At 65.9% G+C, this 45,601-nt stretch carries 37 protein-coding genes; 18 read left to right on the plus strand and 19 right to left on the minus strand.

All coding sequences use genetic code 11. The features are described from left to right. The 4 genes from F3J45_RS27570 to F3J45_RS27585 all read left to right on the plus strand — a co-directional run. On the plus strand, window positions 1-95 hold a 95-nt coding region (locus F3J45_RS27570; RefSeq protein WP_167061942.1), incomplete at its 5' end, for an IS3 family transposase. A 180-nt stretch (window positions 96-275) separates the two neighbouring features. After that, window positions 276-1,418, plus strand: coding sequence for a MexC family multidrug efflux RND transporter periplasmic adaptor subunit (locus F3J45_RS27575; protein WP_167070461.1), 1,143 nt, complete (start codon window positions 276-278; stop codon window positions 1,416-1,418). A 15-nt stretch (window positions 1,419-1,433) separates the two neighbouring features. Next, a complete protein-coding gene (locus F3J45_RS27580; protein ID WP_167070463.1) occupies window positions 1,434-4,574 on the plus strand; it encodes an efflux RND transporter permease subunit in 3,141 nt (1,046 codons plus the stop codon). After that, window positions 4,567-5,958, plus strand: coding sequence for an efflux transporter outer membrane subunit (locus tag F3J45_RS27585; protein WP_304623206.1), 1,392 nt, complete (start codon window positions 4,567-4,569; stop codon window positions 5,956-5,958). The genes F3J45_RS27580 and F3J45_RS27585 overlap by 8 nt, the downstream gene beginning before the upstream one ends. Before the next feature lie 151 nt (window positions 5,959-6,109). Here the strand turns inward: F3J45_RS27585 and F3J45_RS27590 are convergent, their stop codons facing one another. The 3 genes from F3J45_RS27590 to F3J45_RS27600 form a co-directional block, all read right to left on the minus strand. Beyond that, complete coding sequence (locus F3J45_RS27590) at window positions 6,110-6,667, minus strand: TetR/AcrR family transcriptional regulator (protein WP_167070467.1); 558 nt, start codon at window positions 6,665-6,667, stop codon at window positions 6,110-6,112. A 183-nt stretch (window positions 6,668-6,850) separates the two neighbouring features. After that, window positions 6,851-8,851 (minus strand): U32 family peptidase, encoded by a 2,001-nt coding sequence (locus F3J45_RS27595; protein ID WP_167070469.1) that lies wholly within the window; start codon window positions 8,849-8,851, stop codon window positions 6,851-6,853. A 181-nt stretch (window positions 8,852-9,032) separates the two neighbouring features. After that, window positions 9,033-9,911, minus strand: coding sequence for a LysR family transcriptional regulator (locus F3J45_RS27600; protein ID WP_167070471.1), 879 nt, complete (start codon window positions 9,909-9,911; stop codon window positions 9,033-9,035). A 13-nt stretch (window positions 9,912-9,924) separates the two neighbouring features. On the opposite strand from F3J45_RS27600, the gene F3J45_RS27605 reads away from it, so the two are divergent. Genes F3J45_RS27605 through F3J45_RS27615 form a run of 3 tightly spaced genes read left to right on the plus strand, consistent with a single transcriptional unit; the run spans window position 9,925 to window position 12,967 of the window. Further along, window positions 9,925-11,301 carry a CitMHS family transporter gene (locus F3J45_RS27605; RefSeq protein ID WP_167070537.1) on the plus strand — a complete coding sequence of 459 codons (1,377 nt, stop codon included), beginning with the start codon at window positions 9,925-9,927 and terminating at the stop codon, window positions 11,299-11,301. Between the two features lie 2 nt (window positions 11,302-11,303). Then, window positions 11,304-12,650, plus strand: a complete 1,347-nt coding sequence (locus F3J45_RS27610) for an acyclic terpene utilization AtuA family protein (protein ID WP_167070473.1) — start codon at window positions 11,304-11,306, stop codon at window positions 12,648-12,650. Further along, window positions 12,647-12,967, plus strand: coding sequence for a hypothetical protein (locus tag F3J45_RS27615; RefSeq protein ID WP_167070475.1), 321 nt, complete (start codon window positions 12,647-12,649; stop codon window positions 12,965-12,967). The genes F3J45_RS27610 and F3J45_RS27615 overlap by 4 nt, the downstream gene beginning before the upstream one ends. A gap of 97 nt (window positions 12,968-13,064) precedes the next feature. Here the strand turns inward: F3J45_RS27615 and F3J45_RS27620 are convergent, their stop codons facing one another. Further along, the gene (locus tag F3J45_RS27620; RefSeq protein WP_167070477.1) at window positions 13,065-15,167 is read right to left on the minus strand and encodes a TonB-dependent receptor; all 2,103 of its coding nucleotides are present in this window, start codon (window positions 15,165-15,167) and stop codon (window positions 13,065-13,067) included. Between the two features lie 161 nt (window positions 15,168-15,328). Next, window positions 15,329-15,703 (minus strand): RidA family protein, encoded by a 375-nt coding sequence (locus tag F3J45_RS27625; RefSeq protein WP_167070479.1) that lies wholly within the window; start codon window positions 15,701-15,703, stop codon window positions 15,329-15,331. A 151-nt stretch (window positions 15,704-15,854) separates the two neighbouring features. Here F3J45_RS27625 and F3J45_RS27630 point away from each other — a divergent pair, with 151 nt between their 5' ends. Next, complete coding sequence (locus F3J45_RS27630) at window positions 15,855-16,550, plus strand: tRNA (adenine(22)-N(1))-methyltransferase TrmK (RefSeq protein WP_167070481.1); 696 nt, start codon at window positions 15,855-15,857, stop codon at window positions 16,548-16,550. 9 nt (window positions 16,551-16,559) lie between these two features. On the opposite strand, the gene F3J45_RS27635 is transcribed toward F3J45_RS27630, so the two are convergent. After that, on the minus strand, window positions 16,560-16,826 hold the full coding sequence (locus F3J45_RS27635) for a DUF2790 domain-containing protein (RefSeq protein WP_167070483.1): 267 nt from the start codon (window positions 16,824-16,826) through the stop codon (window positions 16,560-16,562). A gap of 123 nt (window positions 16,827-16,949) precedes the next feature. On the opposite strand from F3J45_RS27635, the gene F3J45_RS27640 reads away from it, so the two are divergent. Then, the gene (locus F3J45_RS27640) at window positions 16,950-17,882 is read left to right on the plus strand and encodes a LysR family transcriptional regulator (protein ID WP_167070485.1); all 933 of its coding nucleotides are present in this window, start codon (window positions 16,950-16,952) and stop codon (window positions 17,880-17,882) included. A gap of 70 nt (window positions 17,883-17,952) precedes the next feature. On the opposite strand, the gene F3J45_RS27645 is transcribed toward F3J45_RS27640, so the two are convergent. The 13 genes from F3J45_RS27645 to F3J45_RS27705 form a co-directional block, all read right to left on the minus strand. After that, complete coding sequence (locus F3J45_RS27645; protein ID WP_167070487.1) at window positions 17,953-18,504, minus strand: YbhB/YbcL family Raf kinase inhibitor-like protein; 552 nt, start codon at window positions 18,502-18,504, stop codon at window positions 17,953-17,955. Between the two features lie 46 nt (window positions 18,505-18,550). Beyond that, window positions 18,551-18,850 carry a hypothetical protein gene (locus F3J45_RS27650; protein ID WP_167070489.1) on the minus strand — a complete coding sequence of 100 codons (300 nt, stop codon included), beginning with the start codon at window positions 18,848-18,850 and terminating at the stop codon, window positions 18,551-18,553. A 116-nt stretch (window positions 18,851-18,966) separates the two neighbouring features. Then, a complete protein-coding gene (locus F3J45_RS27655; RefSeq protein WP_167070491.1) occupies window positions 18,967-20,256 on the minus strand; it encodes an MFS transporter in 1,290 nt (429 codons plus the stop codon). Between the two features lie 408 nt (window positions 20,257-20,664). Then, window positions 20,665-21,987, minus strand: a complete 1,323-nt coding sequence (locus tag F3J45_RS27660) for an MFS transporter (RefSeq protein ID WP_167070493.1) — start codon at window positions 21,985-21,987, stop codon at window positions 20,665-20,667. A gap of 87 nt (window positions 21,988-22,074) precedes the next feature. Continuing rightward, window positions 22,075-23,013 carry a hydroxymethylglutaryl-CoA lyase gene (locus F3J45_RS27665; RefSeq protein ID WP_167070495.1) on the minus strand — a complete coding sequence of 313 codons (939 nt, stop codon included), beginning with the start codon at window positions 23,011-23,013 and terminating at the stop codon, window positions 22,075-22,077. Next, window positions 23,010-24,203 (minus strand): CaiB/BaiF CoA-transferase family protein, encoded by a 1,194-nt coding sequence (locus F3J45_RS27670; protein WP_167070497.1) that lies wholly within the window; start codon window positions 24,201-24,203, stop codon window positions 23,010-23,012. Before F3J45_RS27670 ends, F3J45_RS27665 begins: the two co-directional genes overlap by 4 nt. A gap of 178 nt (window positions 24,204-24,381) precedes the next feature. Continuing rightward, the gene (locus F3J45_RS27675; protein WP_167070499.1) at window positions 24,382-25,293 is read right to left on the minus strand and encodes a LysR family transcriptional regulator; all 912 of its coding nucleotides are present in this window, start codon (window positions 25,291-25,293) and stop codon (window positions 24,382-24,384) included. Window positions 25,294-25,300: 7 nt separating this feature from the next. Continuing rightward, a complete protein-coding gene (locus F3J45_RS27680; protein WP_167070501.1) occupies window positions 25,301-26,434 on the minus strand; it encodes an HlyD family secretion protein in 1,134 nt (377 codons plus the stop codon). Next, complete coding sequence (locus tag F3J45_RS27685; RefSeq protein WP_167070503.1) at window positions 26,431-28,080, minus strand: MFS transporter; 1,650 nt, start codon at window positions 28,078-28,080, stop codon at window positions 26,431-26,433. The genes F3J45_RS27680 and F3J45_RS27685 overlap by 4 nt, the downstream gene beginning before the upstream one ends. A 146-nt stretch (window positions 28,081-28,226) precedes the next feature. Then, window positions 28,227-29,249, minus strand: coding sequence for an NAD(P)-dependent alcohol dehydrogenase (locus tag F3J45_RS27690; protein ID WP_167070506.1), 1,023 nt, complete (start codon window positions 29,247-29,249; stop codon window positions 28,227-28,229). A 41-nt stretch (window positions 29,250-29,290) separates the two neighbouring features. Continuing rightward, window positions 29,291-30,325, minus strand: a complete 1,035-nt coding sequence (locus F3J45_RS27695; protein WP_167070509.1) for an AraC family transcriptional regulator — start codon at window positions 30,323-30,325, stop codon at window positions 29,291-29,293. Continuing rightward, the gene (locus F3J45_RS27700) at window positions 30,322-31,242 is read right to left on the minus strand and encodes a GGDEF domain-containing protein (RefSeq protein WP_167070512.1); all 921 of its coding nucleotides are present in this window, start codon (window positions 31,240-31,242) and stop codon (window positions 30,322-30,324) included. The genes F3J45_RS27695 and F3J45_RS27700 overlap by 4 nt, the downstream gene beginning before the upstream one ends. Window positions 31,243-31,506: 264 nt before the next feature. Continuing rightward, window positions 31,507-32,901, minus strand: a complete 1,395-nt coding sequence (locus tag F3J45_RS27705; protein ID WP_167070514.1) for a metallophosphoesterase family protein — start codon at window positions 32,899-32,901, stop codon at window positions 31,507-31,509. 362 nt (window positions 32,902-33,263) lie between these two features. Here F3J45_RS27705 and F3J45_RS27710 point away from each other — a divergent pair, with 362 nt between their 5' ends. From F3J45_RS27710 to F3J45_RS27750, 9 genes are all read left to right on the plus strand, one after another. Further along, window positions 33,264-35,732, plus strand: a complete 2,469-nt coding sequence (locus F3J45_RS27710) for a TonB-dependent receptor (RefSeq protein WP_167070517.1) — start codon at window positions 33,264-33,266, stop codon at window positions 35,730-35,732. 29 nt (window positions 35,733-35,761) lie between these two features. Further along, entirely contained in the window at window positions 35,762-37,654 is a 1,893-nt protein-coding gene (locus F3J45_RS27715) for a phytase (RefSeq protein WP_205300710.1), read from the plus strand. Between the two features lie 70 nt (window positions 37,655-37,724). Then, window positions 37,725-38,435 carry a protein TolQ gene (tolQ, locus tag F3J45_RS27720; RefSeq protein ID WP_167070520.1) on the plus strand — a complete coding sequence of 237 codons (711 nt, stop codon included), beginning with the start codon at window positions 37,725-37,727 and terminating at the stop codon, window positions 38,433-38,435. Window positions 38,436-38,448: 13 nt separating this feature from the next. Beyond that, a complete protein-coding gene (tolR, locus tag F3J45_RS27725) occupies window positions 38,449-38,892 on the plus strand; it encodes a protein TolR (protein ID WP_167070522.1) in 444 nt (147 codons plus the stop codon). Between the two features lie 2 nt (window positions 38,893-38,894). Then, a complete protein-coding gene (locus F3J45_RS27730; RefSeq protein ID WP_167070525.1) occupies window positions 38,895-39,647 on the plus strand; it encodes an energy transducer TonB in 753 nt (250 codons plus the stop codon). Between the two features lie 242 nt (window positions 39,648-39,889). Further along, window positions 39,890-41,062, plus strand: coding sequence for a M20 aminoacylase family protein (locus F3J45_RS27735; RefSeq protein ID WP_370526493.1), 1,173 nt, complete (start codon window positions 39,890-39,892; stop codon window positions 41,060-41,062). Window positions 41,063-41,157: 95 nt separating this feature from the next. Continuing rightward, window positions 41,158-42,468 (plus strand): citrate-proton symporter, encoded by a 1,311-nt coding sequence (locus tag F3J45_RS27740; protein WP_167070530.1) that lies wholly within the window; start codon window positions 41,158-41,160, stop codon window positions 42,466-42,468. Further along, a complete protein-coding gene (locus F3J45_RS27745; RefSeq protein WP_167070532.1) occupies window positions 42,465-43,922 on the plus strand; it encodes an amidase in 1,458 nt (485 codons plus the stop codon). The genes F3J45_RS27740 and F3J45_RS27745 overlap by 4 nt, the downstream gene beginning before the upstream one ends. A 59-nt stretch (window positions 43,923-43,981) precedes the next feature. After that, entirely contained in the window at window positions 43,982-44,752 is a 771-nt protein-coding gene (locus tag F3J45_RS27750) for an IclR family transcriptional regulator (protein ID WP_167070535.1), read from the plus strand. Window positions 44,753-45,601: the final 849 nt, after the last annotated feature.

Raw genomic sequence — 45,601 nt, forward strand, 5'->3', positions numbered from 1 at the left:
CCGAGTACATCCATTACTACAACCACGAACGAATCAAAATGAAGCTCAATGGCCTGAGTCCTGTGGCTTACAGGACTCAGGCTGAGGTAGCCTAGCTTCGACCGTCTAACATTTGGGGCGCAGTTCAGGCGTGCGTTCCCCACCCTCCGTAGGAGCGAGCAAAGCTCGCGAACGCTTCACAAATATTCACAAAGTTTCAAATGAGACAAAATTGACTCATTAAGCCTCCAGAAATATCATTCGGGCCGTTTTTCTCTAAATAGCTCGGGTGAATCATGCGCCACTTGCGTGCACTAGGACTGGTCAGCTGCTTGGCCGCTGCCGTTGCGTTAGCCGGCTGCGACGAACAGCAAGCGCCAGCCTCCGCCGCCAACACCACCATTCCCGTCCAGACCGTCACCGTCGCCAGCGAACCGCTGGCCCTGGCCTCGACCCTGCCTGGCCGGGTCGAACCCATGCGGGTGGCGGAAGTCCGCGCCCGGGTGGCCGGTATCGTCCTGCACAAACGTTTCGAAGAGGGCGCCGACGTCAAGGCCGGCGATGTGCTGTTCCAGATCGACCCGGCGCCGTTCAAGGCCGCGCTGTCGCGTGCCGAAGGCGAGCTGGCCCGTGCCCAGTCGGTGATGCTCGAAGCCCAGGCGCGGGTGCGCCGCTACCAGCCGCTGGTGAAGATCGAGGCGGTCAGCCAGCAAGACTTCGACAAGGCCAGTGCCGACCTGCGCAGCGGCCAGGCGGCCGTGCGCTCGGCCCAGGCCGATGTCGAAACGGCGCGCCTTAACCTTGGCTATGCCACGGTCAAGGCGCCCATCTCCGGCCGGATCGGCCGCGCCCTGGTCACCGAAGGTGCGCTGGTGGGGCAGGGCGACGCCACGCTGATGGCGCGCGTGCAGCAACTCGACCCGATCTACGTCGACTTCACCCAATCCGCCGCCGACGCCCTGCGTTTGCGCCAGGCGCTCAAGGACGGCGAACTGGCCGCCGGCGACAACCCCGCGCTGACAGCCCGGGTCGAAGGCACCGATTACCAACGCCAGGGCACGCTGATGTTCACCGACGTGGCCGTTGACCGTGGCACCGGCCAGGTCACCCTGCGCGGGCGTTTCGACAACGCCGACGGCATCCTGCTGCCGGGCATGTACGTGCGCGTGCTGACGCCCCAGGGCACCGACAACCAGGCCATCCTGGTGCCGCAACGCGCCATCCAGCGCGGCAGCGATGGCGAGGCGCGGGTGCTGCTGGTGGGCACCGGTGGCATCGCCGAGGCCCGTGCCGTGCGCACCGGCGCCATGCACGGTGCGCGCTGGCAGGTCACCGAGGGCCTGCGCCCGGGCGACCAGGTGATCGTTGGCAGCCCGGCGGGCCTGGCCCCCGGCATGCCCGTGGCACCGGCCGCCGCGCAACACGCAGCGGCGCGCTGAGGCGAGGAGCACGAGATGTCCAAGTTCTTCATCAAGCGGCCGAACTTCGCCTGGGTCATGGCCCTGTTCATTTCCCTGGCCGGGTTGCTGGTAATCCCCATGCTGCCGGTGGCCCAGTACCCCAACGTGGCGCCGCCGCAAATCACCATCACCGCCACCTACCCGGGCGCCTCTGCCAAGGTGCTGGTGGAGTCGGTCACCAGCATCATCGAGGAGTCGCTCAACGGCGCCAAGAACCTGCTGTACTTCGAGTCCACCAACAACTCCAACGGCATGGCCGAGGTGGTGGCCACCTTCGAGCCGGGCACCGACCCGGAACTGGCCCAGGTGGACGTGCAGAACCGCCTGAAGAAAGCCGAGGCGCGCATGCCGCAGGCGGTCACCACCCAGGGTATCCAGGTGGAACAGACCAGCGCCGGCTTCTTGCTGATCTACGCCCTGAGCTACAAGGATGGCGCCGGCAAGGCCGATACCACGGCCCTGGGCGACTACGCCGCACGCAACATCAACAACGAACTGCGCCGGGTGCCGGGCGTGGGCAAGCTGCAGTTCTTCTCCTCGGAAGCGGCCATGCGCGTGTGGGTCGACCCGCAGAAGCTGGTGGGTTTCGGCCTGTCGATCGATGACGTGAGCAACGCCATTCGCGGGCAGAACGTGCAGGTGCCGGCCGGCAGCTTCGGCAGTGCGCCAGGCAGCAGCGAACAGGAACTGACCGCCACCCTGGCGGTGCAGGGCACCCTTGACGACCCCGAGGCCTTCGGCCGCGTGCTGCTGCGCGCCAACCCCGACGGCTCGCAGGTAACCCTGGCCGATGTCGCCCGGCTGGAAGTGGGCCTGGAAAGCTACAATTTCTCCTCGCGCCTGGACGGCAAGCCGGCGGTGGCCGGCGCGGTGCAGCTGGCACCCGGTGCCAACGCGCTGAAAACCGCCGAGCGGGTCAAGGAACGTTTGGCCGAGCTGAGCGAATTCTTCCCCGAAGGCGTCGAGTATTCGGTGCCCTACGACACCTCGCGCTTCGTCGACGTGGCCATCGAGAAGGTGATCCATACCCTGATCGAGGCCATGGTCCTGGTGTTCCTGGTGATGTTCCTGTTCCTGCAGAACATCCGCTACACCCTGATCCCGTCGATCGTGGTGCCGGTGTGCCTGCTCGGTACGCTGATGGTGATGAAGTTGCTGGGCTTCTCGGTGAACATGATGACCATGTTCGGCATGGTGCTGGCCATTGGCATTCTGGTCGACGACGCCATCGTGGTGGTGGAAAACGTCGAGCGCATCATGGCCGAAGAAGGGCTGCCGCCGGCCCAGGCCACGGTCAAGGCCATGGGCCAGGTGTCGGGGGCGATCATTGGTATCACCCTGGTGTTGTCGGCGGTGTTCCTGCCGCTGGCGTTCATGGCAGGTTCCGTGGGGGTGATCTACCAGCAGTTCTCGCTGTCGCTGGCGGTGTCGATCCTGTTCTCGGGCTTCCTGGCGCTTACCTTCACCCCGGCGCTGTGCGCCACGCTGCTCAAGCCGGTGGCCCCGGGGCACCATGAGAAGCGCGGGTTCTTCGGCGCTTTCAACCGTGGTTTCGCCCGCCTGACCGAGCGCTACTCGGGCATGAACGGCGCGCTGGTCAAGCGTGCTGGCCGCTACATGCTGGTGTACGCCGGGATCCTGGCGATGCTGGGCTACTTCTACCTGCGCCTGCCCGAATCGTTCGTGCCGGTGGAAGACCAAGGCTACGCCATCGTCGACGTGCAGCTGCCGCCGGGCGCCAGCCGCGTGCGCACCGATGCCACCGGCCAGGCGCTGGAGCAGTTTCTGATGTCACGCGAGGCATTGGCCTCGGCATTCGTGGTCAGCGGCTTCAGCTTCTCGGGCATGGGTGAGAACGCCGCGCTGGCATTCCCCACCTACAAGGACTGGTCGCTGCGCGGCAAGGACCAGTCGGTGGACGCCGAAACCGTGGCCATCAACGCCCGCTTTGCCGGCCATGACGACGGCACGATCATGGCGGTCAACCCGCCGCCCATCGACGGCCTGGGTAACTCCGGCGGCTTTGCCCTGCGCCTGCTCGACCGTGGCGGCCTGGGCCGCGAAGCCTTGCTGGCGGCACGTGACCAGTTGCTGGGCCAGGCCAATGGCAACCCGGTGATTCTCTACGCGATGATGGAAGGCTTGGCCGAAGCACCGCAACTGCGGGTGGCGATCGACCGTGAAAAGGCCCGTGCCCTGGGTGTGAGCTTCGAGAGCATCAATAGCACCCTGGCCACGGCGTTCGGCTCGGCGGTGATCAACGACTTCACCAACGCCGGCCGCCAGCAGCGCGTGGTGGTGCAGGCCGAGCAGGGCGAGCGGATGACCCCGGAAAGCGTGCTGCGCCTGTACGCGCCCAATGCCAATGGCCAGCAGGTGCCGTTCAGCAGCTTCGTCACCACCCATTGGGAGGAAGGGCCGGTGCAAATCGTGCGCTACAACGGCTACCCGTCCATCCGCATCGCCGGCGACGCTGCGCCGGGCCACAGCACCGGCCAGGCCATGGCCGAGATGGAGCGCCTGGCCAGTGCGCTGCCGCCGGGCATCGGCTATGCCTGGACGGGCCTGTCGTACCAGGAAAAGGTGTCCAGCGGCCAGGCGGGCAGCCTGTTCGCCCTGGCCATCCTGGTGGTGTTCCTGCTGCTGGTGGCGTTGTACGAAAGCTGGGCGATCCCGTTGACGGTGATGCTGATCGTGCCCATCGGCGCCCTTGGCGCGGTGCTGGCGGTGATGGTGACCGGCTTGCCCAACGATGTGTACTTCAAGGTTGGCCTGATCACCATCATTGGCCTGGCGGCGAAGAACGCGATCCTGATCGTCGAGTTCGCCAAGGAGCTGTGGGAGAAGGGCTACAGCCTGCGTGACGCTGCCATCGAGGCTGCACGCCTGCGTTTCCGGCCGATCGTGATGACCTCCCTGGCGTTCATCCTCGGCGTGGTGCCCCTGGCGCTTGCCAGCGGCGCCGGCGCGGCCAGCCAGCGCGCCATTGGTACCGGGGTGATCGGCGGCATGCTCAGCGCCACCTTGCTGGGCGTGGTGTTCGTGCCGATCTGTTTCGTCTGGGTGCTGTCGCTGCTCAAGCGCAAGCCGGCCCCGCAAACCCACGCTGGCGAGGTGACTGATGCGCATGCGTAATGTGTTGCTGCCGTTCGCCCTGGCCTTGCTGGCCAGCGGCTGCTCGCTGGCGCCCACCTACCAGCGCCCCGAGGCGCCCGTGGCGCGCCAGTGGCAGGCTGCGCCAGAGCAGCCAGGCCAGGCCGTGGATGGCCTGGATTGGCAGGCGTTCATCGTCGACCCGGCCTTGCGCCAGCTGGTGGGCACGGCGCTGGACAACAACCGCTCGCTGCGCCAGACCCTGCTGGACATCGAGCAGGCCCGGGCGCAGTACCGGATTCAGCGGGCCGACCGGGTGCCGGGCGTGAGTGCTGGCGCTTCCGCCAACCGGCAGCGCGTACCGGCCAGCCTGGCCAGTGACGGATCGGGCGGCTTCACCAGCACCTACCAGGTGGGGGTGTCGTTGCCGGAGTACGAAGTCGACCTGTTCGGCAGGGTGAAAAGCCTTAGCGATGCGGCACTGGAGCAGTACCTGGCCACTGAGGAAGCCGGGCGCGCGGCACGTATCGCGCTGATTGGCGAGGTCAGCCAGGCGTACCTGAGCCTGGATGGCGCCGAGCGGCGGCTGGCGTTGACCCGCCAGGCCCTGGCCAGCCGTGAAGACTCGCTGGCCTTGATCGGCCAGCGCCGCACTGCCGGTGCGGCCACCGCCCTGGATCACCAGGAGGCCCTGGGCCTGGTCGAGCAGGCCCGCGCCGAGCTTGAAAGCAACCTGCGCCAGCAGCGCCAGGCGCGCAATGCCTTGGTGCTGCTGGTAGGCAGCGCGCAGGCGGTGATCCCGGCCCAGCGGCAAACGGCGCCCAGCGTGTTGCAGGACATCGCGCCCGGCGCGCCGTCGGCGCTGCTTGAGCGGCGGCCCGATATCCTCGCCGCCGAGCACCGGCTGCGGGCACGCAACGCCGACATTGGTGCGGCGCGGGCGGCGTTTTTCCCGCGCATCAGCCTGACCGGGAATTTCGGCACGTCGAGCGCGCAGGTGTCGGGCTTGTTCGACGGTGGTTCGCGCAGTTGGGCCTTCATGCCGCAGTTATCGGTGCCGCTGTTCGATGCCGGGCGTAACCGCGCCGGGCTGAGTTTGGCCGAGGCGCGCAAGGATGCGGCGGTGGCGGCCTATGAGGGCGCCATCCAGGCGGCCTTCCGCGAGGTGGCCGATGCGCTGGCGGCCACGGATACGCTGCGGCGCGAAGAGGTGGCGCGGCGCTCGCTGGCCGAAACCAGCCGGGCCACGCTGGCTTTGGCCAAGGCCCGGTATGAAGGTGGAATCGACAGCCACCTGCGCTACCTGGATGCGCAGCGCAGTGATTTTGTGAACGAGGCGGCGTATATCGAGGCCAGTACCCAGCGGCAGCTGGCGTTGGTCGACCTGTTCCGCGCGCTGGGCGGTGGGTGGCCGGCGCGGGGCTGAATACAGGCTCCTTTGGTTGGGTGATCCGGCCGGTTTGGCCCCTGGGACTTGTGCCCAGGGGCCTTTTTTTGTGCCGGAACGCGCGCCGCAGGCGGCGCATCGCGAGCTTTGCACAGGCCCCGTAGGAGCGAGCGCAGCTCGCGATCTCCGGTCAAACTCCGGCCAGGGCCCCATGCAAAAACAGCTGCTCCAGCGCCACCGCCGAATTGGCACTGGCCGCTCGCCCGCGGCGCTCGGCATCGACCATGCCGTAGATCTGGGTAATGAACATCTCGGTAAACACCGCTGCGCTGATGTCGATGCGCAACACCCCCAACTGCTGCGCGCGCAGGAAGAAGCCATCCATCGCCTGGGTATAGGCCAGCCAGCGGCGGTCTTCGCTGTCGCCCAACAGGGTGTCGGGGCGGTACTGGAACATCAGGAACACCAGCATTTCACGGTGCTTGAGGTGTTCGGCAATCAGGTGGCGCACGGCATCCAGTGGGTCGGCTGTGCCCAGCGCGGCGTTGCTGATGACCTGATTGAGCACCTGCTCGCCATGGTCTTCGAGCATCGCCACCAGGTTGTCACGGGTGCCGCAGAAGCGGTGCAGGGTGGCCTTGCTGACACCGGCGGTTTCCGCCAGCTCCTTGAGGGTGGCGCGGGGGTGGACCACGATGGCGTGGGCCAGGGCCTTGAGCAGGCGTTCGTCGTGGGGGGTGGGTTGCATCAGGGGGCCTCGCAGGGGTGGCATGCTTGGCATTGTGCAGGAAATAGGTAGGGGATCAAGGTTTGGTGTCTCATATGAGACATTTTTGTGTCTTTGCCGGCCTCTTCGCGGGGCAAGCCCGCTCCTACACAAGGCCGTGTAGGAGCGGGCTTGCCCCGCGAAGAGGCCCTTACAGGCTATAGATCAATGCGGCGCACGCGGAATGGTCTTGAGCAGGTCTTCCGGGCTGATGTGCCCCACCACCTGGGCCACCGCGCTACCCGGCGTCGGCAGATCGATGATGTGGCTTTTCATCTTGCCCACCACGTGCATCTCGCATGGCTTGCAGTCGAACTTCAGGGTCAGCACCTCATCACCCTGAATCAGCTGCATCGGCGCCACCTTGGTCCGCACGCCAGTCACGCCCTTGGCCTGCTTGGGGCACAGGTTGAACGAGAAGCGCAGGCAGTGCTTGGTGATCATCACCGGCACTTCGCCGTGCTCCTCGTGGGCTTCGTACGCAGCGTCGATCAATTGCACGCCATGGCGGTGGTAGAAGTCGCGGGCCTTCTGGTTGTACACGTTGGCCAGGAACGACAGGTGCGACTCCGGGTACACCGGGGGCGGCGTGGTTTCTGCCTTGCGCGCACCGCGTGGGTGGGCTTTCACCCGGGCTTCGGTCAGCGCCTCGATGGCTTCGCGGCGCAGGGCCTTGAGCTGCGAGTTGGGGATGAAATACGCCTGGGGCGCATCCAGCTCGATGGCATTGGCGTGGTACATCGTGGTGCCCAACTGGCCGAGCAGGTCGTGCAATTGCTCCAGCGCTTGCTGCGGCTTGTTGGCCGCGCCGAACGGGCCATCCAACGCCACTTGCACGCTGACGCCTTCTTCGCTGCTGACGGTCAGCATCAGGCGCTGCTCGCGCAGCACCGCGTGCCATTCCACGCCCACCCGGCGCTCGGCCGAGGTGCGCTGCAGGGCCTGTTGCCAGTTATGGTCGAGGTTGCGCGACAACGGGTGGTTCGGGCGCAGCTTGTGCAGGCCCTCGGGCATCTCGTTGGGCTCGACGCGGTAGCGGTAGCGCTTCTGGCCGTCTTCCTCGAACTCGCCACGGGGCTCGGCGATGTTGGCGCGGAAACCCACCACCTCACGCTTGACCAGTACGTTGAGGCCGTCGCCGTTGGTCAGCGGCACCTCGGTGACCACCTGCATGTCACGCTTGCCGACTTTCTCCACCACACCCACCGGCAGGCCGGTGAAGGTTGGCGAGTCGAAGGCGCCAATGTCGACCTTGCGGTCGGTGACGAAGTAGTCGGTGCTGCCGCGGTGGAAGGTTTTGTCCGGGTCGGGCACGAAGAAGTGCTCGGTACGGCCACTGGAAGCGCGGGCCAGTTCCGGGCGGCCTTCGAGGATGGCGTCGAGTTCCTTGCGGTAGTGGGCGGTGATGTTCTTCACATAGCCCACGTCCTTGTAGCGGCCTTCGATCTTGAACGAACGCACGCCAGCATCGACCAGGTCGGCCAGGTTGGCGGTCTGGTTGTTGTCCTTCATCGACAGCAGGTGCTTTTCGAAGGCAACCACGCGGCCCTGGTCGTCCTTGAGTGTGTAGGGCAGGCGGCAGGCCTGGGAGCAGTCGCCGCGGTTGGCGCTGCGCCCGGTCTGGGCGTGGGAGATGTTGCACTGGCCGGAGAAGGCCACGCACAGCGCACCGTGGATGAAGAACTCGATGGCCGCGTCGGTTTCGGCGGCGATGGCGCGGATTTGCTGCAGGTTCAGCTCACGGGCCAGCACCAGCTGGGAGAACCCGGCCTGGTCGAGGAACTTGGCCCGTTCCAGGGTGCGGATGTCGGTCTGGGTACTGGCGTGCAGTTCGATCGGCGGGATGTCCAGTTCCATCACCCCCAGGTCCTGCACGATCAGTGCGTCGACACCGGCGTCGTAGAGCTGGTGGATCAGCTTGCGCGCCGGCTCCAGCTCGTTGTCGTGAAGGATGGTGTTGATGGTGGTGAACACCCGGGCATGGTAGCGCCGGGCGAACTCGACCAGCTCGGCGATTTCGCCGACCTCGTTGCAGGCGTTGTGCCGTGCGCCGAAGCTTGGGCCGCCGATATAAATGGCATCAGCACCGTGCAGGATCGCCTCGCGGGCGATGGTCACGTCACGGGCAGGGCTGAGCAGTTCCAGGTGATTCTTTGGAAGGGACATGTCGTTATAGGTTCGGGCTGTCACGGTTAGGGCGGCATTGTAGCGGGGTTCGGGGCCGGAGGCATCATTGGGTGCCCAGAGGTGCATGGCAGGCTTGGCCTCTTCGCGGGGCAAGCCCGCTCCTACAGGTTGTGCGCATGCTGTGCTTGCCCCGCGAAGAGGCCCGCACAAACAACACCTTTTAGAGCCGGATACCTTTCAGGCACTCCACCAACCGCAACGCCGCCGGCGACAAGCTGCTTTCGCTACGGGTAATCACCCCAAGCTCGCGCTCCAGCCCCGGCTCATCCAGTTGCCTGCGCACCAGCCGCTGCTCGCCGTCATCGGCCGACTCCGGCAGCAAGGCAATCCCCAGCCCATTGCGTACCAACGCCAGTACCGTGGACATGTAGTTAGCCTCCATCGCCGCACGCAGGGCCAGCCCGCGGTCGCGGAATACCTGTTCGATCTGCGCCCGCACGCTGCTGTCACGGCCGGTCAGGATCATGGGTTGGCCGTCCAGGTCGCCCAGGCTGACCTCGCCCCGGGCCAGCGGGTGATCGGTGGGCACGAACAGGCACAGGCGGTCGTGCAGCAGTGGCGCGAATGCCAGGCCATGGCCCAGCCCGGCACGCACGCCCAGGCCGAAGTCGACATCGCCATCGCGCACGCGCTCGGTGATGCGCTCGGCCACCAGGTCACGCAGGCGTACCTCGATACCGGGAAAGCCCTGGCGAAACACTGCCAGCCGCTCAGGCAAGGCGCCGGCACAGAGCGATGGCAGGGCCGCGACGGTCACCACGCCACGGCGGATGGCCGCCAGGTCCTGGCTGGCGTTGACGATATTGCCCAGGTCCAGCAGCAGCTTCTCCATGGCCGGCAAGGCTTCGCGCCCGGCCGCCGTCAGCGCCACATGGCGCGGGCTGCGTTCGAGCAGGGCGACGCCCAGCCAGCCTTCCAATTGGCGAATCTGCACGGTCAGTGCCGAGGGCGACAGGTGCAGGTCGTCGGCGGCGCGGGCGAAGTTGCCGCGCTGGGCAACGGTGAGAAAGGCGCGAATGTGCTGCAGAGCATTCTTCATTTTGTTTTTTCGAATGTGCCTGGGGTTAAATTGCAATTTACACCTAGCCCGGCGCATCCCGATACTCGGGGCAACAACAAAAACAAGCCGGAGTCTTCCCATGCTCGCCCTCTACGGCGTCATTACCATTGTGTCCCTGCTGGTTGCTGTGATGAGCAAGCGCATCTCGCCCCTGGTGGCGCTGATCGCGTTCCCCGTGGTTGCCGCACTGCTGGCCGGCTACGGCCTGCAAACCAGCGGTTTCATTCTGACCGGTATCAAGAACGTCGCGCCGGTGGTGGGCATGTTCATCTTCGCCATCCTGTTCTTCGGGGTGATGACCGATGCCGGCATGCTCGACCCGATCATCGACCGCATCCTGCGCGCCGTGGGTACACGGCCAACGCGCATCGTCTGCGGCACCGCCTTGCTGGCGCTGCTGGTGCACCTGGACGGCTCGGGCGCGGTGACCTTCCTGGTGACGGTGCCCGCCATGCTGCCGCTGTATACCCGCCTGGGCATCGACCGGCGGGTGCTGGCCTGCGTCGCGGCCATGGCCGCCGGGGTCAACTTCCTGCCCTGGACCGGGCCTGTGCTGCGCTCGTCCGCTGCGCTGCACGTGCCGGTGGCCGACCTGTTCCAGCCGCTGATTCCGGTGCAACTGGTGGGCCTGGCGTTCGTCTTCACCTGCGCCTGGTGGCTGGGCCGGCGGGAGGAAAAACGCTTGGGGCTGCTGGCCGGCAGCGACATCGCCGCGCCACAGCGGGTGCTGACCGGCGAGGAGCAGGCCCTGCGCCGCCCGCGCATGTTCTGGCCGAACCTGCTGCTGACCGTGTTGGTGATGGCGGTGATGATTGCCGGCTGGGTCGACCCGGTGGTGATGTTCATGCTGGGCACGGTGGCCGCGCTGTGCCTGAACTACCCGCGTGTCGACCAGCAGCGCGAGCGCATCGATGCCCACGCCAAGACGGCATTGACCATGGCCAGCATCCTCCTCGCCGCTGGGGTGTTCACCGGCATCATGCAAGGCACCGGCATGCTCAAGGCCATGGCCGAGGTGGCCGTGCAGCAGATTCCGCCGGGCCACGGCAAGCTGATCCCGGCGCTGGTGGGCTTCGTGTCGATGCCCCTGAGCCTGCTGTTCGACCCGGACTCGTTCTACTTCGGCGTCATGCCGGTGATCGCCGAAGTGGGCCGCTCGCTGGGCGTGGACCCGCTGCAGGTCGCCCAAGCCTCGCTGCTGGGCGTGCACACCACAGGCTTCCCAGTCAGCCCGCTGACCCCCGCGACCTTCCTGTTGGTGGGCCTGTGCAAGCTCGACCTTGCCGACCACCAGCGCTTCACCCTGCCATTTCTGTTCGCCGCGTCGGTGCTGATGACCCTGACCGCGCTGGCATTGGGAGTTTTCTGAACATGAACACCTTGCGAATTGGCGCTGGCGCCGGCTATTCCGGCGACCGCCTGGAGCCCGCCGTGGAGCTGGCCCGTGATGGCCAGTTGGATTACCTGATTTTCGAATGCCTGGCCGAGCGCACCATCGCCCTGGCCCAGCAGGCGCGCCTGGCCGACCCCGAGGCCGGCTTCGACCCCTTGCTGGCCACCCGCATGCGCGCGGTGCTGCCGTACCTGCGCCAGGGTGGCCGGCGCCTGCGCATCATCAGCAACATGGGCGCCGCCAACCCGCGTGGTGCGGCGCGCCAAGTGCTGGCCATCGCCGCCGAGCTGGGCCTGCACGGGCTGAAGGTAGCGGCGGTGGAGGGCGATGATGTGCTGACGGTGCTGCGCCAGCACCCCGACTGGACGCTGGACAATGGCCAGCGCGTGGCGGACCTTGGCGAGCGCCTGGTATCGGCCAATGCCTACCTGGGCGTCGAGGGTATCGTCGAGGCACTGGCGCTGGACGCCGATGTGGTAATCACTGGCCGCGTCGCCGACCCTTCGCTGTTCCTGGCCCCGCAGATACACGCCTTTGGTTGGGCGGCGGACGATTGGCTGCGACGTGGCCGTGGCACCTTGACCGGGCACCTGCTGGAGTGCGCCGGGCAGGTCAGCGGCGGCTATTTTGCCGACCCGGGGGTGAAGGATGTGCCCGACCTTGCGCGGCTGGGTTTCCCCCTGGCGGAGATCGATGGCGACGGCCACGCGCAAATCACCAAGGTGGCCGGCAGCGGCGGGCGCCTCGATGTGGCGACCTGCACCGAGCAGTTGCTGTATGAAGTGCATGACCCGCGCTGCTACCTGACCCCGGATGTAGTGGCCGATTTCTCTGCCGTGCGTTTCGACGCAACAGGGCCTGACCGGGTACTGGCCAGCGGTGCCAGCGGCACCGAACGGCCTGAGCAGTTGAAAGTGACCGTGGGCTACCGCGACGGCTGGATCGGCGAAGGGCAGATTTCCTACGGCGGGCCAAATGCCGTGGCGCGCGCCCGCTTGGCCGGGCAGGTGGCCATGCAGCGCCTGGCGTTGACCGGTGTTGCGGTCGAGGAACTGCGCTGTGAACTGCTGGGCGTCGATTCGCTGCACGGCAGCAGCTTCGGCCAGCCCGGCGAGCCCTGGGAGGTGCGCCTGCGGGTGGCCGGGCGCTGCGCTACGCGGGCCATGGCCCAAGCCCTGGGCAACGAAGTGGAAACCCTTTACACCAACGGCCCGGCAGGCGGTGGCGGTGCTACCCGGCAGGTGCGTGAAGTGCTGGCGGTGGCCAGCCTGTACCTGCCGCGCGAACTTGCAGTGCCCCGTGTTCACCTGGAGGTATGCCCATGACCCTGTACTTGCACGAGCTGGCCCACACCCGTACGGGGGACAAGGGCGATACGTCGAATATTTCGCTGATTGCGTTCAGGCCTGAGGACTACGGGCTGTTGCTGCGCGAGGTGACGGTGGAGCGGGTCGAGGCCTGGTTCGCGCATCTGCGTGATGCGGCGGCGGGGCCGGTGCGGCGGTATGAGCTGCCACAGTTGCATGCGCTGAATTTCGTGTTGCCGGGGTTGTTGCGCGGTGGGGTGACGCGGTCGTTGGCGCTGGATGCCCATGGCAAGTGCCTGGGGGCGGCGTTGTTGAGGATGCAGGTGCAGCGTTAGACGGTAGATCGGTGGGGCCGCGTTGCGGCCCATCGCGACCTGCGGTCGCTCCTACCAGGGGCGTGTGAAGGGAAGGGCCGCAACGCGGCCCTGAATGTCAAAACTGGTATTCGAGCCCTGCACCGGCATACCAGGACCGTCCCGGCGCCGCCTCGTAATACCGGCCATTGCCGTCGCCGACAATCACCGACCCCACGTACTGGCGATCCAGCAGGTTGTCCAGGCGCACCAATTGGTGGAACGTCCACGGCCCTACGTGCTGCTCGAACCGGGTACGCCAGTTGAACACCGCATAGCTCGGCGCGGCATGCTGGTCGTTGGTGTCCTCGACATACACCTGGCTACGGTATTGCCCCTCAAGGCCCATGCTGATGCCATCGCGCGGCTTCCACACCAGTTCGCCGAACAGGCTGCTGCGCGGTACACCGGGAAGCTGGTTGCCTTTGTCGATGGTGGTGGTGCCTTGGCTGAACGCCTCGTCATAGGTGGCGTCGAGCAGGGTGTAGGTCAGGTTGGCCTGCCACTGCGCACTGATTTCACGTTGCACGCCCAGCTCGAAGCCACGGCGCAGGGTCTTGCCGGCATTGCGGTAGCTGGTGCGGCCATCGGTGGAGGCGGCCACCACGATTTCGTCCTTGGTACGGATTTCGAACACCGCCGCGTTGATCCGCGTGCGTTCGTCTGGGCGCCATTTAAGGCCCAGTTCGTACTGGGTGCTGGTGGCCGGCTCCAGGCCGAAGTTGAAGCCTTCCAGCGCGCCCGGCGCGTAGGCCATTTCGGCCTGGGTGGGGGTTTCGAACGCCTTGCCAGCGCTGACATAGCCATGCAGGTCGGGGGTGAAGGCGTACATCACCGACAGGGTCGGGGTGGTGCGCTGGTAGGTCTTCGAGCCGCTGGCATCGCCATTGGCCAGGTAGTGGTCGTCGACTTCCATTTCCATGCTGCTGTGGCGCAGGCCGGCGTCCACGGTCCAGCGGTCCAGTTCCCAGTGCGCCTGCACATAGGGGTCCAGGCTGGTGGCGGTGTCCTTTTCGTCGCGGCGCAGCTCGCCTTTCACGCCCAGGGTATCGCCGCTGAAGTTCTGGTAGCCACGGCGGTTGTCGCGGCTGCGGTCGTAGTCGGCGCCAAACGTCAGCGTGAGGTTGCCGGGGGCGGCGCTGATCGGTTGTATCCAGCGCAGGGTGCCGCCGTGGAACTCGCGGTCGAAGTCGACCACACCGCCGCCGCGATTGTTCGGCGCAGTGCCTTTGGGAATCGACAGGTACTGAATCACGCTGCGCTTGCCGGCATACAGGTTGAACTGCAAGGTGGCGTCGCCGAAATAGCGCTCGTAGTTCATGCCCACCTGCTGGTGGTGAATGCTCTTGCGCGTGTTGTACTCCTCGGCGCGCGTGGCCACCGAGCGCGGGTCGTGCTTGTAGGCGTCCCAGGTCTGGCCCAGCGGGTCTTCGGTGCCGTTCTGCTCCAAGGTACTGAAGGTCAGCGCCAGGCGGCTGTCTTCGTCGGGCTTGACGTGCACCTTGGCGAAGGTTTGGTCGCGGCGGGCGGCGCTGTGGTCGCGGTAGCCGTCGGTGTCCATGCGCGAGGCGTCCACCAGGAAACCGGCTTTTTCGCTGCCGCCTTCGCTGTACAGGTGGTTCTTGTTGAAACCGTCGCTGCCGAACGTGGTTTCGGCGCCAACCTTCGGTGGCCCCGAACCGTCGCGGGAGAACATCTGGATCACGCCGCCGGCGTTACTGCCATAAATGGCCGAGGCCGGGCCGCGCAGCACTTCGATACGGTCGGCAACGTCCAGGTTCAGCGAGGCCGCCTGGCCCTGGCCATCGGGTGTGCTGGCCGGGATGCCGTCGCTGAACAGCTTGATGCCACGGATGCCGAAGGCCGAGCGGGCGCCATAGCCGCGCGAGGAAATCTGCAGGTCCTGGGCGTAGTTCTGGCGGTTCTGCACCACCAGGCCAGGCACGCGGTTCAGCGCCTCGGACAGGTTCACGCCCAGTTGGCCATCGGCGATCTGCTGGCGGTCGACGGTGTCGATGGAGTAGGGCAGGTCGAAGCTTGGGTTCGGCGCGTAGGTGCCGGTGACCACCACCGGCTCCAGCAGTTGGAAGGTGGTGGCAGGTTCAGCCAGGGCCAGTGGGCTCAGGCCCAGGCTGGGCAACAAGGCAATCAGGGCCTTGCGGCGCAAAGGGGGATAATGCATGCAGCTTCCTGCTTAAGGGTTGGAAGAGCCGGGGCCGCGTTGCGGCCCTTCGCAGGCAAGCCTGCTCCTACAGCAACAGCGCATGGCCCTGTACGTGTAGGAGCAGGCTTACCTGCGAAGGGCTGCAAAGCAGCCCCGGCTATGCCACGGTGAACTCGGTTTCAGGCCTTGGCGGCCATGGCGGTGACTTCCACGCGCATGTCGGGGAAGGCCAGCGCCGCAACGCCCACCGCCGCACGCACCGGCCAGGGTTTGCTGAAGAAACGCTGGTACACCTCGTTGAACACCGCGCGGTCAGCCATGTCGGTCAGGTAGATGGTCAGGTGCATCACCTTGTCCATGCCGCTGCCGGCCTTCTCCAGGGCGACTTTCAAGGCCTCAAGCGTAGCTTCGCTCTGCTGCACGATATCGCCCAGCACCAGGTTGCCGTCGGCATCGGTGGGAATCTGGGTGGTGACCAGGATGCCGTTGTATTCGGCCACGTCGGAGGAAATGGACTCCGGGTCGGAATCCGGGGTGTAGATCAGCTTAGCCATGGGAACGTTTGCCTTGCGACGGAAGGAAAGTGGCAAGCCTACGCGAGCGCGGCCAATGGGTCGAGCCGCGCGCCCCGCCGAGCGCCTGCACATTGAAATACCACGCCCTGGCCGTCAGAATCGCCGCCGATCGTTATGCAAGGGGCTTGAGTTGAACGAACAGACTTTGTCGATGCGCCTGGAGCGCGTGGCGGCGCATGTGCCGCAAGGCGCGCGCCTGGCCGATATCGGCTCGGACCACGGCTACCTGCCGGTGGCCCTGGCGCTGCGCGGGGTGATCGAGGCAGGGCTGGCCGGGGAGGTGGCGCAGGTGCCGTATGCCTCGGCCCAGCGCAACGTGCGCCGCAATGGCCTGCAGGAGAAGGTGACCGTACGCCTGGCCGATGGCCTGGACGCCATCGAGCCCTCGGATGCCATTACCGCCATCAGCCTGTGCGGTATGGGCGGGCAAACCATGTGCGACATTCTCGAACGCGGCAAGGCGCGGTTGAGCGGCAAGCAGCGGCTGATTCTGCAGCCCAACGGCGGCGAACGTGAACTGCGTGGCTGGTTGATGGCCAACGGTTACCGGATCGTCAGCGAGGAGTTGCTGCGCGAGAACCGTTTCGACTACGAGATCATCGTTGCCCAGCCCTGTGAGGCGGTGGCCTACAGTGCCGAAGAGCTGTACTTCGGGCCGCTGCTGATGCGTGAAAAAAGCCCGGCCTTCGTCACCAAGTGGCAGCGCATGTTGCGCCAGAAGCAGCAGAGCCTGGACAACTTCGAACGTGCCCGGGATGCCATCCCCCAGGCAAAACGGCGCGATTTCGCCCAGCAGATTGGCTGGATCAACGCGGTACTGGCCTGACTCCCTGACTCATTGCTGCGAGCAGTTACCCATTTCCTGGTAGTTGATTTCACGGCGCTGGCCGTGGTGGTCGACATACACCATGTGCGCGGTGCCCACCTGGCAGTCGGCGGCGTTGCTGGCCGGGGTGATCGAGATGACCTTGGCCACGTCCAGCGGCATGCCGTAGCTGTAGTTGGCATGCTGGCTGGCAGCGGCCGGGGCGCCAGCGTCGGCGTAGGCACCGAACGAAGCAAGGGCGGCAGACAGGGCGAGGAAGGCGATCGAACGTTTCATGGCAGGCTCCTTTTCGATGTTTTACCTATGATGTATTCGTTTGTGATCCACAATAAATGGGCTAAGTCGTGATAGATTCCTGCCTGGAACGTACGAATAAGAACGGATAAGGAACCAGCCCCCATGGACATGCTGCACGCCATGCGTACCTTTGCCCGGGTGGTGGAATGCGGCAGCTTCGCCGCCGCTGCCAATGCCCTGGATATCTCTGCCGCGCAGGTGTCGCGCATCGTCGCCGAGCTTGAAAACCAGCTGCAGACGCGGCTGTTGCACCGCACCACTCGGCGCCTGCGCATGAGCGAGGCGGGCGAGCGGTTTCTGGAGCGGGCGCGGCAGATCATGCTGCTGACCGATGAGGCGATGGACGAGGCACGCGGCGCGCACCTGACCCCGCGTGGCCACCTGCGCCTGCACTGCCCGCATGGGCTGGGCATGCTGCTGATGCCGTTGGTGGCGGGCTACAACGCGGTGTGCCCGGAGGTGGTGATCGAACTCACCCTGTCCCAGCGCAACCCCGACCCGCTGGCCGAGGGGCACGATGTGGTGATCACGGTGGACGAGGCGCTGCCGGATTCGCAACTGATTGCCGTGCCCCTGGGCAATATCTTCAGCATCCCTTGCGCCGCACCCAGTTACCTGAAGCAGCACGGCACCCCCGAGCGGCCTGAGGACTTGCACGAGCATCGCTGCCTGCGCATGGCCTACCCGATGTACGAGGGCGACTGGGTGTTCCCCCACGGGCTGGACCACTGCGTGATCGCCCCGCGGGACAGTTTCATGACCAACGTGGCAGACGCCATGCTGGTGGCCAGTGAACTGGGAATGGGCATCGGCTTGCTGCCGTTCTACACCGCGAGCCAGGCGATCGAGCAAGGGCGCTTGCGGCGGCTGCTGGCGCCGTATCGGTTGCGCGAGAGTGCGTTGTACGCGATCTACCCGTCACGGCATTACCTGGATGCCAAGGTACGGACCTGGATCGACTACCTCAAGGAGCAGTTGCCGGCGTTGTTCGAAGGGCATGCCAAGGTGGTCAATGATTCCCAGTATTGGGTGTAGCAGGGCCGGCCCTTTCGCTTGTAGGAGCGGGCTTGCCCCGCGAAAGGGCCAGTAGCCTTGGCATCAATCCTCAATGCCCATACCGCCCCACCAGGCTCTGCGCCCCCAGGGCATGTCCCTGCAACAACTCCATCAGCCCACTGCGGTCCAGCCCTTCAGGCAAGGTCCCCAGCGGCAAATCGGTAGCAATCAGCGTCAGCGCATAATGATGCGGCTTGTCCCCGGCTGGCGGGCAAGGCCCGCGGTAAGCCATGGTCCCACGCGAGTTACGCCCAACCATCAGCGCCTTGCTGGTCAGCCCACCCTTGCCTTCCTCCAGCCCATCGCTCTGCGGGTCGATGTTGTAGGCCAGCCAGTGCACCACGCCGATGCCCTTGCCGCCATCCGGGTCGAACATCACCAACGCCAGCGACTGCGTACCTGCAGGTAGGTTCTTCCAACTCAACTGCGGTGTACGTTCCTCGCCTGCGCCACAGGCCGGGTCTTGCCCCACTTGCTGCAGGGCGATCACCCCGCCGTCGGTGAATGACGAGGAACTGACCGAAAGCGCGGCAGAATCTGGGCCTGCCGCCATGGCCGTACAGGGCAGCAGTGCGGCGAACAGCCAGGGTTTGAGGTTCATGGCGATTCCTTTGCGGGTTGATGCGCCGCAGTGTAGCCCAGCGCCGTCAGTGGCTGTCCTGGTCTTCGGCGCTGCCACCGCTGTGCCCGGCGCCTGAGCCGGTTGCCTCACCGGTGCTGTTGGAGCCGCCTGCGGCACCGTCGGCGGCGTCGCTGCCGGTGTCGCTGCTGTCGTTGTCCTGGCCGCTGCCGGGGCTGTTGACGCTGCTGCCTTGGCCTGCGGTCTTGCCGCCTTGCTGGTCGGTTTGCGGCTTGCTGTCGGTGTTGGTGGCATCGGTGGCGGCATGGCTGGTGGCCGAGGCCAGGCCGAGGGCAAGGGCGAGCAACAGCGGTTGCATGCGGATCATGGCGCGTCTCCTGGGAGGATGATCTGTCCTTGCTTTGGCCGGCCGGCGTCGGCAGGGTGCCGCTTGGGCGACGAGCGGTCAGAAACGACAAGGGCCGCAATGCGGCCCTTGGGGGGTTACTTGGCGTCTGCCGGCGCGGTGGGCGCCACCGGTTCCAGGGGCGGGTGCTCCTGCGCCGCGTGCATCAGGTCTTCGGTTACCCGCAGCTCTGCGCCGGTGGGCGAGAAGGTGGTGGAGGCGGCGAACGGCGCCGGGTGCTCGGCTGCCGGGCGCTTGCCGCGGCGCCAGAGGAAGAAGCAGACCATGCCCAGGTTGACCACGGCGAAGGCCCAGAACAGGCCCACTTCGCCAAACTCGGTCATTGCCGGGGAAATGGCCAGCGGCGCCATGGCCGAGCCCAGCGAGTTGATCAGCAGCAGGCCCTGGATCATCGGCACCAGGGCATCCGACGGCGCACGGTCGGCGGCGTGGCTGACCGCGACCGGGTACAGCGCGAACACACCGCCGCCCAGCAGGAACATCACGGCCGGCAGCAGCGCCGAACTCGACGGCAGGAACACGGTGACCAGCGACAGCACCATGCACAGTGCGGCCAGGGCAATCAGCACGTCCTGGCGGTCTTTGCGGTCGGACCAGCGGCCCACCGGGTATTGCAGCAGCATGGCGCCGAGGATCACCCAGGCCATCATGTTGCCGACTTCGCCCACGTCCAGGCCGATGCGTTGCAGGTACAGCGGCAGCAGCGCATAGATGCCGGCAATCACCACGCCGGAGCCGAAGCAGCCCACCAGCCCCGACGGCGCAACGCCCAGCAGCTGGCGCGGTTTCAGCGGTTCTACCTGGTCGAGCAGCGGCGAAACCCGTGGCAGGATCACGATTGGCAGCACCGACAGCGCGGCCAGCATGCCCGCCAGCATGAACGGGGCGCTGTCACCCAGGCGGGTGATTTCGCCAAGGCCTGCCTGGGCAATCACGCCGGCGCCATAGAAGGCGATCATGTACAGCGCCAGCAGGCGCCCGCGGATTTTCGCGTCACCGGCCAGCAGCAGCCAGCTTTCGATCACCAGGAACACGCCCACCGCTGCCCAGCCGTTGATCAGGCGCAGCACCGACCACCAGGTAGTGTCGTAGAACAGCCCTTGCAGCAGAATGGTGGCGGCGATCAGCGAGGCGAAGCTGGTGTAGGCGCGGATATGGCCGATGCGCAGGATTAGCCGGTCGTTGAAGATCGCACCCAGGGTCAGGCCGATGAAATAGGTCGACGAGACGATACCGATGGTCGTGGCCGATTCACCGGCAGCGTCCAGGCGCAGGGTGGTAAGGGAGTTCATGAAGCCGTTGCCCAGGGCAATGATGAACAGCCCAAGCAGGGGCGCCAGCGCCATGGCCAGCAAACGCGGAGACATACATACCTCAAGTTGGAGTGGCGGTTAGAGAACGCCTCTTCGAACGTGCACGCCAAACAGACCCACGAAGGGCCTGGGGTGCACGGATGTGCCTGGGCTGGATGCGACCTGGGCAAGACTCAACCGCTGGACCCTGTGGGAGCTGGGCCGGGCGGGGTCGGTTGAGCCTATTTCACATGGGCTTCATGTGTTCAGGCCTGGACTCTGTCGTTGCTGCCGGTTGCCACCGTTCAAGGCGACGGGCGAAAAGGATGCGCGATTCTACGGCCTGTGGTGGATTTGCCCAAGAGGCTAAGGCCTGCGACCGGACGACGCAGGGCGGGGCGCGACAGGTTTGTGTCTGGATCAGACATCATTGGCGCCTGCAACGGCTCCTTCGCGGGTTTACCCGCGAAGAGGCCTGACCGGTCACAGGTCGCGGTTACGCAGCTTTTCCGGCAAAGCGAACAGCACCAGCAGCGCGGTCACCACGCAGGTGCCGGCAATCAGGTACAAGGCCGGCGTGGTGGTGCCTGTCAGGTCGCGAATGCGCCCCACCAACACCGGGCTGACGATTCCGCCCAACTGGCCCAGGGTGTTGATCAGGGCGATTCCGCCTGCCGCACCTGCGCCGGCCCCGGCCAGCAGTTTCGGCGGCAATGCCCAGAAGCTCGGGATCGACGCCACCACCCCTGCGCCCAGCAGCCCCAGCGACACCAGCAACAGCGGCGTATTGTCATCGAACAGCCCGGCGCAGAGGAAACCCAGTGCGCCCACGCCGATCAGCCCAGCAGTGAACCAGCGTCGCTCGCCGCTGGCATCCGACAGCCGGCCACACACCACCATGGAAATCGCCCCGCACACGTAGGGTATGGCGGTGAGCAGGCCAATCATCGAAGGGTTCTCGGTGCCGGCACTGCGGATCAGTTGTGGTGCCCAGAAGTTCAAGCCATAGGAGGCGATCTGGATCAGGAAGTAGATCAGGCCCAGGGTCAGGAAGCCCGGAATGCGCACTGCCTGCAGCAGCGAGCCCTGGCCGTGGGCGGCCTGGGGCGGGTCGATACGCGACAGCAGCAGCGTTTTCTCCCCCGCACTTAGCCAGCCGGCGTCCTCGATACGGTCCTTGAGCAGGGTCAGCACCAGCAAGCCGAGGGCGATGCAGGGCAGGCCGCCGAGCAGGAACAGCCAATGCCAGCCGCGCATGTCCAAGGCGCCATCCAGGTGGCCGAGGATCAGCCCCGAGAAGGGGGCGCCGAACAGCCCGGCGAACGCCGAGGCAAGGAACAGCAGCGAGGTGATGCGGCCGCGGTAGTGGCGCGGGAACCACAGCGTCAGGTAATACAGCACGCCGGGGGCGAAACCGGCCTCCATGGCGCCGATGATGAAGCGCAGGGCATAGAACTGCCATTCGTTGTTCACGAACACCATCGCCGCCGTGGCCAGGCCCCAGGAGATCATGATGCGGGCGATCCAGCGGCGTGCCCCGACTTTGTACAGCATCAGGTTGCTCGGTACCTCGAACAGCACGTAGCCCACCACGAACAGGCTCGCGCCCAGGCCGTAGGCGGTGTCACTGAAGCCAAGGTCGGCCTGCAGCTGGAATTTGGCGAAGCTGATGTTGATGCGGTCGAAAAAGGCGAACAGGTAGCAGACCATGATCAGCGGCATCAGCCGCCAGGCAACCTTGCGTACCAAGGCTTTTTCACTGTCGGCGGTGCCATCGGCAGCCGTGTGCAGGGCGGAAAGACTCATTGTGTGTTCTCCAGTCGGGCCGCGGCGTTGCGCGGCCCTGTTGTTCTTGTTGTCTGGTGGGGCCAGGCCCCTGGGTAATACGGTGATTCAGGCCGGCAAGCCGGCAGGCAGTGGGTGCAGTTCGCCGTTACGCCCGGCCTTGGCCAGTTGCCCAGGAACGTCGTGGCCGAGCAGGGCAGGCAGGCTTCGGGCCAGTTGCAGCAGGCCGTCCAGGTCGATGCCGGTGGGGATACCGGTTTCCGCGCACAGGTTGGCCAGGTCCTCGCTGCAGATGTTGCCCGAAGCACCCGGGGCGAACGGGCAGCCGCCGAGCCCGCCCAGTGCGGCATCGAACCGGCGCGCCCCGGCTTCATAGGCGGCCAGTACGTTGCACAGGCCAAGGCCACGGGTGTTGTGGAAATGCAGGGTGAGCATGTTTGCCGGCAGCCGTTGCAGGCTGCGCCGCACCAGGCGTTCCACCTGGCGCGGGTTGGCCATGCCGGTGGTGTCGGCCAGGGTCACGCCCTGTACGCCCAGTTCCAGGTAGGCATCGAGCAGGCGCAGCACCAGGTCCTCGTCGATCTGGCCTTCGAACGGGCAGCCGAATGCGGTTGCCACCGTGGCATTGAGGCTGACCGGGCGCCCCTGCACGGCCTGGACGATCTCAGCGAAACCGGCCAGGGATTGTTCGCGGCGCATGCGCATGTTGGCCAGGTTGTGCGACTGGCTGGCCGAGAGCACCAGGTTCAATTCGTCGGCGCCCGCCGCCAGGGCGCGCTCGGCGCCTTTGAGGTTGGGGATCAGCGCGACATAGATGACCCCCGCCTGGCGGTGGATGCCGCAGAACACCTCATCGCCGTCGCGCAGCATCGGGATGGCCTTGGGCGAAACGAACGAGCCGGCCTCAATGCGGCTGAAGCCCAGCTGGGAAAGGCTGTTGATCAAGGCGATCTTGGCGTCGGTGGGCACCCAGGTCGGTTCGATCTGCAGGCCGTCACGCGGGGCAACTTCCTGGATCACCAGATGGTCAGGGTTGAGCGCAATCATTGCACCACCCCCTGTTCGCGCAGGCGGGCGATGGCGTCGGCACCCAGGCCCAGCTGGCCCAGCACCGCGTCGGTGTGCTCGCCCAGCGCCGGGCCTTGCCAGTCGACCCGGCCTGGGGTGGCCGAGAGCTTGGGCACGATGCCGGGCATGCGCACGTGGGTGCCATCGGGCAACTGGCTGTCGAGCAGCATGTCGCGGGCTTGATAGTGCGGGTCGTTGACGATGTCGGCCACCGAGTAGATGCGCCCGGCGGGCACTTCGGCCTGCTCCAGCGCGGCCAGCACGGCGTCGATCGAATGCTGGCGGGTCCAATGTTCGATGGCGTCGTCGAGCAGCCTGGCCTGGGCGGCGCGGCCGTCGTTGTGGGCGAACTCGGGGGCATCGGCCAAATCGGGGCGACCGATGGTTTGCATCAGGCGGCGGAAAATCGGGTCGCTGTTGCCGGCAATCACCACGAAGGCGCCGTCTGCGGTGCGATACGTGTTCGACGGGGCGATGCCGGGCAGGGCGCCGCCGCTGCGCTCACGCACATGGCCGAGCAGGTCGTATTCGGGGATCAGGCTTTCCATCAGGTTGAACACGCTTTCCACCAGCGACACATCGACCACCTGGCCGACGCCGCCGTTGGCGCGCACATTGAACAGCGACAGCAACGCCCCCATCACCGCATGCAGCGAGGCCAGCGAGTCGCCCAGGCTGACCCCGGCGCGGGCGGGTGCAGCGCCGGGTTCGCCGGTGGTGTAGCGGATGCCGCCCATGGCCTCGCCAATGGCGCCGAAGCCTGGGCGGTCGCGGTAGGGGCCGCTCTGGCCATACCCGGAAATGCGCACCAGGGTCAGGCGTGGGTTCAGTGCATGCAACACGTCCCAGCCCAGGCCGAGCTTTTCCAAGGCGCCGGGGCGTAGGTTTTCGATCAGGACGTCGGTGTCCTGGAGCAGTTGCTTGACGATGTTCAAGCCTTCGGCGGCCTTGAGGTCCAGGGCCAGGGACTTCTTGTTGCGTGATTGCAGGTACCACCAGAGGGAGGTGCCGTGGTGCAGCTTTCGCCACTTGCGAAGGGGGTCGCCCTGGCCCAGGGCTTCGATCTTGATCACGTCAGCGCCGAATTCACCGAGCAGGCGGGCGGCAAACGGGGCGGCAATCAGCGTACCGATTTCCAGCACCCGAATGCCTTCGAGGGGAGCAGGCATGTTGCGTACCTCATTGTTCTTGGACTTTGAGGTGGAGGGTAAGGCGGGCAGGGGCGGGGCACCAACCCTGTGTGGGCAACTACCGTTCGCGAATTGCGAAGGGTCGAGGCTTACCTGTGGTGGCCTCTTCGCTTGTGGTAGCGGGCTTGCCCCGCGAAGAGGCCGGTACAGGAAGACACTAATCCTGGTCCCCACGCAAATGTTCGAACAACATCCGGCTCACCGGCGACAACGCTTCCAGCTCGCGCACCACCAGCAGCAGCTCCCGCTCGGCCCAGTCGTCGCTCAGCGCCACCGCGTGCAACCCCAAAGCCCCGCCAAACAGCTCGAAGGCCTTGCGCGGCAGGACACCCACCCCCATGTCCGCCTGCACCATGCGGCACACTGCATCGAAACTCGGCACATGGATGCGCAGGCGCAGTACCTTGCCCGCCCGGCGTGCGGCCTCGACGGTGCGCATGTTGATCGAGCTGGCGGAATGCAAGCCGACGAAATCATTCTCCAGGGTGTCGGCAAAGGCTACCCGGGGCTGGTCGGCCAGCGCATGCCCTTCACGCACCACCAGCACCAATTGGTCCCGCGTGTAGCGCACCGCGTGCAGTTCGCGGGTGTCGCAGTCGCCCGAGCAGATACCCAGGTCGGCCACGCCGTCGAGCAGGCCCTGTACCACGCCGTTGCTCGGGCGCTCTTCCAGGTCGACCTTGATCTGCACATGGTGGCCGCTGAATTCGGCCAGGTCCTCAGGCAGGAACTGGATGATCGCCGACAAGTTGGCGAGCATGCGCACATAACCGCGCACGCCTTGCAGGTGCTCGCCCAGCTCCAGGCCGATTTTCTCCAGGTTGAACAGCATGCGCCGGGCATGGTGCAGCAGGGTTTCGCCGGCTGGGGTCAGTTGCATGCCGCGCGCCTGGCGCAGGAACAGCGGCGAGCCGAGGGCACTTTCCAGCTCGTTGAGGCGCTTGCTGGCCGCCGACAGGGCAATCGACTCCCGCGCTGCGGCGCGGGTCAGGCTACCTTCTTCATGCACGGCTACGAACAGTTGCAGGGTGACCAGGTCCAGGCGGCGGATCAGGTTGTTCAGTTGCATGGTCCGTTCATTCCACCGGGCGGGTATCGATGCTCACCACCACCGACATGCCCGGGCGCAGGTGCCGGGCTTCGGGCTGGTCGGCATCCACGGTGATGCGCACCGGGATGCGCTGGGCGATCTTGACGAAGTTGCCGGTGGCGTTGTCGGCCTGCAGCAGGGCGAACTCCGAGCCGGTGGCCGGGGAAATCTGCCGCACATGGCCGCGCAGTTTCAGGTGGTTCAGGGCATCGACGGTAAAGGTGGCCGCCTGGCCGATGCGCACGTCGGCCATTTGGGTTTCCTTCATGTTGGCGATCACCCACAAAGTGTCGGGCACCAGCGCCATCAGCTGGGCGCCGGAGTTCACGTAGGCGCCCAGGCGTGTGCCGATCTGCCCCAGCTGGCCGTCGCGTGGGGCGGTGACGCGGGTGTTGTCCAGGTCGATGCGGGCCAGCTCCACGGCGGCCTTGGCGTTTTCCACGGCCGCTTCCAGGGCCGCGCGGTTGACGATGACCGTTTCGCGGTCCTGGCGGGCGATTTCCAGCGCAGCCTTGGCCTGGGCCAGGCTGGCCACGGCTGCGGCCTCGCTGGCGCGGGACAGGTCCAGGGTGCTGCGCGACACCGAGCCGTCGCTGACCAACGCCTGGCTGCGGCTGAGGTCGGCCTTGGCCTTGGTGGCCTGGGCCTGGGCGTCGCCAATGGCCGCCTGGCGCTGGGCGATGGTGGCCTCGGCACTGTTGCGCTGCTGCAGGTTGTTGGCCAGCGATGCCTGTTGCTGTTGCAACTGGGCGATGGCCTGGGCCAAGCGCTGCTTGTAGATACGGTCGTCCAGTTGCACCAGCAGGTCGCCGGCCTTGACGAACTGGAAGTCGTGCACCGGCACGTCGACGATGTAGCCGCTCAGCTGCGGCCCGATGATCGTCACCTGGCCGCGTACCAGGGCGTTTTCGGTGCTCTCGATGGCGCTGCTGAATGGCGGCAGGCGCCAGGCGTAGAGCACCAGCAGGATACCGGCCAGGGCCACGCAGGCGAAGCTGACGGTGGAGAGGATGCGGACCCGGCGGGTGCGTACCGGGCTGCTGGGTTCGCTGGGCGGGGCGACACCTTCCGGGGTTTCGGCAAGGGCCGTGGTGGTGGTGCTGCGGGTTTCTTCGGTCATCGCTTGGCAGTACCGCTGGTGGCGTCTTGTGAAGCGGCCTGGCGCGCCTTGTAGCGCAGCCAGGAACCGCGAATAGTAATCCAGATCATGGTCAGCACGGCGATGCTGCCGATCAGCATGAATACATCGTTATAGGCCATCACGTTGGCCTCGCGGGTGGCCGCGCTGGCCAGTGCGCGCAGGCCGGCCTCGCTGCGCAGGGCCGGGTCGGCGATGACCCCGGCGTAACTGGCGCCGCTGCTTTGCACGCGGGCGTTGACCAGCGGTTCCAGGTAGCTGAGGCGGTCCATCAGGTGGCTGGAATGGAATTTCTCGCGCCAGGTCTGGAACGTGCCGAGCAAGGCTGCACCGATCAGGCCGCCCAGGTTGTTGCAGATGCCGAACAGCACCGAAAAGCTCACCAGGTTGCGCGGGTTGGCGCGCACGTGGCTGATGCCCAGGGCCATCGACGGGCCGAGGAAAAAGGTGCTGCCGAAGGCCAGCAGGAACTGGCTGAGGTACATCTGTGCCGGGCGCGTGAGGTTGCTTGAGCTGCTGTCCATGAAGGCGCCGGTGGCCATTGCGGCCAGGGAGATGAACAGCGGGATGATCAGGTGGGTCGGGGCAATGGTCAGGGCGCTGGTGGCCAGGCCCGCCACGGCGCCCAGCAGCATCACCCAGTACAGCGCACGCATTTGCTCGCTGCCCATGTTCAGGGCCTGCAGGAAGCCGACGGCGCCGGTGGACTGCTCGGAGGTCACCATGCGGATCAGGACCACGCACAGGCCCAGGCGGATGATGGCCCCACTGCCCAGCCAGCGCGTCATCAGCAGCGGGTTCTGGCGGTTGTGTTCAATGGCCAGGCCTGAGAACACCAGGGCGATGGACGCTGCCAGGGCGACGCCGATCCACGGGGCGTCCAGCCACCAGTCGATGCGCCCTAGCGACAGCACCGCGCAGAGCAGTGCGGTGCCGCTGGCCATCAGGGTGAAGGTGAGAAAGTCCAGTGGCTCGAAGGTTTTGAAGCGGTCGCCGGGTGGCAGCTTGAGCATCAGCACGCAGCCCAGCGCTGCCAGTGCCAGGCCCAGTTCGAACAGGTACAGGCCGCGCCACTCGGCGATCTGCAACAGGTCTTCGGAGAAGATCCGCGCCAGGGGCAGGGCCAGTTGCGAGGCGCCAAGGCCCAGCACCATGGCCTTGAGCCGCCAGCGTTCGGGAAAGGCCTGGATCATGTAGTACAGGCCCAGCGAGCTCAGCGCGGCACCGACCATGCCGTGGGCGGCGCGCACGGCGATGGCCGAGTTGAGGTCGTTGACCAGCAGGTGGGCGAAGGTGACCAAGGCGTACAGCACCAGGAACACCTCGGTGAAGGCGCGCAGGCCGAACTGCTGGCGGAATTTCACCAGCAGCAGGTTGATCGAGACGTTGGTCATGACATAGGCGGCGGGTAGCCAGGCCATTTCGGCGCTGGTGGCACCCAGGGCGCCTTGCAGGAATACCAGGTTGGCGGTGACCAGTGCGTTGCCCAGGCCGCCGGTGATCGCCACCAGCAGGCCGACCACGCCGTAGGCCAGGCGCTTGGCCGGGGTGTGCAGGGGCGTGGAGGGCGAGCCGGGGAGGCTGGGTTTTTCGTGGGGGAGCCACTGGCGGGGGGCGTATTTGTCCATGGGGGAGACTGTACGTCAGGGGGCTTGGCTTGGGAACTGGGGCGCCTGTGAGACCGAGCGCCGCCCGCGCGGCGCTCGATCTCACAGGCGCTGGCAATCGTTCGCCATGCCACAGGCGCTGCAATCGTTCGCCATACCCCACAATCTCAAGCCCCGGCATCCAACACGATCCGATACCGCGCCTTGCCGCTGCGCAGGTGCTCGATCGCCTCGTTCACCCGGCTCATCGGGAACATCTCCACCTGTGGCAAAATCTGGTGCCGAGCACAGAATTCGAGCATTTTCGCCGTCCCTGCCGGCGAGCCGACCGGGGAGGCAGAGAGGCTTTTCTGCTGCGGTATCAGGTTGAACACATGCACCGGGATCGCTCCCGGCACCACGCCAACGAAATTGACCCGGCCACGGTCGCGCAAGGTGCCGATCATGGCCGTCCAGTCGAGGTTGGCGTTGGCCGTCACCAGCAGGAAGTCCAGCGTTCCGGCGATCGCCTGCAGCGCCGCGCTGTCGGTGGACGCCACCACCTTGTGCGCGCCCAGGCGCTTGGCTTCATCCTGCTTGGCCAGCGATGAGGTGAAGGCCGTGACCTCGCAACCCCAGGCATTGAGAAAACGCAGGGCCAAGTGGCCAAGGCCACCGATGCCGACCACGCCGACGCGATCGGTGGGCTTCACATCGAACGCCAGCAGCGGGTTGAACACCGTGGAGCCTGCGCAGAACAATGGCCCGGCCAGCGCCGGGTCCAGCCCTTCTGGCAGCGGGACCGCCCACGCCCAGTGCGCCCGGATGCGGTCGGCGAAACCGCCGTTGCTGCCAATGATGGTGGGTTGCACCGAACCACACAGGTTATGCGCGCCTTCCATGCAGGGCGCACAGTGCATGCAACTGCCTTTGTACCAGCCGACGCCGACCCGCTGGCCCACCTGCAGCCCCCGCACGGCGCTGCCCACGGCTTCGATGCGGCCAACCACCTCATGGCCGGGAATAAACGGGTAGCGGCTGACGCCCCATTCGTTGTCGATCATCGACTGGTCGGAATGGCAAACGCCGCAGTATTCCACGGCAACTTCTACATCGTCGGCCGCCAGGCTGCCAGGGTCGTAGCTGTAGCGCTCCAGCGGCGCGCCGGCGGCGGTGGCGGCCCAGCCGTTGAAGGGAGTGGCATTGCTCATGAGGCACCTCCAGTGGGTTGGCGAAGCCTGGCAAGTGTAGTTCAGCCGGCGCCTTGCCAGTCCGCCAGCAACGCCAGCTCGCTGGGCACCCGCCCGGTCCAGCGCTTGAACGAACGGCGGAAGTTGGTGCTGTCGCTGAAGCCCAGGTACTGCGCCACTTCATCGTTGCTGTAGCCCTTGACCTGGTAGAGGTACAGCGCCTGGTCGCGGCGCACCCGGTCCAGCTGTTCCTGGAAATTCGAACCATGGCGGGCCAGGCGGCGCTTGAACGAGGCGGGGCTGGTGCAGAAGGCGGCGGCCACACGCTCCAGGTTCAACGGCTGGCGAATCAGCCCGTGCAGGTACTCGTACACCAGGTCGAGAAAACTCACCTGCCAACCCCAGGCCGCCAGCTGCGCGTCGCAGTGCTGGCGGGCCACCTGCTGGGCGGTGGAGCCAGCGCCAGGCCAGGCGCGCAGCAAGTATTCGCGGGGCAGGCTCATGACCGTGGACGGGCAGCCGAAGGCCACGGCATCGCCCAGGTGTACCCAGTATTGTTCGACATAGGCCGGCTCGGCGTGGCTGAACTGGAAGCGCCAGGGCAACTTTTCCTGTTGCTGACGGCGAGCCAAGGCCACCACCGCGGTCATGCTGGCCTCCAGCAGGAAGCGGCTCTGCTCGCCAATTGCGCAGCTTTCGCGCCAATACAGGTGCAGGTGGTGTTCATCCAGGCGCAGTACCGGGCTGAGCAGGGGCGACAACAATGCGCGGTACTGGGCGATGCGTTCCAGTGCCTGCAACAGATGGTCGGCCTGCTCCAGCAACAGGCTGGCAGCGCCGTAGTGCCCGGGCCACAGACGCTGGCCGTAGAGGAAGCTGCTGTCGTCGGCACCGAGCAGGCGTTGGGCATTGGCGATCAGGCGCAGGAACTGCTGGGGGCTGAGCCGGGCCTGGCCGGTGATGATGTCGTCGTAGAACAGCCCGCAACCGCGCAGCAAATGGTGGGTGTCGATCTGCCGCGAGCGGGCCAGGTCGATCAGCGCGGCGGGCAAGTGGTGGGCGGTAATGAAGCGGCTGTCGCCGTCGTAGCCGTTCATGCCCGGCGCGCCTGGCGGGGCTTGGCCTGGGCCAGGGCCTGGTTGAGGCGCTTGAGCAAGTGCGGCGGGTCTTCGTCCAGCGCCATCACGCTGGCCACCGTTGCCGCCAGGTGCAAGCGTTCGCCATGGCGGCTGGTGTGATGGGCTAGGTGGGCGATGCTCTGGCCCAGGGCTTGGGCCATGGCTTGGGCCTGGCGCTCACCGGTGTTCGGCAGCACCGCGACGAAGCGGTCGCCGGCCAAACGGCAGAGCATGTCTTGCTGGCGCAGGTTGAGCAGCAGCAACTGGGCAACCACCTGCAGCACCAGGTCGCCTTCATCCTGGCCGTAACGCTGGTTGACCTGGCTGAAGTCATCCAGGTCGATGGCGATCAACGACAGCGCCTGTTGTTCGCTGGCGGCCTTGGCCAGCGCCTGTTGCAGGTGCTGGCGCAGATACTGGGCGCCGGACAGCGGGGTGAGGTGGTCGAACAGGCGGTGCTCGCGGAACAACTGCTCGCGCTTGCGCATCTGCGCGGTGATGGCGTGCTGCTCCTGTTGCAGGTGGTACATGCCCAGGGTCAGCAACAGCATGCCCAGCGGCATCGGTGCGGTTTCCAGCCAGTTGTCCCAGACCGCTTCGGGGGGCAGGCGGATGAACTCGTCGAGGGTGTCCATCCACATCGAGAAGGCGGTGAAGCACAAGCCCAGGGACAGCAGGCGGGTGACCCGGCCGGCGGGGCGCCCGTGCAGCAGCATCACCAGCCAGCCACAGAGGATCAGGCAGGTGCCGCCTTCACCGGCAACGTCCATCCAGTTGATCTCGGCCCAGGCCTTGATCGTGCCGGCGGCCAGGTAGATGAGCAGGCCGGCGTTGGCGGCCAGGAGCAGGCCGGCCAGGGTCAGGCCGTGTTGCTTGAAGAGGGATCTGAGAGGCATGGGGTGTCCTGTGGTCTTGTTGTCGCCAGTACCGGCCCTTTCGCGGGTAAACCCGCGCTCAGGGAACAAATCGCAAATAGCTGATTTAACGGAGAATCCTGTAGGAGCGGGCTTGACCCGCGAAGCAGGCACCGCGGTGCATGGCACCGGCTGCGCCGGTGTTCGCGGGGCAAGTCGGATCGCCGCACCGCCGCTCCTACAAAGGATGGCGGCGGGCCTACGTGCGATGCAGCATGCAAGGGCTTTATCTCAATCCGATGACGCTCACTTGCCCCGCGCCGTGCACGGCAGGCCGTCTGGCCCCATATCGGCCTGGCAGTAGCGTTCGCTGGCCAGTGCCAGCTTGGGTTCGTGCAGGAACTTGCGGCTCTTGGCGTCGCGGTTGACATCGAAGGCGTCATACAGCCGGCCATCGGCCGAATAGGTACGAACCTGCAGGCGCTCGCGCTCGACGGAAACGGCCTGGTAGAGCTGCGTGTCTTCCGCCGTGCGGTCCGGCTGGCTGCGGGCGCGGTCGTTGAGCCCGTACATTTTCGACCCGGTCACCGACACCATGTACACCGGGCCAATGGCCTGCTTCGCCTGCTGCGCGGCGCGGGTGGCCTGGCGCCCTTGGGCGTGGGTGAGGCGGCTGTAGCAGTGGTCGTGGCCTTGCAGCACCAGGTCGACCTTGTAGCGTTCCAGCAGGGGTTGCCAGGCGGCCTTGAGCGGCTCGGTGTCTTCGGGGCGGGCGCAGGTGTAGACCGGCTGGTGCATGACCACGATGTTCCAGCGTGCCTTGCTGGCTTTGAGCACGTTTTCCAGCCACGCGGTCTGCGCCTGCAGGGTGCCCAGGTCCAGCGCCGAGGTGCCGTCCAGGACCACGAAGCGCACGTTCTGGTAATCGCTGAAGTAGCTGGTGGCGGCCACGCCAGGCGCGCCGTTGCGCGGCAAGGCGAACTGCGCGGGTACATGGGGGCTGAGGCTGCGGCTTTCGCTGCCGTCAGGGTTCAGGGTTTCCAGGTATTCGTGGTTGCCGAATGCGGTCAGTTGCGGGATCGCCGCGTACGCCCAGCCACCGGCCTGGTTCCATTCGCCCCATTCATCGTCGTGGGCAAGGTCGTCGCGCGAAGCCACCAGGTCGCCGGCGTGCACCACCAGGGCCGGTTGCGCCACGCTACGCAGGGCCTGGCGGATGGTGCGCGAGGCGATGGCGAGGATGTCGTTCTGGGTATCGCCCAGGTAGATGAACGAGAACGGTGCGAAAGCGGCCTGGGCCGTGCGGAACTGGTGCCATTCGCTCCAGCCGGCGCTGCCTTTGACCCGGTACACGTAGGCCGTACCCGGTTGCAGGTGCTCCAGCCGTACCTGGTGGTAGTTGGCCGGGCCGTTGTCGCTGTCCAGGCGCTGGGTGGTGCCGCCCAGTGCGCTGGCCTTGGCCGCCAGCGAAGGGCCGGCCAGGGCGGGGCCGAGTTCGAGCACGGCATCGGCCTGGGCCAGGTCGGTGCGGTAGCTGATCGCCATTTGCGTGGCGGCATCCTGGCCTGGGGTGAGCACGATTCGGTCGGCCAATGTGCCGGCGGCGTAGGGCTGCCCGGGCGAGCGCGGCACGGCGCTATCGGCATTGGCGTGGGCCAGGGTGGCGCAGAACAGGGTGGCGAGTAGCAGGGGGCGGTGCATGGGGTTTCCTCGGTGAGCCCGAACGGCGTGATGGGGCGCAAAGGAAACAAAGGCGGATGACGGTTCGGTTACCGGCAGGGGGGTCGATTGGGCTCAGGTGATTGGTGCATGCCCTGGCGTTTTTCTGCGCCTGGGCGAGCGCCCGCCGCCGGCGCGGCGCTCGATTTCCAAGCGCCCAAAATGCCATGGCCCACCTTGCGCCCAGGTCATTTCAGCTCAATTACCCACGAAAACCCCATGAATCCGGCCATTTCAGCCAGCGTGCCCGGCCCCCTGTCACGCAAGTGCCACACACTCTTCCTAGCTTTCGCTGCCATTCCCGGGCTCACCGGGCCACTGCAAGCGAGGGTTCCAAGGTGGCAATGCCGTTTCGTCACATCCGCAATGCCGGATTCAGGGTCAGCCTGCTGAGCGTCGCCATCACCGCCACACCGGCCTGGGCCGAGGACGAGGTGGTCGAGCGGGTCGAGGTGATTGGCCAGGCCGCCAGCATCGACAAGGCGCTGCGCGAGCAGAAAACCGCCGACAGCATCAAGAGCGTGGTGCATGCCGATGGCGTCGGCCAACTGCCCGACGACAACGCGGCTGAAGCCTTGCAGCGCATTCCCGGCCTGTCGGTGGAGCGCGACCAGGGCGAAGGCCGTTTCGTCAGCGTGCGCGGCATTGCCCCGGACCTCAACAGCGTGACCATCAACGGCACCCTGGTCCCGGCGCCTGAAGGCGACCGCCGCGCCGTGGCACTGGACGTGCTGCCGGCTGAGCTGGTGCAGTCGCTGTCGGTGGTCAAGACCCTGACTCCCGACATGGACGCCAACTCGCTCGGTGGCACCATCGAAGTGGAAAGCCTGTCGGCCTTCGACCATGACGGGCTGTTCTATACCCTCAGCGGCGAAGCCAGCCACGACACCAACGTCAGCCGCAACAGCCCGAAATTCTCCGGCGCGGTGAGCGACCGCTTCAGCCTGGGTGATGGCGTGAACAACTTCGGCGTGGCCGCGGCGTTCAGCTGGCAGAAGCGCAAGTTCGGCTCCGACAACGTCGAAACGGGTGGCAAATGGGACTTCGACGATGGCGCCCGGCTTGAGGAAGTCGAAGCCCGCGACTACCAAATCACCCGCGAGCGCACCGGCCTGGGCCTGAACTTCGACTACCAGCCCGACGATTTTTCCAGCTATTACCTGCGCACCCTCTACAGCAAGTTCAAGGACACCGAAACGCGCAATGCCCAAGGGCTGGAGTTCGCCGACCCGCAAGGCAGCGGCCAGCGTGGCGAAGCCGAAGGCTGGCGTGACCTGAAGTCGCGTGAAGACACCCAGGAAATTCAATCTTATGTGCTGGGCGGCGAGCGCCTGATCGACCGTTGGACCGTCAGTGCCCAAGCCGGCTACAGCCAGGCCACCGAGAAAGACCCCGGCGGCATTGCCGGCGCCAAGTTCGTTGGCGATTTTGACGAGGTGGGTTTCGACGGCACGCGCAAGCCGCGCCTGAGCGTGGGCAGCGCGTTCTACGACCCGGCCCGCTTCACCCTCGATGAAGTGGAATGGGAAAAGGTCAGCGGCAAGGACCAGGAAAAGAACATCCGCCTGGACCTGGCCCGCGACTACGATTTCGCCGATGCCGCCCAGGTCAAGTTCGGTGGCAAGCTCAGCCGCCGCGACAAGACCAGCGACACCGAAACCTGGGTGTATGACGACTTCGACGATGTCAGCCTGGCCAATTACCAGGGCGGCAATGTCGACTACGCCCTGGGCAACTACGGCAATGGCATCAGTGCCAGCGCCATCAAAGGCCTGATCGGCAGCCTCGACCGGGCGGCGTATTACGATGAGGAAGCGTCGCGCATCAACGACTTCGACATGCGCGAAGACATCAACGCTGCCTACCTGATGAACACCGTCGATATCGGCGATCTGCGCCTGATCGCCGGCTTGCGCTACGAGGGCACCAAGTTCAACGCCAAAGGCACCGGCCTGCGCGATGGCGTGTACGAAAGCATCGACAGCAGCAACCGTTACGACCACTGGTTGCCGGGTTTGCATGCGCGCTATCAGCTGACGCCGGCCACCGCGCTTCGCGCCGCCTGGACCAACACCGTGGTGCGCCCGACCTTTGGCCAGCTGGCCCCAGGCTTCGTCATCGACGACAGCGACGCCTCGTTCGGCAACCCCACGCTCAAACCGCTGGAGTCGATGAACCTGGACTTCGGCATCGAGCACTACATGGGGCGTGCCGGCACCGCCTCGGCGTTCCTGTTCTACAAGGACATCGACCATTTCATCTACAGCACCGACCTGGCCGGCACCGGCGACTGGGTTGACTTCGACGAGGCGCTGACCTTCGAGAACGGCGGTGGTGCCAGGCTGTACGGCCTGGAACTGGCCTACTCGCAGAAGTTCGACTGGCTGCCGGCACCGTGGGACGGCCTGCTGGTCGGCGCCAACCTGACCCTGAGCAAATCCCACGCAACCCTCGAAGGCGCGGGCGGCAAGCGCGGCATCGACCTGCCGAACCAGTCCGACACCGTGGGCAACGTCATGCTCGGCTGGGAAAACGACCGCCTCAACCTGCGCTTGGCGGCCAACTACAAGTCCGGCTACCTGCTGGAGGTTGCAGCCCTCGACGACAAGGCCCACGACCAGTACGCCGACGACCAGGTGCATGTCGACTTCAAGGCCGGTTACTTCCTCACCCCTGAGCTGCAGCTGACCTTCGAGGCGCAGAACATCTTTGACGAGCCCTATTACGTGTACAGCGGCCACCGACGCTACAACGCCCAGTACGAGGAATACGGCCCGACCTACAAGATCGGCCTGACGCTCACCCATTTCTGATTCGCAGCCTTTAGGGATTTTGCCTGCTCATGCGTATGTTCACCTTGTCCATGCTGGGGTTGTCCGTTGCCCTGGCCCAAGGCGCCGCCAGTGCCGCGCCAAGCCTGACCCTGGAACGCACCCCGATTGACGCCCAGGCCAGCCAGTGGCTCGCGCCGGCGCCTGCACTGAAGCAGGGCGGGCGCCTGCAACTGGCTGCCAAGGCCTTGCAAGTGCTCGATGGCCAGGGCCGCGTGCTCGGCGAGTTGCCCGGCCGCTTCGAAACCCTCGACCACCGTGCCGAGGGTGATGGCCTGCTGGTCGCCACGCTCGACAAGCAGCGCCAGCAGGCTTTGCTGGCACGCTTCGATGCATCAAGCGGCTGGGGCGCGCCGCACTACCTGCCCGCCACGCGCTATGCCATCGAAGGCCTGTGCCTGTACCGCGACAGCGCCGCCAACGATTTTCTGTTCCTGGTGGGCGAGGAGGGTATCGGCGAGCAGTGGCTGGTTGCCGAACACGCCCAGCCGCTGGCCGAGGCACGCCTGGTGCGCACCCTGAGCCTGCCGCCGCAAAGTGCCTTCTGCCAGGTGGAGGACGCCAGCCACAGCCTGTTCATCAATGAAGAGAACGTTGGCCTGTGGCGCTACCCAGCGGCTGCAGAAGCCCCCTTGCTGCGCGAACCGGTGGACCTGGTGGCACTGTTCGGTGGCCTGGCCAAGGCGGTTGCAGGCATGGCCGTGGTACCGGGTGGCTTGCTGGCACTGGACCCCGCCGCCAGGGCCTTGCACCTCTACCAGCGCAGCGCCGGGCAATGGCTGCGCGCTGGCACCCTCAGCCTGCAAGGGCTAAAGGAGCCAGAGCAGGTCAGCGCGCGTGTCGCCGGCAAGGGCCTGGAACTGTTGCTGGCCGACGACCAGGGCACCCACCGCGGGGTGCTGGGCTGGGCGCCGCAAGCGCCGCACAGCCAGCCGCCGGTGGCGCAGGTCAAGGCGTTGGCGCAAACCGACGGCGTTCCAAGCCTGGGCGATGCGGCAGATGACCCGGCCATTTGGGTTCACCCTCGCCAGCCGGCGTTGAGCCGTGTGTTTGGCACCGACAAGAAGGGCGGGCTGCTGGCCTACGACCTGCAGGGCAAGCAGCTGCAGGACCTCAGGGTAGGGCGGCTGAACAATGTCGACGTCCGCGGCGGTTTCCAGTACGGCGCGCACCAGGTCGACCTGGCCGTGGCCAGTAACCGCGACCGTAACAGCCTGCACCTGTTCGCCATTGATCCGGCCAGTGGCGAGCTCAGCGACATCGGCCAGGTGCCGACCGAACTCAAGGAAATCTACGGCCTGTGCCTGTTCAAGGACAGCGATCAGGCCATCCACGCCATCGCCAACGACAAGGACGGCCGTTTCGTTCAATACCGGCTCGATGCCAGCAATGGCCAGGTGACCGGCACGCTGGTGCGCAGCTTCAGCACCGCGACCCAGTCCGAAGGCTGCGTGGCCGATGACCGTAGCCAACGCCTGTTCATCGCCGAGGAAGATGTCGCGGTGTGGACGTTGGACGCCCGCGCCGAGGGCTCGACCCAACTGGACAAAGTACTCGGTGTCGGTGGCCCGGTGCAGGACGACATCGAAGGCCTGGCGCTGTACCACGGCAAGGGCGGCGACTACCTGGTGGTTTCCAGCCAGGGTAACGACCGCTACGTGGTGGTCGATGCCGCCCCTCCGTATCGCCTGCGCGGCAGCTTCCAGGTCGGCCTCAATGGCGCCTTGGGCATCGACGGCGCTTCGGAAACCGATGGCCTGGAAGTGACCTCGGCCAACCTCGGCGGGCCTTGGGCCGAAGGCTTGCTGGTGGTGCAGGACGGGCGCAAGCGCATGCCCGAAGGCAAGCAGAACTACAAATACGTGCCCTGGGCGGCAGTGGCCCAGGCCCTGGGGCTGAATTGATCGCCCGGCCTGTCATGCCGGCGCAACCTGATTGCCTTTGACTGTGAACCGAACTGAAAGGATAGCTGCAATGCAAACCCCGACTCCGCTCGAACACACCACGCTCTGGAGCCTGGTCAGCGACGCCAGCCTGGTGGTCCAGGCCGTGATGCTGTGCCTGGTCCTGGCCTCGCTGCTCAGCTGGTACCTGATTATCCAGCGCGGCACCCGCCTGCGCCGCAGCCAAGCGCACAGCAAGGCGTTTCTCAAGCAGTTCCGCGAAAACGAGGTCGGCCAGCTGTACCAGGGCCTCAAGGCGCAACAGCCGCACACCGATGCCGGCCTGCAACGGATCTTCGTCGCCGGCTACCAGGCCTTCCAGCAGTTGCAGCCAGGCCAGCAGCCTGACAGCGTGCTCGAAGGCGTCGAGCGCGGCCTGCTGGTGGCCATTGCCGAGCAGGAGGAGCGCCTGGAGCAGGGCCTGCCATTCCTCGCCACGGTCGGCTCGGTCAGCCCCTACATCGGCTTGTTCGGCACGGTGTGGGGCATCATGAATGCGTTCCTTGGCCTGTCCCAGGTGCAGCAGGCGACCCTTTCCACCGTGGCTCCCGGTATCGCCGAGGCGCTGATCGCGACCGCCATCGGCCTGTTCGCGGCGATTCCGGCGGTGATGGCCTACAACCGCTTCTCGGCCAGCAGCCAGACCCTGATTGGCCGCTATTACGCCTTTGGCAACGAACTGCAGGGCCGCTTGCAGCGGCGCCTGCAAGGCCAGGCGGGCAGCCTGGCGGCAGCGGCCTGAGGAGGAACGCGCGATGCTCGCCAAACCTGTGCGCAAGCATGGCCTGAAGGCCGAAATGAACGTGGTGCCCTACATCGATGTGATGCTGGTGCTGCTGGTGATCTTCATGGTCACTGCGCCGATGCTGGTGCAGGGCGTGCAGATCGAACTGCCCAAGGTGGCGGCAGAGGCGCTGCCAGCGCCCGGCCAGCAACGCATCGTCACCCTGTCGGTCAAGGCCGATGGCAGTTACTACTGGAACCTGGGCCATGAGGTCGATGCCACCCGGCAGACCGACAGCGCCGTGGACACCGCACAGATGCGCGAGAAGATCGCCGCCCTGGTCGCCCAGGACCCACAAACCCAGGTGTACCTGCGTGCCGACCGTAATACCGATTACGCGGCGGTGGTAGCCGGCATCGCCGAGCTGCAGCGCGGTGGCGTCAGCCGCCTGGGCCTGATCACCGAGGCCCCTTGAACATGAGCAGCCTGACCTTCGGCAACCGCGCCTGGCGTGAGCATGGTGCGGCATTCGGTGTGGCCCTGGCACTGCATGCCGGGCTCGCCTACCTGTTGATCAACTTGTCGCCCACGCCGCTGTTGCCTCCTGCGCCGGCACCGGTGATCCAGACCCAGTTGGTAGCGCTGCCTGCGCCTGTGGCAGTGCCTGAACCTGCAGTGGTCGCGCCGCCCGTGGCTGCACCGGTGGTCGAGCAGCCACAACCGCCAAGGCCCAAGGCACAGCCCCCGGTGGTTGACGAAGCGGCTATGGCGCTCAAGCGCGTGCAGCAGCAACAGCGCGAACAGCAACGCCAGGAACAGGCCCGGCAACAGCGTGAGGAGGCGCAAAGGCGTGAGCAGCAACTGGCCCAGCAGGAGCAGGCGCGTCAGCAGCAGGCACATGAGGCCCAGGCCCGCGAGGCGGCGGCGCAAGCCCAAGCCCGTGCAGCCGCTGAAGCTGCCAGCCGCCAATACCTGCCGATCGCCAAGCAAGCGCCGGATTATCCGCAGCGGGCCTTGGACCGAAACATCGAGGGGGAGTGCACGGTCACCTACACGGTTACCCCGCAAGGCCAGGTGAGTGACCCGCAGGTGGTCGGGCAGTGCCACCCGCTGTTCGTCCAGCCATCGCTGGCGGCCGCCAAGCGCTTCCGCTACCAGCCCAGGGTGGTGAACGGGCAGGCGGTGGCGGTGGCCAATGTGAAGAACACCTTCACCTACAAGATCCGCTGAGCGCCGCCACCCTCTGTAGGAGCGGGCTTGCCCCGCGAACACCGGCGCAGCCGGTGCCATCCACCGCGGTGCTTGCTTCGCGGGTCAAGCCCGCTCCTACAGGTTCCACCCAGTGGAACAACATTCGATTGTGCTGCCACGCCACTCGCGTTTAGCTGTCGCCAAGCACGACCTGCCTTCCCCGTCGTGATCTCAAGCGAACAACAAGAACGGGACCCACCCGCGCGAGGAGATTCCCCATGCTGAAACACCAGCACATCCTGGCCTGGCTGAACGACGTGGCCAGCGACCTGCACGCCATCCGCCACGACATTCACGCCCACCCCGAACTCGGCTTCGAGGAAAGCCGCACTTCGGCGCTGGTGGCCACGCTGCTCAAGCAGTGGGGCTACGAGGTGCACACCGGCATCGGCAAAACCGGCGTGGTCGGCGTGCTGCGCAACGGCAGCAGCACGCGCCGGCTGGGCCTGCGCGCCGACATGGACGCGCTGCCGATCATCGAGGCCACCGGCGCTGCCTATAGCAGCCGCCACCAGGGCTGCATGCACGCCTGCGGCCACGACGGCCACACCACCATGCTGCTGGGGGCTGCGCGCTACCTGGCGGCAACCCGGCAATTCGACGGCACCCTGACGCTGATCTTCCAGCCCGCCGAGGAAGGCCAGGGCGGCGCCGAGGCGATGCTGGCCGACGGCCTGCTGGAGCGCTTTCCCTGCGATGCGCTGTTCGGCATGCACAACATGCCGGGCTTGCCGGCCGGGCAGCTGGGCTTTCGCGAGGGGCCGATGATGGCTTCCCAGGACTTGCTCACCGTGACCCTAGACGGTGTGGGAGGCCATGGTTCGATGCCGCACCTGACGGTCGACCCGCTGGTGGCAGCGGCCAGTGTGGTAATGGCCCTGCAAACAGTGGTAGCGCGCAATATCGATGCCCAGGAGGCGGCAGTGGTGACCGTGGGCGCGCTGCAGGCGGGCGAGGCGGCCAACGTGATTCCCCAGCAGGCATTGCTGCGCCTGAGCCTGCGCGCGCTGGACGCCCAGGTGCGGGCGCAAACCCTGGAGCGGGTGCGCGCAATCATCGTAAGCCAAGCCCAGAGCTTCGGCTGCACCGCCACCATCGAGCACCGCCCAGCCTACCCGGTGCTGGTCAACCATGCCGCGGAAAACGCCTTTGCCCACCAGGTTGGCGTCGAGCTGCTGGGCGAAGGCAAGGTCGATGGCAACACCCGCAAGCTGATGGGCAGCGAGGATTTTGCCTGGATGCTGCAACGTTGCCCCGGCGCCTACCTGTTCATCGGCAACGGTGTGCAGCGGCCGATGGTGCACAACCCCGCCTATGATTTCAACGACGACATCCTGCTGACCGGGGCCGCCTACTGGGGCGCGCTGACCGAGCGCTGGCTCGCACCGGCCTGACACTTCCCTTTGATTCCTGCCGTTGGACCCCGGGCGCAGCCGTGCCCGGGCGATCACCTGAACGTTGCTGGTCAACAGATGATGGAGTGTTCCCCATGCAGACTTCCCCAACAGGCGCGTCGCGTACCCGGCAAGTGGTCGCGGCGGTTATCGGCAATGCGCTGGAATGGTATGACTTTATCGTGTACGGCTTCCTGGCGAGCATCATCGCCCGCCAGTTCTTCCCCTCGGGCGACGAGTACGCTTCGCTGCTGATGGCCCTGGCCACCTTTGGCGTGGGCTTTTTCATGCGCCCGGTCGGTGGCGTGCTGCTGGGTATCTATTCCGACCGCAAAGGGCGCAAAGCGGCGATGCAGATGATCATCCGCCTGATGACCTTGTCCATCGCACTGATCGCCTTTGCCCCCAACTACCTGGCCATCGGCATGGGCGCGCCGCTGCTGATCGTGGTTGCACGCATGCTGCAGGGCTTTGCCACCGGGGGCGAGTACGCCAGTGCCACCGCGTTCCTGGTGGAAAGCGCGCCGGCCAACCGCAAGGGCCTGTATGGCTCCTGGCAGTTGGTGGGGCAGTGCCTGGCGGTGTTCTCGGGCGCGGCCATGGTGGCCCTGGTGACCCACCTGTGCACGCCCGAGGCCCTGGACAGCTGGGGCTGGAGGATTCCGTTCGTGCTGGGCTTGCTGATTGGCCCGGTGGGGTTGTGGATTCGCAAGCACATGGAGGAGCCCGAGGAGTTCCTGCAAGCGCGCAAGCAGGCCAAGGGCCAGGCGCCGAGCCTTGTGCAGGTGCTGCGTGAGCACCGCCGCAGCCTGTTGGTGTCGATGGGCCTGGCCTGTGGCGCGACGGTGTCGTTCTACGTGGTGCTGGTGAACATGCCCACCTTCGCCCACAAGAACCTTGGCCTGCCGCTGGACCAGGTACTGCTGGTGCAGATGCTCGCGGTGGGCCTGATGACCGTGGTGATACCGCTGGCTGGCGCGCTGTCGGACCGCCTGGGCCGGCGCCCGGTGCTGATGGCCTTCACCCTGGCGTTCTTCGTCATGGTCTACCCGTTGTACGTGTGGGTGGCGGCCGCGCCGTCGATCGAACGCCTGCTGGCGATGCAACTGCTGCTGTGCACGGCCATCGGCGGCTTCTTCGGCCCGGCGCCAACGGCCCTGGCCGAGCAGTTTCCGGTGGAGGTACGCTCCACCGGTGTGTCGGTGGCGTACAACGTGGCGGTGATGGTGTTCGGCGGCTTCGCCCCGCTGATCGTCACCTGGCTCAGCCAGGCCCTCGGCACCCCGGTGGCGCCGTCGTTCTACGTGCTGTTCGCCTGCCTGCTGACCTTGCTGGGCACTTATTGCTTGAAAGAAGCCCCGCGCGCCGACAAGGCCGCCGCTTATAACCTTGGAGTAAAACCGTGAACCCGTTAGCCATCGACCCGATCGTTGCCTTGGATGCCGAGGCGTTGTCCCAGGCCATCCATGCCCGCCAGTTGAGCTGTCGCGAGGTGATGCTGGCCTACCTGGGGCATATCGAGCGCTGCAACCCGCAGGTCAATGCCCTGGTGTCGCTGCGCGACGGCGAGGCCTTGCTGGCCGAGGCGGATGAACGTGACAAGGAGCTGGCACGCGGCCAGTCGCGCGGCTGGATGCATGGCATGCCCCAGGCGATCAAGGACCTGGCGGCCACCGCCGGGCTACGCACCACCCTGGGCTCGCCGTTGTTCGCCGAGCAGGTGCCGGCGCATGATGCCATCAGCGTGGCGCGGGTGCGGGCCAGCGGGGCGCTGATCGTCGGCAAGAGCAACGTGCCGGAATTCGGCCTCGGTTCGCAGAGCTACAACCCACTGTTCGGCACCACTACCAATGCCTACGACCCGCGCCGGGTGGCTGGCGGCAGCAGTGGCGGCGCCGCCGCGGCGCTGGCCATGCGCTTGCTGCCGGTGGCCGATGGCAGCGACATGATGGGCTCGCTGCGTAACCCGGCGGCGTTCAACAACGTGTATGGCCTGCGCCCGTCCCAGGGGCGGGTGCCCTATGGGCCGACGCCGGAGCTGTTCGTCCAGCAACTGGCCACCGAGGGGCCAATGGGCCGCAGCGTCACCGATGTGGCGCGGTTGCTGACGGTGCAGGCCGGCTTCGATCCGCGCGTGCCGTTGTCGATCAACCAAGGCCCACGGGATTTCGCGGCGGGGCTGGCGCGGGACTTCAAGGGCGTGCGCGTGGGCTGGCTGGGCGACTATGCCGGTTACTTGCCGATGGAGGATGGGGTGCTGGGGTTGTGCGAAACGGCCCTGGCCGATTTCGCCGAGCTGGGCTGCGAGGTCGAGGCCTGCCAGCCGGGCTTCGACCTGGGGCGGTTGTGGCAGTGCTGGCTTACCCATCGCCACTTCCTGGTGCACGGCAACCTGGCTGCAGCCTATGCCGACCCCTCCCGGCGGGCATTGCTCAAGCCCGAGGCGCAATGGGAAGTGCAAGGCGGGCTCGCGCTGAGCGCGGCAGCCGTTTACCAGGCCTCGCTAGACCGCAGTGCGTGGTACCAGGCACTGGGCAACTTGTTCGAACGTTACGATTTTCTGCTGTTGCCCTCGGCCCAGGTGTTCCCTTTCGACGCAGCCGAGCCATGGCCGAAGGTGGTGGGTGGGCGATCGATGGACACCTATCACCGCTGGATGGAGGTGGTCATCGGGCCGAGCCTGGCCGGTTTGCCGAGCATGAGCGTACCGGTTGGTTTCAACCCCCAGGGGCTGCCGATGGGCCTGCAGATCATAGGCCCGGCCCAGGCCGACCATGCCGTGTTGCAGCTTGCCTATGCCCATGAGCAGCTGACCCGGTGGGTGCAGCGCTGCCCGCCGCCCAGCCTGCAGGTGCGCTGAGCGGCCCGTATCTTGCTGTGCTTGTTGACCATCCACGCACGGACAAGGAGGTCTAACCCATGGGCATCACGGCAGACAGCGGCGGCGTTCGTTCGGTGGAACGGGCGTTGGCCATCGTCGAGCTGCTTGGCGAACACCAGGCGCTGGGGTTGGAGGAGGTGCATTACCTCACAGCGCTGCCCAAGGCTACAGCGTCACGCATGCTCGCCACGTTGCAGGAGCAGGGCTGGGTGTACCGGGGCCTGAGCGACCGGCGTTACCGGCTCAGTGCACGGTGCCTGTTCGGTGACCGCCAGTTGCGCTTCAAACGCCAGCTGGTGGAACGGGCGGCGCCGCTGTTGCTGGAGTTGTGCGAGCGCACAGGGCTGGTGGCCGACCTTTCGTGTTTCGATGGCGAGCGGCTGGAAGTGATGGAAAGCGCCATTCCCCAGGTGCTGCGCAAGCGTTACCCGAACAACTGCCAGATCGTTGGGCAGCATGCCAGCCTGTTCCATTCGGCGATGGGGCGGGCGTGCCTGAAGGAATTGGCGCAGGAGGAGGTGCAACGCCTGGCGGCCCAGGAACGGGCGCCGGGGGATGAGTGGTTGCGCGGCCTTGAGGGTGATGCGCAGAAAGGCTTTGGGCAACGCACCGAGGGGTATTGGGAGTACCCGGTCCGTTTGCCGTTCCTGATCCGGGCGATTGCCTTGCCGGTGCGGGTGCAAGGGCAACTGGCCGGGAGCATCGCCTTGCACTGGCCATTGGACCAGGCACCGGTGGAGCGGGTGCTGAGCCTGCACCTGAACAGCCTGGCGGCGACGGTTGGGGATGTGCAGCAGGCCTTGAACTAGTTTGCCTGTGCTGGCGCATCGCGAGCTATGCTCGCTCCTACCAGTCGCCCGTAACTCCTCGGTAGCGTAGTCTTAATTTTTTTGAGTGATATTGAGCGTTCAGGTCGTCAAGCTGAGTTGGTGCTCTTGTTGTTCTGGCGTCGGCCTGTATCGTGGAGCCGACGGAAGTAAGGATAGTTGGAGTGCGCTCAAAGTTGAGGATTTCATAGTTGTAGGGTCTTAACATTTTCATTGGGTCATCTCTTGGCAGGTGCCATCCAATCGCGGCAGTGAAATTCGCATGCCTTGGTTGTAACCCCGGGTGCCGGGGTGTTTTTAGAAATAGATGAGTACATGCAATGAGTCAATGAGGGGCCAAGCCAAGTAGAAAAGGCCGCAGGTTAGTTGCGCTGCGTGCATTTGGAGAGGGTTGTAGGAGTTGTCCGTAGGAAATGGCGGAAAATCCGAAAAGTATTGGGTTGTAATGTAGTTTCTCGTAGGTGATTGTTGTTTGTGGCGTACGAGAATGTACCCTGCAGTGTAGGAGTGCTCTTTTAAATTCAGCCTGGGTTTGCATCGCTACGTAGTTGAATCGGAATTGTTGCGCGTGCATTAGTGTTTCGAGATGTAAAATGTGCGAGAGAGATTCGCTAATTCAGATTGTGCCATCTGAAGATGGCCGGTTACTAACCGGACAAGTATTTGAGCAAGACCGTTGCTCACACAGGGTTGGGTTAACAGCGTGTAGGAGATCACCCAGCCCTCTTGGGGCTGCGCTGTCGCGCAGCAAACATGATGGCGCACGACTTCATATCTGCGTTGGCGCTGACATTTTGCAAAAGAAAAGGCGTCTGGCCCGTTAGGGCCAGA

Source organism: Pantoea sp. Ap-967 (assembly GCF_011752565.1).
Lineage (GTDB): Bacteria > Pseudomonadota > Gammaproteobacteria > Pseudomonadales > Pseudomonadaceae > Aquipseudomonas.

Bases quoted from the DNA above. Each gene is read 5' to 3' on its own strand.
- F3J45_RS27680 (WP_167070501.1), bottom strand. From the start codon at position 26,434: ATGACCGAAGAAACCCGCAGCACCACCACCACGGCCCTTGCCGAAACC.
- F3J45_RS27605 (WP_167070537.1), top strand. From the start codon at position 9,925: ATGTGCCTGGGGTTAAATTGCAATTTACACCTAGCCCGGCGCATCCCG.
- F3J45_RS27705 (WP_167070514.1), bottom strand. From the start codon at position 32,901: ATGCACCGCCCCCTGCTACTCGCCACCCTGTTCTGCGCCACCCTGGCC.
- F3J45_RS27700 (WP_167070512.1), bottom strand. From the start codon at position 31,242: ATGCCTCTCAGATCCCTCTTCAAGCAACACGGCCTGACCCTGGCCGGC.
- F3J45_RS27740 (WP_167070530.1), top strand. From the start codon at position 41,158: ATGCAGACTTCCCCAACAGGCGCGTCGCGTACCCGGCAAGTGGTCGCG.
- F3J45_RS27620 (WP_167070477.1), bottom strand. From the start codon at position 15,167: ATGCATTATCCCCCTTTGCGCCGCAAGGCCCTGATTGCCTTGTTGCCC.
- F3J45_RS27660 (WP_167070493.1), bottom strand. From the start codon at position 21,987: ATGAGTCTTTCCGCCCTGCACACGGCTGCCGATGGCACCGCCGACAGT.
- tolQ (WP_167070520.1), top strand. From the start codon at position 37,725: ATGCAAACCCCGACTCCGCTCGAACACACCACGCTCTGGAGCCTGGTC.
- F3J45_RS27695 (WP_167070509.1), bottom strand. From the start codon at position 30,325: ATGAACGGCTACGACGGCGACAGCCGCTTCATTACCGCCCACCACTTG.
- F3J45_RS27590 (WP_167070467.1), bottom strand. From the start codon at position 6,667: ATGCAACCCACCCCCCACGACGAACGCCTGCTCAAGGCCCTGGCCCAC.
- F3J45_RS27665 (WP_167070495.1), bottom strand. From the start codon at position 23,013: ATGATTGCGCTCAACCCTGACCATCTGGTGATCCAGGAAGTTGCCCCG.
- F3J45_RS27585 (WP_304623206.1), top strand. From the start codon at position 4,567: ATGCGTAATGTGTTGCTGCCGTTCGCCCTGGCCTTGCTGGCCAGCGGC.
- F3J45_RS27595 (WP_167070469.1), bottom strand. From the start codon at position 8,851: ATGTCCCTTCCAAAGAATCACCTGGAACTGCTCAGCCCTGCCCGTGAC.
- tolR (WP_167070522.1), top strand. From the start codon at position 38,449: ATGCTCGCCAAACCTGTGCGCAAGCATGGCCTGAAGGCCGAAATGAAC.
- F3J45_RS27580 (WP_167070463.1), top strand. From the start codon at position 1,434: ATGTCCAAGTTCTTCATCAAGCGGCCGAACTTCGCCTGGGTCATGGCC.
- F3J45_RS27675 (WP_167070499.1), bottom strand. From the start codon at position 25,293: ATGCAACTGAACAACCTGATCCGCCGCCTGGACCTGGTCACCCTGCAA.
- F3J45_RS27670 (WP_167070497.1), bottom strand. From the start codon at position 24,203: ATGCCTGCTCCCCTCGAAGGCATTCGGGTGCTGGAAATCGGTACGCTG.
- F3J45_RS27655 (WP_167070491.1), bottom strand. From the start codon at position 20,256: ATGTCTCCGCGTTTGCTGGCCATGGCGCTGGCGCCCCTGCTTGGGCTG.
- F3J45_RS27750 (WP_167070535.1), top strand. From the start codon at position 43,982: ATGGGCATCACGGCAGACAGCGGCGGCGTTCGTTCGGTGGAACGGGCG.
- F3J45_RS27625 (WP_167070479.1), bottom strand. From the start codon at position 15,703: ATGGCTAAGCTGATCTACACCCCGGATTCCGACCCGGAGTCCATTTCC.
- F3J45_RS27730 (WP_167070525.1), top strand. From the start codon at position 38,895: ATGAGCAGCCTGACCTTCGGCAACCGCGCCTGGCGTGAGCATGGTGCG.
- F3J45_RS27650 (WP_167070489.1), bottom strand. From the start codon at position 18,850: ATGATCCGCATGCAACCGCTGTTGCTCGCCCTTGCCCTCGGCCTGGCC.
- F3J45_RS27690 (WP_167070506.1), bottom strand. From the start codon at position 29,249: ATGAGCAATGCCACTCCCTTCAACGGCTGGGCCGCCACCGCCGCCGGC.
- F3J45_RS27685 (WP_167070503.1), bottom strand. From the start codon at position 28,080: ATGGACAAATACGCCCCCCGCCAGTGGCTCCCCCACGAAAAACCCAGC.
- F3J45_RS27610 (WP_167070473.1), top strand. From the start codon at position 11,304: ATGAACACCTTGCGAATTGGCGCTGGCGCCGGCTATTCCGGCGACCGC.
- F3J45_RS27645 (WP_167070487.1), bottom strand. From the start codon at position 18,504: ATGAACCTCAAACCCTGGCTGTTCGCCGCACTGCTGCCCTGTACGGCC.
- F3J45_RS27615 (WP_167070475.1), top strand. From the start codon at position 12,647: ATGACCCTGTACTTGCACGAGCTGGCCCACACCCGTACGGGGGACAAG.
- F3J45_RS27600 (WP_167070471.1), bottom strand. From the start codon at position 9,911: ATGAAGAATGCTCTGCAGCACATTCGCGCCTTTCTCACCGTTGCCCAG.
- F3J45_RS27635 (WP_167070483.1), bottom strand. From the start codon at position 16,826: ATGAAACGTTCGATCGCCTTCCTCGCCCTGTCTGCCGCCCTTGCTTCG.
- F3J45_RS27640 (WP_167070485.1), top strand. From the start codon at position 16,950: ATGGACATGCTGCACGCCATGCGTACCTTTGCCCGGGTGGTGGAATGC.
- F3J45_RS27710 (WP_167070517.1), top strand. From the start codon at position 33,264: ATGCCGTTTCGTCACATCCGCAATGCCGGATTCAGGGTCAGCCTGCTG.
- F3J45_RS27575 (WP_167070461.1), top strand. From the start codon at position 276: ATGCGCCACTTGCGTGCACTAGGACTGGTCAGCTGCTTGGCCGCTGCC.
- F3J45_RS27715 (WP_205300710.1), top strand. From the start codon at position 35,762: ATGCGTATGTTCACCTTGTCCATGCTGGGGTTGTCCGTTGCCCTGGCC.